At 63.1% G+C, this 57,067-nt stretch carries 52 protein-coding genes (2 of these 52 cut by a window edge); 13 read left to right on the plus strand and 39 right to left on the minus strand.

The features are described from left to right. From kdpB to ACK56M_RS19735, 10 genes are all read right to left on the minus strand, one after another. Positions 1-345: the 5' end (the start) of a potassium-transporting ATPase subunit KdpB gene (gene kdpB, locus ACK56M_RS19690; RefSeq protein ID WP_061304231.1), read on the minus strand. The gene continues 1,710 nt to the left of window position 1, outside the view; 345 of the gene's 2,055 nt are visible here — the first part of the coding sequence; it begins with the start codon at positions 343-345; the stop codon falls past the left edge of the window. Between the two features lie 9 nt (positions 346-354). Further along, the gene (gene kdpA / locus ACK56M_RS19695; RefSeq protein ID WP_015271079.1) at positions 355-2,049 is read right to left on the minus strand and encodes a potassium-transporting ATPase subunit KdpA; all 1,695 of its coding nucleotides are present in this window, start codon (positions 2,047-2,049) and stop codon (positions 355-357) included. Between the two features lie 9 nt (positions 2,050-2,058). Then, a complete protein-coding gene (kdpF, locus tag ACK56M_RS19700) occupies positions 2,059-2,148 on the minus strand; it encodes a K(+)-transporting ATPase subunit F (RefSeq protein WP_003251485.1) in 90 nt (29 codons plus the stop codon). A gap of 239 nt (positions 2,149-2,387) precedes the next feature. Further along, a complete protein-coding gene (locus ACK56M_RS19705) occupies positions 2,388-3,440 on the minus strand; it encodes an AI-2E family transporter (RefSeq protein WP_015271080.1) in 1,053 nt (350 codons plus the stop codon). Between the two features lie 12 nt (positions 3,441-3,452). After that, positions 3,453-4,247 carry a DUF4892 domain-containing protein gene (locus tag ACK56M_RS19710; protein ID WP_054572520.1) on the minus strand — a complete coding sequence of 265 codons (795 nt, stop codon included), beginning with the start codon at positions 4,245-4,247 and terminating at the stop codon, positions 3,453-3,455. A gap of 109 nt (positions 4,248-4,356) precedes the next feature. Further along, positions 4,357-5,211 (minus strand): alpha/beta hydrolase, encoded by an 855-nt coding sequence (locus ACK56M_RS19715; RefSeq protein WP_015271082.1) that lies wholly within the window; start codon positions 5,209-5,211, stop codon positions 4,357-4,359. After that, positions 5,208-5,996, minus strand: a complete 789-nt coding sequence (locus ACK56M_RS19720; RefSeq protein WP_015271083.1) for an alpha/beta fold hydrolase — start codon at positions 5,994-5,996, stop codon at positions 5,208-5,210. The genes ACK56M_RS19715 and ACK56M_RS19720 overlap by 4 nt, the downstream gene beginning before the upstream one ends. Positions 5,997-6,231: 235 nt before the next feature. Further along, positions 6,232-6,690: a phosphohistidine phosphatase SixA gene (gene sixA / locus ACK56M_RS19725; RefSeq protein WP_015271084.1), complete on the minus strand. Its 459-nt coding sequence runs from the start codon at positions 6,688-6,690 to the stop codon at positions 6,232-6,234. Beyond that, complete coding sequence (locus ACK56M_RS19730) at positions 6,687-7,034, minus strand: DUF4389 domain-containing protein (protein WP_013973424.1); 348 nt, start codon at positions 7,032-7,034, stop codon at positions 6,687-6,689. Before ACK56M_RS19730 ends, sixA begins: the two co-directional genes overlap by 4 nt. Positions 7,035-7,070: 36 nt before the next feature. Further along, positions 7,071-8,096 (minus strand): NAD(P)H-dependent glycerol-3-phosphate dehydrogenase, encoded by a 1,026-nt coding sequence (locus tag ACK56M_RS19735; RefSeq protein WP_013973425.1) that lies wholly within the window; start codon positions 8,094-8,096, stop codon positions 7,071-7,073. Positions 8,097-8,280: 184 nt separating this feature from the next. Here ACK56M_RS19735 and ACK56M_RS19740 point away from each other — a divergent pair, with 184 nt between their 5' ends. The 5 genes from ACK56M_RS19740 (at position 8,281) to fabB (ending at position 15,201) form a co-directional block, all read left to right on the plus strand. Then, entirely contained in the window at positions 8,281-10,428 is a 2,148-nt protein-coding gene (locus tag ACK56M_RS19740) for a TonB-dependent receptor plug domain-containing protein (protein WP_015271085.1), read from the plus strand. After that, positions 10,428-11,318 (plus strand): ABC transporter substrate-binding protein, encoded by an 891-nt coding sequence (locus ACK56M_RS19745; RefSeq protein ID WP_015271086.1) that lies wholly within the window; start codon positions 10,428-10,430, stop codon positions 11,316-11,318. Before ACK56M_RS19740 ends, ACK56M_RS19745 begins: the two co-directional genes overlap by 1 nt. Beyond that, on the plus strand, positions 11,315-13,246 hold the full coding sequence (locus ACK56M_RS19750) for an ATP-binding protein (protein WP_015271087.1): 1,932 nt from the start codon (positions 11,315-11,317) through the stop codon (positions 13,244-13,246). The genes ACK56M_RS19745 and ACK56M_RS19750 overlap by 4 nt, the downstream gene beginning before the upstream one ends. A gap of 207 nt (positions 13,247-13,453) precedes the next feature. Further along, positions 13,454-13,969 (plus strand): 3-hydroxyacyl-[acyl-carrier-protein] dehydratase FabA, encoded by a 516-nt coding sequence (gene fabA / locus ACK56M_RS19755; protein WP_003251509.1) that lies wholly within the window; start codon positions 13,454-13,456, stop codon positions 13,967-13,969. Positions 13,970-13,980: 11 nt separating this feature from the next. Next, positions 13,981-15,201, plus strand: coding sequence for a beta-ketoacyl-ACP synthase I (gene fabB, locus ACK56M_RS19760; RefSeq protein WP_013973429.1), 1,221 nt, complete (start codon positions 13,981-13,983; stop codon positions 15,199-15,201). A gap of 94 nt (positions 15,202-15,295) precedes the next feature. On the opposite strand, the gene ACK56M_RS19765 is transcribed toward fabB, so the two are convergent. Then, the gene (locus ACK56M_RS19765) at positions 15,296-16,300 is read right to left on the minus strand and encodes an amidohydrolase family protein (protein WP_015271088.1); all 1,005 of its coding nucleotides are present in this window, start codon (positions 16,298-16,300) and stop codon (positions 15,296-15,298) included. Between the two features lie 117 nt (positions 16,301-16,417). Between ACK56M_RS19765 and ACK56M_RS19770 the strand changes: the two genes are divergently transcribed. Beyond that, positions 16,418-17,281 (plus strand): pirin family protein, encoded by an 864-nt coding sequence (locus tag ACK56M_RS19770; protein ID WP_015271089.1) that lies wholly within the window; start codon positions 16,418-16,420, stop codon positions 17,279-17,281. 129 nt (positions 17,282-17,410) lie between these two features. Here ACK56M_RS19770 and ACK56M_RS19775 read toward each other — a convergent pair whose 3' ends face one another. The 4 genes from ACK56M_RS19775 to ACK56M_RS19790 all read right to left on the minus strand — a co-directional run bounded on the left by ACK56M_RS19775 (position 17,411) and on the right by ACK56M_RS19790 (position 21,147). Next, a complete protein-coding gene (locus ACK56M_RS19775) occupies positions 17,411-18,136 on the minus strand; it encodes a dienelactone hydrolase family protein (protein ID WP_015271090.1) in 726 nt (241 codons plus the stop codon). Positions 18,137-18,215: 79 nt separating this feature from the next. Then, positions 18,216-20,120: a molecular chaperone HtpG gene (htpG, locus tag ACK56M_RS19780; RefSeq protein ID WP_023661535.1), complete on the minus strand. Its 1,905-nt coding sequence runs from the start codon at positions 20,118-20,120 to the stop codon at positions 18,216-18,218. 71 nt (positions 20,121-20,191) lie between these two features. Continuing rightward, complete coding sequence (locus tag ACK56M_RS19785) at positions 20,192-20,674, minus strand: PaaI family thioesterase (RefSeq protein ID WP_411958945.1); 483 nt, start codon at positions 20,672-20,674, stop codon at positions 20,192-20,194. After that, positions 20,671-21,147 carry a PaaI family thioesterase gene (locus ACK56M_RS19790; RefSeq protein WP_004375991.1) on the minus strand — a complete coding sequence of 159 codons (477 nt, stop codon included), beginning with the start codon at positions 21,145-21,147 and terminating at the stop codon, positions 20,671-20,673. The genes ACK56M_RS19785 and ACK56M_RS19790 overlap by 4 nt, the downstream gene beginning before the upstream one ends. Positions 21,148-21,301: 154 nt before the next feature. Here ACK56M_RS19790 and ACK56M_RS19795 point away from each other — a divergent pair, with 154 nt between their 5' ends. Next, positions 21,302-21,595 carry a hypothetical protein gene (locus ACK56M_RS19795; protein ID WP_015271093.1) on the plus strand — a complete coding sequence of 98 codons (294 nt, stop codon included), beginning with the start codon at positions 21,302-21,304 and terminating at the stop codon, positions 21,593-21,595. A 67-nt stretch (positions 21,596-21,662) separates the two neighbouring features. On the opposite strand, the gene ACK56M_RS19800 is transcribed toward ACK56M_RS19795, so the two are convergent. The 11 genes from ACK56M_RS19800 to sdhC form a co-directional block, all read right to left on the minus strand. Continuing rightward, positions 21,663-22,412, minus strand: coding sequence for a DUF599 domain-containing protein (locus ACK56M_RS19800; RefSeq protein WP_015271094.1), 750 nt, complete (start codon positions 22,410-22,412; stop codon positions 21,663-21,665). Positions 22,413-22,707: 295 nt separating this feature from the next. Continuing rightward, complete coding sequence (gene brnQ, locus ACK56M_RS19805; RefSeq protein WP_015271095.1) at positions 22,708-24,021, minus strand: branched-chain amino acid transport system II carrier protein; 1,314 nt, start codon at positions 24,019-24,021, stop codon at positions 22,708-22,710. 480 nt (positions 24,022-24,501) lie between these two features. Further along, the gene (gene sucD / locus ACK56M_RS19810) at positions 24,502-25,386 is read right to left on the minus strand and encodes a succinate--CoA ligase subunit alpha (protein ID WP_411958946.1); all 885 of its coding nucleotides are present in this window, start codon (positions 25,384-25,386) and stop codon (positions 24,502-24,504) included. Next, a complete protein-coding gene (sucC, locus tag ACK56M_RS19815) occupies positions 25,386-26,552 on the minus strand; it encodes an ADP-forming succinate--CoA ligase subunit beta (RefSeq protein ID WP_003254205.1) in 1,167 nt (388 codons plus the stop codon). Before sucC ends, sucD begins: the two co-directional genes overlap by 1 nt. A 172-nt stretch (positions 26,553-26,724) precedes the next feature. Next, positions 26,725-28,161, minus strand: a complete 1,437-nt coding sequence (lpdA, locus tag ACK56M_RS19820; protein WP_013973439.1) for a dihydrolipoyl dehydrogenase — start codon at positions 28,159-28,161, stop codon at positions 26,725-26,727. A 93-nt stretch (positions 28,162-28,254) separates the two neighbouring features. After that, the gene (odhB, locus tag ACK56M_RS19825) at positions 28,255-29,475 is read right to left on the minus strand and encodes a 2-oxoglutarate dehydrogenase complex dihydrolipoyllysine-residue succinyltransferase (protein WP_013973440.1); all 1,221 of its coding nucleotides are present in this window, start codon (positions 29,473-29,475) and stop codon (positions 28,255-28,257) included. 42 nt (positions 29,476-29,517) lie between these two features. Beyond that, positions 29,518-32,349 (minus strand): 2-oxoglutarate dehydrogenase E1 component, encoded by a 2,832-nt coding sequence (locus tag ACK56M_RS19830; RefSeq protein ID WP_015271096.1) that lies wholly within the window; start codon positions 32,347-32,349, stop codon positions 29,518-29,520. 245 nt (positions 32,350-32,594) lie between these two features. Beyond that, entirely contained in the window at positions 32,595-33,299 is a 705-nt protein-coding gene (locus ACK56M_RS19835) for a succinate dehydrogenase iron-sulfur subunit (protein WP_011534752.1), read from the minus strand. An 11-nt stretch (positions 33,300-33,310) separates the two neighbouring features. Further along, positions 33,311-35,083 carry a succinate dehydrogenase flavoprotein subunit gene (gene sdhA / locus ACK56M_RS19840; protein WP_013973442.1) on the minus strand — a complete coding sequence of 591 codons (1,773 nt, stop codon included), beginning with the start codon at positions 35,081-35,083 and terminating at the stop codon, positions 33,311-33,313. A gap of 3 nt (positions 35,084-35,086) precedes the next feature. After that, positions 35,087-35,455, minus strand: coding sequence for a succinate dehydrogenase, hydrophobic membrane anchor protein (gene sdhD, locus ACK56M_RS19845; RefSeq protein ID WP_003254214.1), 369 nt, complete (start codon positions 35,453-35,455; stop codon positions 35,087-35,089). After that, complete coding sequence (gene sdhC, locus ACK56M_RS19850) at positions 35,449-35,835, minus strand: succinate dehydrogenase, cytochrome b556 subunit (protein ID WP_012315350.1); 387 nt, start codon at positions 35,833-35,835, stop codon at positions 35,449-35,451. Before sdhC ends, sdhD begins: the two co-directional genes overlap by 7 nt. Before the next feature lie 352 nt (positions 35,836-36,187). On the opposite strand from sdhC, the gene gltA reads away from it, so the two are divergent. After that, positions 36,188-37,477 (plus strand): citrate synthase, encoded by a 1,290-nt coding sequence (gene gltA, locus ACK56M_RS19855; protein ID WP_013973445.1) that lies wholly within the window; start codon positions 36,188-36,190, stop codon positions 37,475-37,477. Positions 37,478-37,591: 114 nt separating this feature from the next. Here the strand turns inward: gltA and ACK56M_RS19860 are convergent, their stop codons facing one another. From ACK56M_RS19860 to ACK56M_RS19900, 9 genes are all read right to left on the minus strand, one after another. Beyond that, positions 37,592-38,197 carry an START domain-containing protein gene (locus tag ACK56M_RS19860; RefSeq protein WP_054572523.1) on the minus strand — a complete coding sequence of 202 codons (606 nt, stop codon included), beginning with the start codon at positions 38,195-38,197 and terminating at the stop codon, positions 37,592-37,594. Between the two features lie 33 nt (positions 38,198-38,230). Then, on the minus strand, positions 38,231-38,485 hold the full coding sequence (locus ACK56M_RS19865; protein WP_023661894.1) for a YkgJ family cysteine cluster protein: 255 nt from the start codon (positions 38,483-38,485) through the stop codon (positions 38,231-38,233). 130 nt (positions 38,486-38,615) lie between these two features. After that, entirely contained in the window at positions 38,616-39,107 is a 492-nt protein-coding gene (locus ACK56M_RS19870; RefSeq protein WP_015271098.1) for a hypothetical protein, read from the minus strand. A gap of 63 nt (positions 39,108-39,170) precedes the next feature. After that, entirely contained in the window at positions 39,171-40,613 is a 1,443-nt protein-coding gene (locus ACK56M_RS19875; protein ID WP_013973449.1) for a PLP-dependent aminotransferase family protein, read from the minus strand. Positions 40,614-40,902: 289 nt separating this feature from the next. Beyond that, positions 40,903-41,715 (minus strand): OmpA family protein, encoded by an 813-nt coding sequence (locus tag ACK56M_RS19880; protein WP_015271099.1) that lies wholly within the window; start codon positions 41,713-41,715, stop codon positions 40,903-40,905. Further along, complete coding sequence (locus tag ACK56M_RS19885) at positions 41,712-42,065, minus strand: DUF4398 domain-containing protein (RefSeq protein WP_013973451.1); 354 nt, start codon at positions 42,063-42,065, stop codon at positions 41,712-41,714. Before ACK56M_RS19885 ends, ACK56M_RS19880 begins: the two co-directional genes overlap by 4 nt. Before the next feature lie 9 nt (positions 42,066-42,074). Next, a complete protein-coding gene (locus ACK56M_RS19890; protein WP_015271100.1) occupies positions 42,075-42,896 on the minus strand; it encodes a substrate-binding periplasmic protein in 822 nt (273 codons plus the stop codon). A gap of 77 nt (positions 42,897-42,973) precedes the next feature. Continuing rightward, complete coding sequence (locus ACK56M_RS19895; RefSeq protein WP_013973453.1) at positions 42,974-43,903, minus strand: electron transfer flavoprotein subunit alpha/FixB family protein; 930 nt, start codon at positions 43,901-43,903, stop codon at positions 42,974-42,976. After that, entirely contained in the window at positions 43,904-44,653 is a 750-nt protein-coding gene (locus tag ACK56M_RS19900) for an electron transfer flavoprotein subunit beta/FixA family protein (protein WP_411958947.1), read from the minus strand. It abuts the gene before it with no gap. Positions 44,654-45,209: 556 nt separating this feature from the next. Here ACK56M_RS19900 and ACK56M_RS19905 point away from each other — a divergent pair. Further along, entirely contained in the window at positions 45,210-46,874 is a 1,665-nt protein-coding gene (locus ACK56M_RS19905) for an electron transfer flavoprotein-ubiquinone oxidoreductase (RefSeq protein ID WP_411958948.1), read from the plus strand. 182 nt (positions 46,875-47,056) lie between these two features. On the opposite strand, the gene ACK56M_RS19910 is transcribed toward ACK56M_RS19905, so the two are convergent. From ACK56M_RS19910 to ACK56M_RS19920, 3 genes are all read right to left on the minus strand, one after another. Next, on the minus strand, positions 47,057-48,382 hold the full coding sequence (locus ACK56M_RS19910) for an MFS transporter (protein WP_054572524.1): 1,326 nt from the start codon (positions 48,380-48,382) through the stop codon (positions 47,057-47,059). 72 nt (positions 48,383-48,454) lie between these two features. Then, entirely contained in the window at positions 48,455-48,934 is a 480-nt protein-coding gene (locus tag ACK56M_RS19915) for a hypothetical protein (protein WP_015271104.1), read from the minus strand. A 168-nt stretch (positions 48,935-49,102) separates the two neighbouring features. Further along, complete coding sequence (locus ACK56M_RS19920) at positions 49,103-49,579, minus strand: sigma-70 family RNA polymerase sigma factor (protein WP_015271105.1); 477 nt, start codon at positions 49,577-49,579, stop codon at positions 49,103-49,105. 234 nt (positions 49,580-49,813) lie between these two features. Between ACK56M_RS19920 and ACK56M_RS19925 the strand changes: the two genes are divergently transcribed. Genes ACK56M_RS19925 through ACK56M_RS19935 form a run of 3 tightly spaced genes read left to right on the plus strand, consistent with a single transcriptional unit; the run spans position 49,814 to position 54,373 of the window. Continuing rightward, positions 49,814-50,986: an efflux RND transporter periplasmic adaptor subunit gene (locus tag ACK56M_RS19925; RefSeq protein WP_015271106.1), complete on the plus strand. Its 1,173-nt coding sequence runs from the start codon at positions 49,814-49,816 to the stop codon at positions 50,984-50,986. After that, on the plus strand, positions 50,987-52,951 hold the full coding sequence (locus ACK56M_RS19930) for a MacB family efflux pump subunit (protein ID WP_015271107.1): 1,965 nt from the start codon (positions 50,987-50,989) through the stop codon (positions 52,949-52,951). Between the two features lie 3 nt (positions 52,952-52,954). Beyond that, a complete protein-coding gene (locus ACK56M_RS19935) occupies positions 52,955-54,373 on the plus strand; it encodes an efflux transporter outer membrane subunit (RefSeq protein ID WP_411958949.1) in 1,419 nt (472 codons plus the stop codon). Positions 54,374-54,509: 136 nt separating this feature from the next. Here the strand turns inward: ACK56M_RS19935 and ACK56M_RS19940 are convergent, their stop codons facing one another. Beyond that, on the minus strand, positions 54,510-56,129 hold the full coding sequence (locus ACK56M_RS19940; protein ID WP_411958950.1) for a PvdJ/PvdD/PvdP-like protein: 1,620 nt from the start codon (positions 56,127-56,129) through the stop codon (positions 54,510-54,512). Positions 56,130-56,475: 346 nt separating this feature from the next. Between ACK56M_RS19940 and pvdM the strand changes: the two genes are divergently transcribed. Continuing rightward, positions 56,476-57,067: the start of a pyoverdine-tailoring dipeptidase-like protein PvdM gene (pvdM, locus tag ACK56M_RS19945; protein WP_411958951.1), read on the plus strand. 755 nt of this gene lie beyond the right edge of the window; only the first 592 of its 1,347 coding nucleotides appear in the window; its start codon is at positions 56,476-56,478; its stop codon lies beyond the right edge, outside the window.

Below are 57,067 nucleotides of genomic sequence, written 5' to 3' on the forward strand. Positions count from 1 at the left end.
ACGCTGCGCGGTAAGCCCTTGGCTGCCAGCCTTGAGGCTGTCGGCGCGGGCCTTGCCACGGCCTTCGGCCAGGGCCTCGGCAAAGTTGGCGAACAGCACGGTGAACCACAGCCACAGGGCGATCTGCACGGCCACACCGGTGCTCACACCGCTGCCGGGAGCGAAACACAGGACGGTGGTCAGTACCGCAGTCAGGGCGACCACCAGCATCACCGGCGAGCGCTTGAGTTGGCGCGGGTCGAGCTTGACGAATGCCTGCACCAGCGCCGGGCGCCACAATGCGGCGAAACGGGTCTGATCCTTGGCACTTTGCCGGGCTTTTACTTCAGCAATGGGCATGTTCATGGTCGGTCCTCAAAAACCCAGACTCAAATGTTCGGCGATCGGCCCAAGGGCCAGGGTCGGCAGGAAGGTCAGGCCACCGACCAGCAGGATGGTGACCAGCAGCAGGCTGGTGAACAGCGGGCCATGGGTGGGGAAGCTGTTAAGCCCCTGGGGCGCGCTTTTCTTCGCCGCCAGGCTGCCAGCCAGCGCCAGTACCGGCAGGATGTAGCCGAAGCGGCCGATGAGCATGGCCAGGCCGATCATCAGGTTGTGGTACACCGTGTTGGCACCAAAGCCGGCAAAGGCCGAGCCGTTGTTGGCCGTGCCCGAGGTGTAGGCATACAGCAGCTGGCTGAAGCCATGCGCACCCGGGTTGCTGACTGCACCTGCCGGGCCTGGCAGGCTGGCGGCAATGGCGCCGAGCACCAACACGCCGACCGGCATCACCAGCAGGGTCGCCACCAGCAACTGCACCTCGCGGGCCTGCAGTTTCTTGCCCAGGTATTCCGGGGTGCGGCCGATCATCAGCCCGGCCAGGAACACCGCGATCAGCACGAACAGCAGCATGCCGTAAAGCCCTGCACCGACGCCGCCGAAGATCACCTCACCGACCATCATGTTGACCATTGCCACCATGCCGGTCAGCGGGTTGAGGCTGTCGTGCATGGCATTGACCGAACCGTTGGAGGCAGAGGTGGTAGTCACTGTCCACAGCACCGAACCGGTGGTGCCGAAGCGGGTTTCCTTGCCCTCCATCGGGGCGCTTTGCTGTACCTGCGCGCTCTCGAGGGCCGGGTTGGGCTGGTACTCGGACCACAACGCCGTGCTGCCGCCGATCAGGAACAGCGCAAGCATGCAGGCGAGGATGGCGCGGCTCTGGCGCAGGTCCTTCACGTAGTGGCCAAAGGTGAACACCAGCGCCACCGGAATGAGGATGATCGAAGCCACCTCGAACAGGTTGCTCCAGGCCGTGGGGTTTTCGAACGGGTGCGCCGAGTTGACTCCGAAGAAGCCACCGCCGTTGGTACCCAATTGCTTGATGGCGATCTGGCTGGCGGCCGGGCCCAGCGGGATGGTCTGCTCGGTGCCCTGCAGGGTGAGCGCATGAGCGTAGTCGGCCAAGGTTTGCGGTACGCCCTGCCATACCAGCAGCAACGCCAGCAGCAGGCACAGCGGCAGCAGGCCGTAGAGGGTGGCGCGGGTCATGTCGACCCAGAAGTTGCCCAGCGTCGTGGCGCTGCGCCGTGCGATGCCGCGGCACAGGGCGACCAGCACGGCCAGGCCGGTGGCGGCGCTGACGAAGTTCTGCACGGTCAGGCCGAGCATCTGGCTCAGGTAGCTGACCGACGCTTCACCACTGTAGGCCTGCCAGTTGGTGTTGGTGACGAAGCTGACCGCGGTGTTGAACGCCAGCGACCATTCCTGGCCGGGCAGATGCTGCGGGTTGAATGGCAGGTAGCCCTGCAACAGCAGCACGGCGAACAGCAGCAGGAACCCGGCCAGGTTGAAGGCCAGCAGGGCCAGGGTGTACTGCTGCCAGTTCTGTTCCTGGCTGGCGCGCACGCCCGCCAGCCGGTAGCAGGCTTGCTCGACCGGGCCCAGCACGGGCGACAGCCAGGTCCGCTGGCCTTCCATGACCTTGAAGTAGAACCGCCCGAGCCAGGGTGCCGGTAGCAGCACGATGGCGAAAAATGCCAACAGCAAGGCGAAATCGTAACTGTGCATGGCCACTCCCTAGCTGCGATCGGCGCGCAGCAGCGCCACCAGCAGATAAAACGCCAATGCCACTGCCAGCAGCAGTGACAGCCCGTCGAGCATGTTCATGTGTGGTTCTCCCCGTGGTGCGGCTTGGGCCGCTTTGGGGAAATTGTCCGAGCGAGGGGCGTAAAGGGGCGAGACTGGGAGGTGGGGATGGCGATAAAGAAGGCGTAAAGATCGGGAGTTGAGGTTGCCTGAACCGGCCTCTTCGCGGGTAAACCCGCTACTACAGGGACCGCACCGCTCTCCCGGGCTGTGGAGATCCTTGTGGGAGCGGGTTCACCCGCGAAGAGGCCAGTACAGGTTTACTGCTGAGGCGGCTGCGGGACGGCGTTGCGGCTCCAGTCCAGCAGCAGGCTGTAGCCGACCGCCAGCAAGGTCGGCCCGATGAACAGGCCAATGAAGCCAAAGGCGATCAGGCCGCCGAACACGCCCAGAAGCACGATCACCAACGGCAGGTTGCCGCCACGGCTGATCAGGTACGGTTTGAGTACGTTGTCCACGCCACTGATGATGAAGGTGCCCCAGGCTCCCAGGAACACCGCCATGCCGTATTCGCCTTTCCATACCAGCCAGCCGGTGGCCGGAATCCATGCCAGTGGCGGGCCCATGGGGATCAGGCTGAGCATGAAGGTCACCAGGCCCAGCACAATGGCCCCGGGCACACCGGCAATCAGGAAGCCGATCAACGCCAGCACGCCCTGCGCTGCGGCCGTACCGATCACCCCGTTGACCACCCGCTGCACCGTACCGGCCACCAGCTCCAGGTAGTACTCGGCACGGTCGCCCATCAGGCGGTGCAGCAAGCGCAGGACGAACGCCGACAAGCGCGGGCCATCGCGGTAGAAGAAGAACACGAACACCAGGCTAAGGGTCAGTTCCAGCACGCCGCTGCCGATCTGCGCGCTGCGCGCCAGCAACCAGTTGCCCACCTGCCCCAGGTGCGGCTTGACCGAGGCCAGCAAGGCCGCGCCCTGCTGGTCCAGCGATTGCCACCAGCTGACCAGGCGCTCGCCAACCACCGGGATGCCACCCAGCCACGCCGGAGCGTCGGGCAGGCCGTCCACCTGCACGTCACGCACGAACGCCGTCGCGTCGCGAATATGATCGGCCAGGTTGAACCCCAGCCACACCAGCGGCAGCGCCACGATCAGGATCCAGGCAGTGGTCAGCAGGCTTGCCGCCAGGGTTTCGCGCCCGCCCAGCGCTCGCGTCAGCAAGCGCATCAAGGGCCAGCTGGCAAAGGCCAGGATGGCTCCCCACAACAGCGCTGAAATGAAAGGTGCCATTACCCACAGGCCGGCACCCAGCAGCGCCAGTAGCAGAATCTGGACCAGCAAGCGGTCATTGTTAGCCATGGTGGTGCCCGTTCAACGGATCAGTTCAAGGTGCAGGCCGTCGGTAGGTGCACTACCGACTTCGAGGCGGCCATTGCGCACGCCCGCCTTGACCAGCGCCTCGCGCCAGGCTTCAGCCTGGGCCCCACTGAGGCTGGCACGCAGGGTGCTGTCGAGGTTCAGGCTGCGGGCCAGCAGGTTCGCCCAGGCGTCTTGCGGCGCGGCCAGGTCAGGGTAGTCGAGCTTGCCGGTGTCGCGCATTTCGCGCAGCACCGTGGCGGCGGTCGGCAGCAGTTCGCCCAGCGGGCTGCCGGCGACGAACTCTTCCACGTGCAAGTAGGCGCGGCGGTTGCCGCGGGTGACACTGTACAGCGCGACCAGGGTGTCGGCCTGCTCCGCCGAGCGGCGCAGCAGGATGAACGCCTGCTGCTCGTCGCCGCCGTTGAGGCGGGCATTGCCGAACACATCATTGGCCCACAGGCTGGCCTCGCCGCAATCGCGGCCCTGGCACCAGAACAGCGGGTAGCCGCCGTCGCGCTGCAGTGCTTCGCGAGCGCTGGTGAAGACTTCGCGAGCAGTACGCTCGACCGGCAGTTCGTAGGTTACCGAGCTGACCTGGCCACGGCTTTCGACCTTGTCCTCGACCCTCAGGCGGCCGCTGATCTTGCGCAGTGGGCCCATGGGGTAGACGCGCTCCTGCTCCACGGCCGGGCGCTGGTCGACCACCTTGGCGTCCACCGGTACCGGCAGGCTGCCGGCCCACAAAACGGGGCTGGCGAACACCAGGCAGGCCGCGAAGGCATTACGGATGGCAACAGGCGCGCTCATTGGCGAACCAGACGGCGCTCAGCGCCGAGATGAAGCTCCAGGATGTCTGGCAGTTGCATGGTTGTCTCCCTGTTCAACCCGCCAAGCCTCGACACTTGTCCGATGCAAGTCAAGCAAAGCCAAAGAAGCGATTGAAACAGTCTGCGACAAGGGCCGCGCCCTGCTCATCGTTCAGGTGCAGGTGATGGCCACCGGGCAGCGTCACCTGCTCAAAGGGTAGCTGCTCCAGCAACCCGGTGTGGCGCGCCAGCATGCCGTCGGCGGCCACGACCAGGCGCGTCGGGCAACTCACCCGGTGCACATAGGCCATGGCCTGGGCCTCGCTCAGGCGCACTGGCGAAGGCAGGGTCAGGCGGCTGTCGCTGCGCCAGCTGTAACCGCCGGGCACCGGCATCAGGCCACGCTGGGCCAACAGCTCGGCCGCCTCACGGCTGACTGCGACCATGCCTTTCATGCGTGCCTGCACGCCCTGCTCCAGTGTGGTGTATACCGACTTGCGCTTGCCATCCAGGCGCAACTGGGCCTGCAGTGCCATGCCCAGCCGCTCACCGGCATCCTGCTCGGCGCCGGTCGGCGGGATGACGCCGTCAATCAGGGCCAGATGGCTGACCCGATCCGGCAGCGCGCCAGCCAGTTGCACGGAAATGATTGCCCCCAGCGAATGGCCCAGCAGAGCAAAACGTTGCCAACCCAGCTGCTCGGCCACCCGCAGCACGTCATGGGCGTAGTCGGCCAGAGCATAGCCGGCACCGAGCGGCCGGTGCTCGGAGTAACCATGCCCGGCCAGGTCCAGGGCGACGATGCGCAGGCCTTTCAGCTGCGGCGCCAGGCGGGCGAAGCTGTTGGCGTTATCCAGCCAGCCATGCAGGGCGATCACCGGCAGCCCCTGCTCCGGGCCGAACAGGTGCGCCGCCAGTTCGATATGGCCCAGACTCAGTCGGATTTCCTCGACCTGCGCGCTCATGCCTGGCTCCAGCGGTCGAACAGGCCCTTGATCAGGCTGGCGGTGTCGGTTGGCCGCTCCAGCGGGAACATGTGCCCACCCGGCACGCTGTGGTATTCGCCCCTGGGCATGCCACGCACGGCCAGCGTGTGGTGGCGGCGAATGACGTTGCTGCGCTCGCCGCGGACCATGGCCAGCGGCACCTGCAATTGCCGCGCGGGCGCAGGGCTGGTATGCGGGATGCTGCGGTAGATGCTGATTTCCGTGGCCGGGTCGAAGCGCAACTGCAGCCCCTGCTCCATCGCCTGCAGGCCGTGCTCTATGTAGGCATCGAGGCAGTCGGGGTCGAAATGGCGGAACAGTGACTTGCCGGCGAAATAGTCCCGGGCACTGTCGCGGTCATTGAAGGTTTCGCGGCGCCCCAGGGTGCGGCCAGCCGGGGTGATACGGTCAATGAAGCCGAAGCGCTTGGCGGTGCGCAGCAGCCACTGGTCGGCGCGGGTGAGCACCGGAGAGTCGAGCATCACCACGCCGCGATAATACTCGGGGCAGCGCAAGGCTGCGTGCAGGTGCAACACGCCGCCCAGCGAATGGCCGACGCCCCATACTGGCTGGTCTTGCCGAGCCAGGTGGTGCAGCAGTTCATCGACCAGGCTCTGCCAGTTGTCGTCCACCGGAAAACGCGGATCGTGGCCGTGCTGGGCCAGGTGCTGCACCTGGTAGTCCGGTGCCAGGGCGGCGAACAGCTTGCCGTAGGTGGCCGACGGGAAACCGTTGGCATGGGCGAAGAAGATCTGCTGCGACATGGCGCCGGGTCCGGATGCGAGATGATGGCCCATTGTCGGTATCGCGGGGCGGTTCGGCAACGTCCGGAAAGGTCATCGGCGAGGGCTATCAGGTCAGGCTTGTGGGCGCGGGCACTGCCTGCAGGAGCAGCCTTGTGCTGCGAAGAGGCCATAACTGCCGGAGAAGAGCTATTGCCCTACTGGCCTCTTCGCAGCACAAGGCTGCTCCTACAGGAAACCTAGATAGCCTGAGAACTCAGGCCGGCGAGTTGATCGCCCGAAGGGTCATCAACCCAGCCAGCGGCCAGTCCCCTTCCAGCTCCGCCAGGCTTGCAGTGCTCATGCCCGCTGGTTGCTGCTGGTGGCCATGCTGCAACGCCCCTACCAAGGTACCCACCAGCGGCTGGTGGCTGACCAGCAGCACATGCTCCAGGCCCAGGCGCTCGATTTCACCGATAACCTGCTGCACATCACTGTCAGGCGTCAGCCAGGGCACGGTGCGCACCGGTTCGGCGAAGCCCAGGGTGTCATGCACCAGGGCAGCCGTTTGCTGGGCGCGTACGTAAGGGCTGGCGATGATCGCCTGCAGCGGCTGGCCCAGCAGGCGGGCGGCGCTATGCAGCACCTGTTCGCGACCATGGGCGGTCAGCCGGCGCTCGGCATCGCTGTTGGCGCGCGGCTCCGCTTCGCCGTGGCGCAGAACCCACAGCTTCACAGTTTGGGCTCCTCGTCACGCACCGGGTGCGGGGCCGGGGCCACCGCATGCGGCGCCTCGCCTTCCGGGGCACGCGGTGCCGGCCAGTCGGCGAACGGCCAGGGCTTCTGGTCGCTGTGGAAGCTGCCGAAGCGGCCGATCTGCGCCAGGTACTGGCTCAGGCTGTCACCGAAGTTCATCAGGCTGGCGCTGGGGGCGCCGTACACCAGGCGGTAGATCAATTGTACCAGCACCAGGCCACCGAGCAGCAGCTCGGCCAGCTGCCAGACCACCAGGAACACCAGCATCCACAGGGCCCGCAGGATGATCGACTCGCGCTGGGCGCGTTCGGGCGTATCGTTCATGTGTTGCTCCTTGCTGTTGTCAGAGCCGCTGAAGGCTCAGTTGAAACCGCTGATGGAAATGAAATCGACATCGGTCTTCGGCTCGGCACGCATCAGGTGCTCGATCACCTGGTTCAGCGTGCGGCCTTCGAACAGGATGGCATGCAGGCCTGCCACCAGCGGCATGTATACCTGCACTTCCTGCGCCTTGGCCTTGAGCACCTTGAGGGTGTTGACGCCTTCGGCTACTTCGCCCAGGCGGCTGACCGCCTGCTCCAGGCTCAGGCCCTGGCCCAGCGCGTGGCCGACCTGGTAGTTGCGGCTCTTTGGCGAGGAGCAGGTGACGATCAGGTCACCGACACCGGCCAGGCCGAGGAAAGTCATGGGGTTGGCCCCCTGGCTGACGGCGAAGCGGGTCATCTCGGCCAGGGCGCGGGTAATCAGCATGCTCTTGGTGTTCTCGCCCATGCCCAGGGCCACCGCCATGCCAGCAATGATGGCGTAGACGTTCTTCAGCGCCCCGCCCAGCTCGACGCCAAAGCGGTCGGCACTGGCGTAGACGCGGAAGGTACGCCCATGCAGCACGGCCTGCACCTGCTGGCACAGTTTTTCGTCCTCGCTGGCGACCACCGTGGCGGTCAGCGCATGTTCGGCGATTTCACGGGCCAGGTTGGGGCCGGACAGCACGCCGATGCGCGCCTCGGGGGCGATTTCCTCGAGGATCTGGCTCATCAGCTTGAAGCTTTGCGCTTCGATGCCCTTGGTCAGGCTGACCAGGCCCTTGCCGCGCAGCAACTCGGCATGCGGAGCCAGCACGCTACGCAAGGCGCTCGATGGCAGGGCGACGAAAATCAGCTCGCTGGCCTGCAGTGTGGCCAGCAGGTCGCTGACCGGCTCGACGCCGTCGTGCAAGCGGATGCCCTTGAGGTAGCGGGGATTCTCGCGATTGACCCGCATGGCCTCGGCCTGTTCCGGATCGCGCATCCATTGGCGCACCGGCACACCGTTTTCTGCCAGCAGGTTCGCCACGGCGGTGCCGAAGCTGCCGCCTCCCAGAACTGCAACAGGTTGCTGTTCAGTCATATCCAATCCGTTAAAGCCAAAAGTTAAGTGGCGACCCAGCCATTATACGGCTCGCCTGCTACAGAACCAGTCTCAGTACCGGCCCTTTCGCAGCGCAAGGCTGCTCCTACAGGTACCGTGCATGTCCTTAGATCGGGCTTCACTGGCAAGCAGATCACTGGCAAAACCCCCACGGTCAGTTACCATGCCTGTTTCAATCCTGATACAAGGCCGCTTTGTGTTCCCTGGCACGCCCTCGTACCCGCGCCTGCTCATACTGACTGCCCTGCTCGGCGGCCCGGCCGTGGCCGATGACCTGTTCATCGACAACACGGACCTGCCGCAGGTTCTGACCGCCACGCGCCTGAAACAATCCCCCGCCGCAGTACCGGGCAGCATGACCGTGCTCGACAGCGAGCTGATCCGGGCCAGCGGTGCCCGTGACATCCCCGAGCTGCTGCGCCTGGTGCCGGGCATGATGGTGGGCTACAACGCCGGCAACCAACCCACGGTCAACTACCACGGCAGCAACGTCAACGATGCCCGACGCATGCAGGTGCTGATCGATGGCCGTTCGGTGTACCGCGCCGGCCTGGCCACGGTGGACTGGAGCGACATCCCCCTGGCCATGGAGGATATCGAGCGCATCGAGGTGTTCCGCGGCCCCAACACGGTCAGCTATGGCGCCAACGCGCTGATGGCGGTGGTCAACATCCTTACCCGCAACCCTGCCGACAGCCATGGCACGCGGCTGAAGATGACCCGCGGCCAGGACGGCATCAACGATTTCTACGCCAGCCACGGCTTCGGTTGGGAGAGTGGCGACATGCGCCTGTCGCTGTCAGGCCAGCAGGACGATGGCTTCGACGAGAACCAGTTCGGCCAGGACTACCGCGACAGCCGCCGGCTGACCCGCTTCAATATCAACGCCAGCCACAGCCTGGCACACGACCAGACCCTGGAATGGCAACTTGCTGCGAAGGAAGGCAGCAACCAGCGGCCTTATACCTACCAGCCGGTGTTCGCCAAATACGAAGCCGGTAACAACGCTGACGTCAGTGCCAAGGACTACGCCGGCTCATTGCGCTGGACCAAGGACTTCAGTTCTGAGCACAGCCTGTATATCCAAGGCTCTGCCCAACATTTCGACCGTCAGCAGGTGTGGCGTGCCTGTGACGCTTTGCAGTCGTTCAGCCCGGAATTGACCCAGCTCTGGCAAATGAACCCCGATTTCGCCGAAAAAGTGGCACGCGGCATTGCTACCGGCGCGCCACTTTCGACCAACGATCCCGTCATGAGAGGGCTTCTGGAGAAGGTCCAGCAGCAATGGGCGAACGGTGGCAACCAGCAGGTCTGCGGCGACGTCGACCAGAGCACCCGCGAAACCCGCTACGACCTGGAAATCCAGGACACCCTGAGCCTGACCGACAGCCTGCGCCTGCTCAGCGGCATGAACTACCGCTATGATCGTGCCGACTCGCAGACCTACTTCAATGGCAGCATCGACGACCAGACCTGGCGCCTGTTCGGCCAGCTGGAGTGGCGCGCCGACGAACACTGGATCCTGCAGGGTGGTGCCATGTTCGAGGACTCGCGCCTGTCCGGCAGCTCGCTGACCCCACGCGTGGCGGTCAACTACCTGATCACCCCGCGCCATGGCCTGCGTGCAGTGTATTCCGAGGCAGTGCGCTCGCCAGACATGTTCGAGAACAACGTCAACTGGAGCTACACGGTCAAGAACCTGACCCCCAACGCTTTTGGCCTGCAAAACGGCGAATACTTCGTCAAGACCCGCGGCCCGGGCGACCTCGACCAGGAACGCATGCGCTCGCGCGAACTCGGCTACAACGGCTACTTCAGCGACATCGACCTGAACATGGATGTGAAGCTGTTCTATGACGAGATCACCGGCATGATCAGCGAGCCCCTGAAGAACAACCAGTACATCGCCAGCAATGCCAACAAGGCCCGTTTCAGCGGCAGCGAGGCGCAACTGGACTGGCGCCCGACCCTGCGCGACCGCCTGCGGGTGACCTACGCCTACGTGGATGCCTGGGCCAGCAACCCCGCCGACCGCCGCCTCAGCGCGCGCAACAGCGGCTCGGCCGGATGGATGCGCGAGTGGGGTGCCGGTTGGTCGAGCGCGCTGTTCTATTACGGTGACGATGCACTCAACCAGTATCGCTACGAGCGCCTGGACCTGCGCCTGGCCAAACGTTTCCGGGTGCATGGCAGCAACCTGGAGCTGGCGGCGCTGTGGCAACAGCGCCTGGACGATGAGCCGACCACGGCAATTCAGAACCGCTACGACAGCCGCCACCGCCTGAGCATCAGCGCGGAGCTGGAGTTCTGATGGCCCTGCTGCTGCGCCTGTTGCTGTTGTGCCTGTGGCCGATGGGGCCACTGTTCGCCAGCGAAATCCTGTTGGTAGGCGCGGAAGACCAGCCTGGCATTCGCAGTTTCGTCGCCGCGCTGGAAAGCCGCCGGCCGCACGACCATGTACATTTCCAGACCACCGCCGACCTGCCACCCCCGGGCAAGCTCAAGGCTGACCAGCGCCTGATCCTGCTGGACAACGCCGCACTGGAATGGCGCCTCGGGGAAACTGCCGGCCCGCCGGCACTGGCCATGAGGGTCAGCCGGGTGCAGGCTGAACAGCGCCTGGGAAAGTCGCGGCCCGCGTTCCTCACGCTGCTGTGGAGCGATCCGCCGCTGGGCCGGCAGTTGCGCCTGGCGCGCTACCTGCTGCCGCAGGCCCAGCGCATTGGTGTGCTGTACGGTGAGCACAGCAGCTTTCTGCTCGAAGAGCTGCGCCACGCCGCCCGCCCGCTGGGCCTGGAGATCATTGCCCAGGACTGGCCCGACCCGCGCGACAGCCGCCCTTTGCAACACTTGTTGGCCAACAGTGACGTGCTGCTGGGCCTGGACGATGCCGACCTGTACAACTCCAAGACTGCGAAAAACCTGCTGTTGAGCAGCTATGGCCGGCAGATGGCGCTGATCGGCCCGAACGCCGGGTTCGTCCGCGCCGGCGCCCTGGCCAGCACCTTCAGCGACCAGGACGATTGGCTGGCTGTGCTCGACCAGTTGCTCGACCAGCCACCGGCGCGCTGGCCACGCAGCCTGTACCCGGTACGCTTCGGCGTCAGCGGCAACCAGCAGGTGGCGCGCGCCCTGGGCCTTGAACCGATCGATCCGAACGCCGCCGCCAAGGCCCTGGCCGAAGGAGAACCCACCCCATGAGCAAGCGCCTGAGCTGGGACATTCACACCCGCACCCAGATCATCAGCCTCGGCCCTGCCCTGCTGCTGACCTTGCTGCTGATCAGCTTCTTCACCTTCGTGCGTATCCAGGACCTGCGCCAGGAACTGAACCACACCGGGCAACTGATCGCCAACCAGTTGGCGCCAGCCTCGGAATACGGGGTGATCTCGGGCAACAACGAAGTGCTCGAGGGCCTGATGCGCGCCACGCTCAGCATCCCCCACGTGCGCTTCCTCGAGGTGCAGGACAGCCGCAACCACATACTGGTTTATGTGGAGCAGTCCGACGAAAGCGCCAACCGCGCGCAGCGCGTCGAAGTGTTCCAGGCGCCCATCCGCCTGCAGCAGATCCGCCTGGACAGCGACTTCCTGCAACAGGGCAAGGCCACCAGCCCGGCCATTGGCGACGATTACCTGGGCAGGGTCATCGTCGGCATGTCCGATGACGCCTTCAGCCAGCGCCAGCAGGAAATCGTGATCAAGGCCGGTATCCTCGCGCTGTTCGCCCTGCTGTTCACTTTCCTGCTGGCGCGCCGCCTGGCCCTTAGCCTCGCCAAGCCGATCAGCGACATGGGGCACGCGGTCAAGGCCATCCAGCAGGGCGAGTACCACACCCTGTTGCCGGTGGTCGATGACAGCGAACTGGGCCATCTGGCACGCCACATCAATAACCTGGCCCATGGCCTGGCGCAGGCCAGCAATGAACAGAAGCAGGCGATTGCCGAGCTTATCCAGGCCCGCGAGGAGGCCGAACAGGCCAACCGCACCAAATCGGATTTCCTGGCGATGATGAGCCACGAACTGCGCACGCCGATGAATGGCGTACTGGGCATGCTGCAGTTGCTGGAAACCACGCAGCTGAACAGCGAGCAGGCCGAGTACACCGCGGTGGCCAGCGAATCCACCGGGCACCTGCTCAAGGTCATCAATGACATCCTCGACTTCTCGCGCATCGAACGCGCCGCGCTGCAACTGGAACACATCGACTTCAACCTGGGCGAACTGATCACCAGCAGCGTCCAGTCGTTCCAGCACAGCGCCCAACAGCGCGGCCTTGCCCTGCACCTGCAAATGCCGGCGGGTATCGAGCAGCTGCAGGTGAACGGCGACCCCACGCGCATCCGCCAGATCCTGCTGAACCTGGTCGGCAACGCGCTGAAATTCACCGAACGCGGCCAGGTTCAGGTCGAGGCGCGCTGGCAGGTGCTGGACCGCCAACTGATCTGGCTGACCTGCAGTGTGCGCGACACCGGTATCGGCATCGACAACGAACGCCTGGAAATGATGTTCGTCGCCTTCCAGCAGGCCGACAGCTCGATTTCCCGCCGCTATGGCGGCACCGGGCTGGGACTGTCGATCGCCCGCACCCTGGCCGAACGCATGGGCGGCAAGCTGCGTGGCGAAAGCCGTGAGGGCCTGGGCTCGACCTTTACCCTGGAGATGCCTCTGGCCCTGGCCAGCCCTGCCCCGCTCTCGCTGACGCAACCAAGCGCTGCGCCACCGGCGGTGGCCGACAATGATCAGGTGCTGCTGGTAGAGGACAATCCGGTCAACCAAAGTGTCATCGAGGCCATGCTGCGTAGCCTGGGGCTGGCGGTATGCACGGCCGAGGACGGCCTGGAGGCGGTCGAACGGGTCAGCCAGCAGCGTTTTGCCGCCGTGCTGATGGACTGCCGCCTGCCGCACCTGGACGGCTATGAAGCCACCCGGCGTATCCGCCAGCTGCCCAACGGCGCCAGGCTACCGATCATCGCCCTGACCGCCAACGCCTTGCAGGGCGACCGCGAGCGTTGCATGGCGGCCGGCATGGACGACTACCTGAGCAAACCCTTGCGCCGCACTGAACTGCAGCGCGTGCTGCAGCGCTGGCTACCCGGTCAGACAACCGCGACTGGCGATAAATGCTAAAGTGCGGCAGTCTTAAACACTGGACAGGACCTTCATCGGACCTGAAAATAGACGTTTCAGTGCACACCTGTACTTCTTTCACCGGGTGCACTGTGACTTTCACCACAACGCAATAGTCTACCTGTAGGCTGCCGCCCCGAACGCGATGCGTATCGGGCCGGCCGGGAAGATTCATCCCCTGCCGCAGGGGGTTATTGAGGAGCTCGCATGACCAAACAACACGCCTTTACTCGGGAAGACCTGCTGCGCTGCAGTCGCGGTGAGCTGTTCGGCCCAGGTAATGCGCAACTGCCCGCGCCGAACATGCTGATGGTCGATCGCATCACCCATATCAGCGAAGAAGGCGGCAAGTACGGCAAAGGTGAATTGGTCGCCGAGCTGGATATCAATCCGGACCTGTGGTTCTTCGCCTGCCACTTCGAAGGCGACCCGGTAATGCCGGGCTGCCTGGGGCTTGATGCCATGTGGCAGCTGGTAGGTTTCTTCCTCGGCTGGCAGGGCCTGCCAGGCCGCGGGCGCGCCCTGGGTTCGGGCGAGGTGAAGTTCTTCGGCCAGGTACTGCCGGAAGCCAAGAAAGTCACTTACAACATTCACATCAAGCGCGTCCTGAAGGGCAAGCTGAACATGGCCATCGCCGATGGCTCGGTCAGCGTCGACGGCCGCGAGATCTACACTGCCGAAGGCCTGCGGGTCGGCGTGTTCACCTCCACTGACAATTTCTAAGGGTTATTCGCATGCGCCGCGTCGTTATCACTGGTCTGGGCATCGTATCGTGCCTGGGCAATGACAAAGCTACCGTCACCGAAAACCTGCGCAACAGCCGTCCGGGTATCCGTTACAACCCGGAATACAAGGAAATGGGGCTGCGTAGCCAGGTTTCCGGGTCCATCGACCTCAACCTCGAAGAACTGATCGACCGCAAGGTCTACCGCTTCGTCGGCCACGCTGCTGCCTACGCCTACCTGGCGATGCAGGATGCGATCAAGGACGCCGGCCTGACCGAAGAGCAGGTTTCCAACCCGCGTACCGGCCTGGTGGCGGGCTCCGGCGGCGCCTCGACCCTGAACCAGATGGAAGCGCTGGACACCCTGCGTGAGAAAGGCGTCAAGCGCGTCGGCCCGTACCGCGTTACCCGCACCATGGGCAGCACCGTTTCGGCGTGCCTGGCCACCCCGTTCAAGATCAAGGGCATCAACTACTCGATCTCCTCGGCCTGCGCCACTTCGGCACACTGCATCGGCACCGCCCTGGAGCAGATCCAGTGGGGCAAGCAGGACATCGTCTTCGCCGGTGGCGGTGAAGAAGAGCACTGGAGCCAGTCGTTCCTGTTCGATGCCATGGGCGCCCTGTCGACCAAGCGCAACGAAACCCCGGAACAGGCCTCGCGCGCCTACGACGCCGACCGTGATGGCTTCGTCATCGCTGGCGGTGGCGGCATGGTGGTGGTCGAGGAGCTGGAACACGCCCTGGCCCGTGGCGCCAAGATCTACGCGGAAATCGTCGGCTACGGCGCCACTTCCGACGGCTACGACATGGTTGCCCCGAGCGGCGAAGGTGCTATCCGCTGCATGCAGCAGGCGCTGTCGACCGTCGACACTCCGATCGATTACCTGAACACCCACGGCACCTCGACCCCGGTCGGTGACGTTGCCGAGATCAAGGGCGTTCGCGCCGTGTTCGGCGACAAGGCGCCGAAGATCAGCTCGACCAAGAGCCTGTCGGGCCACTCGCTGGGCGCTGCCGGCGTACACGAGGCGATCTACTGCCTGCTGATGATGGAAAACAACTTCATCGCCGGCTCCGCCAACATCGACGAGCTGGACCCGGAAGTCGCCGACCTGCCGATCCTGCGCAAGACCGAAGAAAACGCCAAGATCGACACGGTCATGAGCAACAGCTTCGGCTTCGGCGGCACCAACGCCACCCTGGTGCTCAAGCGCTGGGAAGGCAAGTAAGACGCTGCTGCGGTAAACGAAAACGCCCCGACTGATTCGGGGCGTTTTCATTTGTATTGCCTGTACCGGCCCTATCGCCGGCACAGGAAAACCCTTATTTCCGCCTGGGCAGTACAGCCAGAAAATTCTCCCTGGCCACCTTGTTGGCAACTTGTTCCGGCAATGCGTCCAGAAACGGCCTGAACCCATGCATCTGCTCCCCAAGGCTGCCAAACCGCCCCACCACATCCGAACCCAGCATGAACCGTTCCGGGAACCTCTCGACCAGTGCCAGCCACGCCTTGCGCGGCACACCCCGGTCATCCAGCAGATAGGGTTTCAGCACGCTCCACGACAAATCGACATACAGGTTCGGGTAATCCTCCAGCAACCGCGTCAGCACCGGCAGCAGAAAGTCCATCTGCGTCTGGTGCCGGTGAATCTCCATGCTGCTGCCTGCATGCGCCCAGATGAACCGCGTGTGCGGGTGATTGCGCAGCGGCTGTTCGATCTCCGCCAGGTACAGCGGGTTGCGCTCGCGCTTGGAGGTGATGTTGGAATGCAGCAGCACCGGCAGGTCGCGCTCGGCCGCCAGGTGGTAGATACGCGCCATGGCTTCGTTGTTGGCGCGCGGCGTGTCACCGCTGGTCAGAGCAGTCAGGTCATCGTGGCGGGTGAACACCTCGCCAATGCCCTGCCACAGCCCCGGATGCAGATCGAGCATGCGCTCGATATGGCTGGCGGCGTTCTTGTCCACCGGATTGAAGCCGGCCAGGAACGGATGAAAGCGCTTGCGCTGCTCGTCGGGCAGTTGCTGTAGCGCCGCCGCCACGTAGGTATCGGTGGCGCTGTACCAGTAGGCTTCGGCGTCATCCCCAGCGTAATAGCGTGGGCGCTTGGGCTCGTCTTCATGCCACTTCTTGGCCACCGGGACGCCGGAAATCATCGACTGCTCGATACCGGCGGCATCCATGGCCTTGATCAGCGCAGGCATGCCTTCGCTTTCCTGGAAGAAGTCGACGTAGTGCAGGTGGGCATCACTGTAGCGGTAGTCGCGTGCCTGCGCCGCTTGGCACAGCCAGGTGGATAACAGCACGCAGGCCAACGCTCTCACGATCATGATGAAGCTTCCTTTTCCGGGTATCAGATCTCTAGACCGGCCGGCCTACGAGACGGTTCAGCCGGGGCGGGCAAACCGCTATGCTTGGGGCATTTCCACCTTGCCTGGAGCCTTCCCATGAGCAGCCCCCTGGTCATCCGCCCACGTGCCGAATCGGTCGAGGGCCAGCCGATCCTGCGCCCGCTGCCATCGGCCCAGTGTCGCAGCGTCGGCCCGTTCGTGTTTTTCGACCACATGCTCGAAACCGACTATGCCCCGGGGCATGGTATGGACATCCGCCAGCACCCGCATATCGGCCTGTCGACCCTTACCTACCTGTTCGAAGGGGCAATCCTGCACAAGGACAGCCTCGGCTCGGTGCAGCGGGTGCTGCCGGGCGACGTCAGCTGGATGACCGCAGGCAGCGGTGTGGCCCATGTCGAGCGTACTCCTGAAGATGCCCTGGCCCATGGCTCACGCCTGCACGGGCTGCAGGTATGGCTGGCATCGCCACGCGAGCAGGAACAAGGCCCGGCAAGCTACAGCCATCACCCGGCGGCGAGCCTGCCGGTCAGCGACAGCCTGGGAGTACGCATCTGCATGATCGCCGGCAGCGGGTTCTGCCTGGAATCGCCGGTGCCGGTGCTCTCCCCTACCCTGTACGCGCATGTACAGATGCAACCGGCAACCACGCTATTGGTGCCGAACGAGCATGCGCAGCGGGCGCTGTACCTGCTCGATGGTGAGCTGGTGATGAACGATGAGGATGTGGAACCCTGCAGCCTGGTGGTCCTGCCCGAGGGTAAAGAGGTGACGCTGTATGCGGAGGGTGAGTGCCAGCTGGTGCTGATTGGTGGCGCACCACTGGATGGGCCGCGGCGGATGAACTGGAACTTTGTCGCCAGTGATGTGGAGCTGATCGAACAGGCCCGGGCCAAGTGGGCTGCTGGGGAATGGCCGGTGGTGCCGGGGGAAACCTCCAGAATCGAGTTGCCGCGGTAATTGGGGCCGCTTTGCGACCCTTCGCGGGCTTGCCCGCTCCCACTGGGACGGCGTTGCACTTACGGGCAGTTCCGTACCTGTGGGAGCGGGCAAGCCCGCGAAGGGCTGCGCAGCAGCCCCAATGCGCCATCAGCGCTGGAACACTTCGGTCAGCAGGTTATGCATCGAGCGGAACGCCCGCTCCGAGGTACGCCGATCATACTGCATCTTGCCCGGCACATTGGCACTCGGGTCGGTAAACGAGTGCACCGCGCCGCCATAGCTCAGCAATTGCCAGTCAACCTTGGCCGCGTTCATCTCCTCCTCGAACGCCGGCAACTGCTCCTTCGGCACCAGTGGATCGGAAGCGCCGTGCAGCACCAGCACCGAGCCCTTGATGCGCTTGGCATCTTCCGGGTTCGGGGTATCCAGGGTGCCATGGAACGACACCGCCGCACGCAAATCGGCGCCAGTACGGGCCAGCTCCAGTGCACAGCAGCCACCAAAGCAGAAACCAAACGTGCCGACCTTGCCCGGTTCCAGCAGCGCCTTCGACTGCCCCAACAGTTGCGCCAGGGCTTCCTGCATGCGCTTGCGCAGCTCGCCTCGGTCATTCTTCAACGGCATCATCGCCGCGCCGGCCTCGTCGGCATTGGACGGACGCACCGATTGCCCGTACAGGTCGGCAATCAGCACTACATAGCCCTTCTCGGCCACTTCCTTGGCGATGCGCTCGGCACCTTCGCCTATACCCATCCAGTTCGGCGCCATCACCAGACCTGGCCGCCCCAGCGCGCCCGGCTCGTATACCAGGCGGCTTTCATACGCCTTGCCGGACAGGTGATAGACCAGCGATTCGACGATTACTTTGCTCATCAAGCACTCCTTTGGCACTCGTCATCAATATGCTCGCCATGAAAAAAGCCCGCCGAAGCGGGCTTTCCTATGCATCAACTCAAGCAGACAGTTCGACCAGCAGCTTGTTCAGGCGACGAACGTAAGCCGCCGGGTCCTTCAAGCTGTCACCGGCCGCGAGGGCTGCCTGATCGAACAGGATGTGCGACAGCTCGGCGAAGCGGTCTTCGCTCTGCTCGTTGTCCAGCTTCTCGATCAGCGGGTGGGTCGGGTTGAACTCGAAGATCGGCTTGGACTCCGGCACCTTCTGCCCGCTGGCTTCGAGGATCTGGCGCATCTGCAGGCCCAGGTCCTGCTCACCGATGGCCAGGATCGCCGGCGAGTCGGTCAGGCGGTGCGATACGCGCACTTCGGCCACGCTGTCACCCAGCGCGCCCTTCAGGCGCTCGACCAGGCCTTCCTTGTCCTTGGCGACTTCTTCCTGGGCCTTCTTGTCTTCTTCCGAGTCCAGCTTGCCCAGGTCCAGGTCGCCACGGGCGACGTCGACAAAGGCCTTGCCGTCGAACTCGTTCAGGTAGCTCATCAGCCACTCGTCGATACGGTCGGTCAGCAGCAGCACTTCGATGCCTTTCTTGCGGAAGACTTCCAGGTGCGGGCTGTTCTTGACCTGCGCGTACGACTCGCCGGTGAGGTAGTAGATCTTGTCCTGGCCTTCCTTGACGCGAGCCAGGTAGTCGGCCAGGGCGACGCTCTGCTCGCCGCTGTCGTCCTGGGTGGAAGCGAAGCGCAGCAGGCCGGCGATCTTTTCCTTGTTGGCGAAGTCTTCGGCCGGGCCTTCCTTCAGCACCTGACCGAAGTTCTTCCAGAAGCCCTTGTACTGCTCGGGCTCGTTCTTCGCCAGCTTCTCCAGCATGTCCAGCACGCGCTTGGTCAGCGCGGTCTTCATCGAGTCGATGATCGGGTCTTTCTGCAGGATTTCACGCGACACGTTCAGCGACAGGTCGTTGGAGTCGACCACACCCTTGATGAAGCGCAGGTACAGCGGCAGGAACGATTCGGCCTGGTCCATGATGAACACGCGCTGCACGTACAGCTTCAGGCCGCGTGGCGCTTCGCGCTGGTACAGGTCGAACGGCGCGCGGGCGGGCACGTACAGCAGCGAGTTGTATTCGAGCTTGCCTTCTACCTTGTTGTGGCTCCAGGCCAGCGGGTTTTCGAAGTCATGGCCGATGTGCTTGTAGAACTCCTGATATTCCTCGTCCTTGATTTCGGTACGCGGACGGGTCCACAGGGCGCTGGCACGGTTGACGGTTTCCCACTCTTCGGCCGGCTGCTCTTCGCCTTCGGCGGTAGCTTGCTCTTTCAGCAGCTGGATCGGCATGGCGATGTGGTCGGAGTACTTCTTGACCACATTGCGCAGGCGCCAGCCATCGGCGAACTCCTGCTCGCCCTTCTTCAGGTGCAGGACGATGCGGGTGCCGCGCTGTGGCTTGTCGATGGTGGCGACTTCAAACTCACCTTCGCCCTTCGACGACCAGTGCACGCCTTCAGCGGCCGGCTGGCCGGCACGGCGGCTGTACACGTCGACCTTGTCGGCAACGATGAACGCGGAGTAGAAGCCCACACCGAACTGACCGATCAGGTGCGAGTCCTTCTTCTGGTCACCGGTGAGGTTCTTCATGAAGTCGGCAGTGCCGGACTTGGCGATGGTACCCAGGTGGGCGATGACGTCTTCGCGGCTCATGCCGATGCCGTTGTCCTCGAGGGTCACGGTACCGGCGTCCTTGTCGAAGCTCAGGCGAATCTTCAGGTCGGCGTCGCCTTCGAACAGCTCTGGCTTGGCCAGGGCCTCGAAACGCAGCTTGTCGGCGGCGTCGGAGGCGTTGGAGATCAATTCACGCAGGAAGATCTCCTTGTTCGAATACAGGGAATGGATCATGAGGTGCAGCAGCTGCTTTACCTCGGTCTGGAAGCCCAGCGTTTCTTTTTGAGTCTCCACACTCATGGTCTTCAAAACTCCGATCTGATGGCAGTTGACGCCTGGCGGCCAGGTTGGCCAGCGTTTAGCGGCGGATGTCATGCAGATGGGGGCTGCCCGGATGATTTCAAGGGCTTTTCCGGTTCGATCTTGAAATGGGCCCGAGCCGTGGCGATCGGCGACTGCCTGTCCCCCTGCCAGGCGGTGATGGCCACATTGGTCACCCGCCGGCCCTGGCGCCAAAGCTGGCATTGGGCGTAGGTATCGCGAAAGTGCCCGGCGCGCAGGTAATCGATGGAAAAGTCGATGATCTTCGGAATGCTTGCGCTCTCGCTGAAGATCAGCAGGTACAGCGCTGCCGACAGTTCCATGAAGCCCGCGATCACCCCGCCGTGGATGGCCGGCAGCAGCGGGTTGCCGATGTTGTCCTGGCTGGCCGGCAGGCGGAACAGCAGGTCATCGCCCTGACGCTCGCATTCAATGCCGATCAGGCCGCCATAGGGGATCAGCGCCAGCAAGGGCCGATAGTCTCCCACCGCATGAGCAGCGTTGAGCTGTTGGCGAACATTGTGCGGAATCATGCTCCGCCCTCCTTCAGGCTGTTGCCGAAGCGGATGCCACCCTTGATCTCCTGGCCCAGGCGCATGAACGTGCCCACCACCTGGCAGATAGGCTGAGCGGGGTCATCCTGGTAGGCCGTGCCACGGGTGAAGATCACATCGCGGGTGACCCGGTAGCATTGGGCATGGCCGTAGATGTCTTTGCCGGCCTTGGCCGGATGCATATAGTCGATGCGCAGGTCCAGTGTCGGGCACACTTCGAAGCGCGGCAGCACGCACAGCGTGGCCATGCCGCAGGTGGTGTCCATCAGCGTGGTCAGCGCGCCGCCATGCACGGCGCCGGTCTGCGGGTTGCCGACAATGGCCGCAGACCAGGGCAGCACCAGGGTCATGCCATCGGCATTGGTTTGCACCACACGCATTTGCAACAACTGACAATGTTTCAGGGCCGAGAGAAAACGCTCGGCCATGGCCATCAAGGTTGAATCACTCATTGGCTGTTTCCCTGCGCATTGCCGCAGCGGCATAAAATCGTTAAAAAGTCTATATAGAACGGGACGTTATATATGTGTAATCTTCGCGGAACTTATTCCGCGTAGTTGCACTCGAAGGAACAAGTCACTTATTCCACCAAGGAGAAACACCCCCATGCGTAAACCTTTTGCTTTTGCTCTGATGCTGGCCGCTGCCATGGGCCTGGCCGCTTGCGATAAAGCGAGCGAAGACAAAGCCCAGGACGCACAGCAACACGCCGAGCAAGCCCAGGAAAAAGCGGGCGAAGCTCAGGATAAAATGAACGAGGCTGCCAAGGAAAACGCCGAAGCCGCCAAAGATCAGGCCGAAGCCGAGCAGAAGGCCGCCGAAGAAGCCGCTCCGGCTACTCCGGCTCCGGAAGCCGCTCCAGCTACCCCAGCTGCTCCAGCCGAACCTGCCAAGCAGTAATCGGCTAAAACAAAAAAACCCGACATTGTCGGGTTTTTTTGTGCCTGAAACTTATGGATTAAACGTTTCAGGTACCAGGAGCGGTGTTTTCCTTGGCGGGTTCGATCGAAACACTTTCGGTAGGTGTGAACACCATCACATCCAATACATCCGAATGGAACTCGCGGCGGTACAGAATCAGCACCACCCCGACACTCATGACCATGAATAACCATGGGCTGATGAACCAGCTCAACATGGCCATGCCGAAGTAATAGGAACGCAGGCCCAGGTTGAACTGGTTGGCGGCAAGCGACAGCACCCGCGCCGCCCGCGAGGCGAATGCCTTGCGTTCAAGCTCATTGACCAGCCGTTCACCGATCATCGGCGCCGACCCCACCAGTACTGCCGCGAAGTTGTATTGGCGCATGCACCAGCTGAAGGTGAAAAAGGCATAGACGAAGACCATGGCCAGGCACAGCAGCTTGATCTCCGACATGCCCTGGGAGGTCTGCTGCACCAGCGGCAGATCGGCCAGCAGCGACAGCGCCCGGTCGGAAGCCCCGAGCACGGTGAGGATACCGGCGAGGATGATCAGGGTGCTGGAGGCGAAGAACGAGGCGTTGCGCTCGAGGTTGCCGATCACGCTCGCATCGGCAATGCGGTTGTCGCGCAGCAGCATGCGGCGCATCCAGTCTTCGCGGTACAGGTGCAGCACGCTGGCCAGGCACGCGGTGTCGCGGCCCTTCCAGATGGCATAACGGGTGTAACCGCCCCAGCACAGGGCGAACCAGATGATGGCCAAAAGATTGTTGAAGTTGCTTTGGATGAAGTTCATGCACGGTTCCCGGGAGGGCCAGATACCTGAAGGATAGGGACCGGATTTCGACGCTGGCAAGCGGTAAAAGGCACACATCCACCCAGAAATCCGCACTGCCTGTTCTGGCCTCTTCGCAGCACAAGGCTGCTCCTACAGGTACGGCACTGCACTTGTAGGAGCAGCCTTGTGCTGCGAAGAGGCCAGTGCAGGCAAAGAAAAAGCCCCGCATCCTTTCGGATACGGGGCTCTTGAGTTTCCACCCTTGGCGAGCACCCTTCGGCTTGTGGCCGGTGCCGCCCTCAGGCTTCGACTATCAGGCCAGCGCTTCGCGCGGCTTGCCGAGCATGCGGTCGCAGGCCACGGCGCCAACCAGGGTCACCACCGAAGGCACCAGCCAGGCCAGGCCCTGGTCGCTCAGCGGCAGGTGAGCCATGAAGTCCGGCAGCACGTGGGCAATGCTGCTGCCCTTGATCGCATCGACCATGCCGAACAGCAGCGATACCAGCATCACTGGTGCCAGGATGCGGGTCGGCGAGTTCCACAGGTCCTTCACGAAGCTCAGCCCGACCACCACGATGCACGGCGGGTAGATCGCCGTAAGCACCGGGATCGAGAACATGATCAGCTTGGTCAGGCCGAGATTGGAGATCAACAGCGAGAAGCCCGCCAGAATCACCACCAGAGCGCGGTACGACAGCGGAAGGATCTGGCTGAAGTACTCGGCGCAAGCACAGGTCAGGCCAACGGCGGTCACCAGGCAGGCCAGCGCGATCAGCACGGCGAGGAAACCGCTGCCCAGCGAACCGAAGGTATGCTGCACGTAGGCATGCAGTACCGCCGCACCGTTGGTAGCGTCAGCCGCGATCTCGTGGCTGGTTGCACCCAGTCGGAACAGGCTGATATACACCAGGGCCAGACCGACGCCTGCGATCAGGCCGGCAATGATGGCATAGCGGGTGATCAGTTTCGGCGACTCGACACCGCGCGAGCGGATGGCGTTGACGATGACGATACCGAACACCAGGGCACCCAGGGTGTCCATGGTCAGGTAACCATCGGAGAAGCCCTTGGAGAACGCTGCGGCGGCATAGGCCGGCTGCGCTTCACCAATGGTGCCGGCAGGCAGCGCGAAGGCGGCGATGCCCAGCACCGCCAGGGCGATGATCTTCAGCGGCGCCAGGAAGCGGCCCACGGTGTCGAGCAGCTTGCCCGGGTACATCGACACGGCCAGTACCACGAGGAAGTACACCAGGCTGTAGATGAACAGCGCCAGCGGGCTTTCGCCGGTCAGCGGCGCAACGCCCACTTCGAACGATACGGTCGCGGTGCGCGGGGTGGCGAACAGCGGGCCGACCGACAGGTAGCACACGGCCGCCAGCAGGCCACCGAAGAACTTGCCGATCGGGCTGCTCAGGGCATCCATGCCGCCGCCGACCTTGGCCAGGGCGACCACGGTGATGACCGGCAGGCCCACGGCGGTAACCAGGAAGCCAAGGGCCGCCATCCATACGTGCGGGCCAGACTGCAGACCGACGATAGGCGGGAAGATGATGTTGCCAGCGCCCACGAAAAGCGCAAACGTCATAAAGCCAAGCGCCAGGATATCCTGGCCTTTGAGAACTTTCATTTAAGGTAGTACCACACTGCTGAAATCGGGATTCGAGAGGGGATTTCCCTTTGGATGAGGGGAAATGCTGCCCGGCTTGATAGGCCAGACCCGTTTAGCGTGTCGTTCCCTTTTGGGGTACGGGCACAGAGTGAGCGCGTAATGTAACTGTTTTGTCAGTCAAACGCACTGGCACAGTGCTGCTTGTCCGATGTGCGTACATGTTTGTCGTCTGTGCAACCGAGGACAGCGAGAATTATCCTCGAATTGAAACATTCGTCTGCGTGAAAATTCCTATCAAACCCATCGAAAAATCCATGTTGCCTGTACCGGCCTCTTCGCGGGCTTGCCCGCTCCCACAGGGGATCACCACAGCCCCGGAAAGTGGAGATCTCATGTGGGAGCGGGCAAGCCCGCGAAGAGGCCGGCACAGGAATTCCCCCCAGAAACGACAAAGGCCACCCGAAGGTGGCCTCTGTGCGCGTGGGGGGTGTAGCAGTATTACTTCTTGACTTCCCAGCCAGTCAGCTCGACCAGGGCCTTGCCGATGTCAGCCAGGGAACGCACGGTCTTCACACCAGCGTCCTGCAGGGCCGCGAACTTCTCGTCCGCAGTACCCTTGCCGCCGGAGATGATGGCGCCAGCGTGGCCCATGCGCTTGCCCGCAGGTGCGGTAACACCAGCGATGTAGGAAACGACAGGCTTGGTGACGTTGGCCTTGATGTAGGCCGCAGCTTCTTCTTCAGCCGAACCGCCGATCTCACCGATCATGACGATCGCTTCGGTCTTCGGGTCTTCCTGGAACAGCTTCAGGATGTCGATGAAGTTGGAGCCCGGGATCGGGTCACCGCCGATGCCGACGCAGGTCGACTGGCCGAAGCCGGCGTCGGTGGTCTGCTTCACAGCTTCGTAGGTCAGGGTGCCGGAACGCGAAACGATACCGACCTTGCCTGGCAGGTGGATGTGGCCAGGCATGATGCCGATCTTGCACTCGCCCGGGGTGATGACACCTGGGCAGTTAGGGCCGATCAGGGTCACGCCCAGCTCGTCGCACTTGACCTTGGCATCCAGCATGTCCAGGGTAGGAATGCCTTCGGTGATGCACACGATCAGCTTGATGCCGCCGAAGGCAGCTTCCAGGATCGAGTCCTTGCAGAAAGGAGCCGGAACGTAGATCACCGAAGCGTCGGCGCCGGTAGCTTCCACAGCTTCTTTCACAGTGTTGAACACTGGCAGGCCCAGGTGGGTGGTGCCACCCTTGCCTGGGGTTACGCCGCCGACCATCTTGGTGCCGTAGGCGATGGCCTGTTCGGAGTGGAAAGTACCCTGCGAGCCAGTGAAGCCCTGGCAGATGACTTTGGTGTCTTTATTGATCAGGACGCTCATTACTTGCCCTCCGCAGCTTTGACAACTTGTTGAGCAGCGTCGGTCAGGCTGGTTGCCGCAATGATGTTCAAACCGCTTTCTGCCAGTACTTTAGCGCCCAGTTCGGCGTTGTTGCCTTCAAGGCGAACGACAACCGGAACTTTCACGCCGACTTCTTTCACTGCACCGATGATGCCTTCGGCAATCATGTCGCAGCGAACGATGCCGCCGAAGATGTTGACCAGAACGGCCGCGACATTGCTGTCGGACAGAATGATCTTGAACGCTTCGGTAACGCGCTCTTTGGTAGCACCACCGCCAACGTCGAGGAAGTTGGCCGGCTTGCCGCCGTGCAGGTTGACGATGTCCATGGTACCCATGGCCAGGCCGGCACCGTTGACCATGCAGCCGATGTTGCCTTCGAGGGCAACGTAGTTCAGTTCGAACTTGGCAGCGTGGGCTTCACGGGCGTCGTCCTGCGACGGGTCGTGGAAGGTTTTCAGCTTCGGCTGACGGTACATGGCGTTGGCGTCGATGTTGATCTTGGCATCGAGGCAGTGCAGGTCGCCGTCGGCCTTGATCACCAGCGGGTTCACTTCCAGCAGGGCCAGGTCGTGATCCTTGAACAGCTTGGCCAGACCAACGAAGATCTTGGCGAACTGTTGAACTTGCTTGCCTTCCAGGCCCAGCTGGAATGCCAGCTCGCGACCCTGGAACGGCTGAGCGCCGACCAGCGGGTCGATGGTGGCCTTGAGGATCTTCTCAGGCGTTTCGTGAGCGACTTTCTCGATGTCCACGCCACCTTCGGTGGAAGCCATGAACACGATACGGCGGCTCGAACGATCGACTACAGCGCCCAGGTACAGCTCTTTGGCGATGTCAGTGCAGGATTCGACCAGAATCTTGGAGACGGGTTGACCGTTGGCATCGGTCTGGTAGGTAACCAGATTCTTGCCCAACCACTGTGCAGCGAACGCCTTGGCGTCTTCTTTGCTGCGAACCAGCTTGACGCCGCCCGCCTTACCGCGACCACCCGCGTGAACCTGGGCTTTTACCACCCACTCGTTCCCGCCGATCTTGTCGCAGGCTTCTGCAGCTTGCTCAGGGGTATCGACAGCGAAACCCTTGGAAACTGGCAGGCCGTACTCAGCGAACAGCTGCTTACCCTGATACTCGTGAAGATTCATGCTTTTTACCGTCTTCGTTAGGTACTGCGCTTCGGCGCTGCGCCATCACTGGCGCCGCACCACCTGTGACCGTTGACCCCGGGTTTTCCCGTGTGATCCGGTCCGGCGGACTTTCCGCGGTGAGTCATGCACGCAAGACTCACGACGGGCAGCCCGCCGTGGTTTCTTATAATTAACGCTTCTTACGGTTGGCCACGTGAATGGCGCCGCCATTCACTGCCAGCGCTGCTTCATGCAACGCTTCGGACAGGGTCGGATGGCTGAAGACCATCATGCCCAGATCCTCGGCACTGGTGCCGAATTCCATTGCGATTGCGCCCTGCTGCACCAGTTCGGCAGCCGATGGGCCAATCACGTGCACACCCAGGACGCGGTCGGTCTTGGCATCGGCGATGACCTTGACGAAACCACCGGTGTCGTTGGCAGCCATCGCACGGCCGCTGGCCGCGAACGGGAAGGTGCCCACGTTAACCTCAACGCCCTCGGCCTTCAAGGCCTGTTCGGTCTTGCCGACCCACGCGATTTCCGGGTGGGTGTAGATGACCGACGGAATCAGGTCGTAGTTCATCTGGGCCTTGTGGCCCTTGATGCGCTCGACCACCATGATGCCCTCTTCCGAGGCCTTGTGGGCCAGCATCATGCCGCGCACCACGTCACCGATGGCGTACACGCCAGGCACGCTGGTAGCGCAGTAGTCGTCGACGAAGATGTAGCCACGCTCATCGATGGTCACACCGCTGTCGGCAGCCAGCAGGTCGGTGGTCACCGGGCGACGGCCAACCGCGACGATCAGCTTGTCGAAGGTGATCTTCTGCTCGCCGTTGGCGTCGGTGTAGGTCACTTCGACTTCGTTGCCGTTGACTTTCGAGCCGGTGACGCGCGCACCCAGCTTGATGTCCAGGCCTTGCTTGGTCAGGGTCTTCTGGGCTTCTTTCGACACGGCGGTGTCGGCAGCCATCAGGAAGGTGTCCAAGGCTTCCAGAACGGTGACTTCAGCACCCAGGCGAGCCCATACCGAGCCCAGTTCCAGGCCGATCACGCCAGCTCCGATAACGCCCAGGCGCTTCGGCACGGCCTGGAATTCCAGGGCGCCGGTGGAGTCGACGATGACGTTCTGGTCGACCGGAGCCGGTGGAATGTCGATCGGGCGCGAGCCGGAAGCCAGGATCACGTTCTCGGCTTCGATGACTTCGGTGGTGCCGTCAGCCTTGGTGACTTCGACTTTCTTGCCGGCCAGCAGCTTGCCGTGGCCCTGGATGGAAGTAACGCCATTGGCCTTGAACAGGGTGGCAACGCCACCGGTCAGGTTCTTGACGATGCCAGCCTTGCGGCCAACCATCGCGGCGACGTCCATCTTCACTTCGCCAGTGGAGATACCGTGGACGTTGAAGCTCTCTTTGGCTTCCTTGTACTTCCAGGAGCTGTCCAGCAGCGCCTTGGAAGGAATGCAACCTACGTTCAGGCAGGTGCCGCCCAGGGCCAGCTTGCCCTCGGCGTCGGTGTACTTCTCGATACAGGCAGTCTTCAGACCAAGTTGTGCGGCCTTGATGGCAGCAACATAGCCGCCAGGACCTGCACCAATCACCACTACGTCGAATTTCTGGGTCATAAAAGATTCCTTATCAGCTACAAGCTACAAGCCGCGGACCGCGCGGCATGGCTTCCTGCGAAGCCAGGGCCGGCACGGTACGCAGCCAGAGGGTTAGATGTCCAGCAGCAGGCGAGACGGATCTTCCAGCAGGTTCTTGATGGTGACCAGGAAGGTTACCGCTTCCTTGCCGTCGATCAGGCGGTGATCGTACGACAGCGCCAGGTACATCATCGGGCGAATCACAACCTGACCATTGATGGCCATCGGGCGCTGGATGATGTTGTGCATGCCGAGAATGGCGGCCTGCGGCGGGTTGACGATCGGGGTCGACATCATCGAACCGAAGGTACCACCGTTGGTGATGGTGAAGGTGCCGCCAGTCATCTCTTCGATGGCCAGCTTGCCATCACGAGCCTTCTTGCCGAAGGTGGCGATGCCGTTCTCGATTTCCGCCAGGCTCATCGACTCGGCGTTACGCAGTACCGGTACCACCAGGCCACGGTCGCTGGACACGGCAACGCCGACGTCGGCGTAGCCGTGGTAGACGATGTCGTTGCCATCGATCGAGGCGTTGACAGCCGGGAAGCGCTTCAGGGCTTCGGTGGCAGCCTTGACGAAGAACGACATGAAGCCCAGGCGCACGCCGTTGTGGGTCTTCTCGAACAGGTCCTTGTACTTCGAACGCAGGGCCATGACTTCGGTCATGTCGACTTCGTTGAAGGTGGTCAGCATGGCCATGCTCGACTGGGCTTCGACCAGACGCTCGGCGATCTTGGCGCGCAGGCGGGTCATTGGCACGCGCTTCTCGGTGCGGTCGCCAGCGGCAACGACAACCGGGGCAGCAGCGGCAGCGGCGGCAGGCTTGGCAGCTGCAGCAGGCGCCGACTTCTTGTTGGCGACGGCAGCGACGACGTCTTCCTTGGTGATGCGACCACCTTTGCCGGTGCCGGCAACGGCAGCCAGGTCGATGCCGTTCTCTTCAGCCAGCTTGCGCGCGGCCGGGGCGGCAACCGGGTCTTCTTCGCCAGCGTCGGCAGCAGCGGCAGCCGGGGCAGCAGCGGCCGGGGCGGCAGCTGGTGCAGCGGCGGCAGCACCGCCTTCAACGATCGAACCCAGTACTTCGTCGGACAGGACGGTGTCGCCCTCGCCCTTGACGATTGCGCCCAGCACGCCGTCGGCGGTGGCCAGTACTTCCAGGACGACCTTGTCGGTCTCGATGTCGACGATCAGCTCGTCACGCTTGACGGCATCGCCCGGCTGCTTGTGCCAGGTGGCAACGGTGCCATCGGCAACCGATTCCGGGAAGGTTGGGGCTTTGATCTCGATAGCCATTATCTGTGTTTCCTTAAATTCGGTTTCAGGTGCGCGAAGGCATTAAACAGTGAAGGCGTCTTGCAGCAGTTTTTCCTGCTGTTCGGCGTGCTTCGATGCGTAACCACAGGCTGGCGCGGCGGAAGCGTCGCGGCCGGCGTATTCCAGGACCAGTGCCTTGTTGTGGCGGCCCAGGATACGGCGCATGTGGTGCTGGCTGCTGTACCAGGCGCCCTGGTTCATCGGCTCTTCCTGACACCAGACCGCATGCTTGAGGTTGGTGTAAGGCGCCAGGATTTCGACCAGGTCGTCCTCAGGGAACGGATACAGCTGCTCGATACGCACGATGGCGATGTCTTCGCGGCCTTCGGCACGGCGTTTTTCCAGCAGGTCGTAGTAAACCTTGCCGCCGCACAGGACCAGGCGTTCGACCTTGGCCGGATCGAGGTTGTCGATTTCCGGGATAACGGTCTGGAACGAGCCTTCTGCCAGGTCTTCCAAGGTCGAGATGGCCAGCTTGTGGCGCAGCAGCGACTTCGGCGTCAGCACGATCAGCGGCTTGCGCAGCGGACGGATGACCTGGCGACGCAGCAGGTGGTAGATCTGGGCCGGGGTGGTCGGTACGCAGACCTGGATGTTGTGCTCGGCGCACAGCTGCAGGTAACGCTCCAGGCGCGCGGAGGAGTGCTCCGGGCCCTGCCCTTCATAACCGTGTGGCAGCAGCATGGTCAGGCCGCACAGACGGCCCCACTTGTGCTCGCCGCTGGTGATGAACTGGTCGATCACCACTTGCGCACCGTTGGCGAAGTCACCGAACTGGGCTTCCCAGATCACCAGCGCGTTCGGCGTGGTGGTCGAGTAGCCGTATTCGAAGGCCAGTACCGCTTCTTCCGACAGGAAGGAGTCGTACAGTTCGAACTGAGGCTGGCCCGGGAACAGGTTCTTCAGCGGTACGTAGGTGCTGGCGTCCTTCTGGTTGTGCAGCACCGCGTGACGGTGCGAGAAGGTGCCACGGCCGATGTCCTGGCCGGTCATGCGGATCGGGTGACCTTCGAACTGCAGGGTGGCGTAGGCCATGGTCTCTGCATAACCCCAGTTGATCGGCAAGCCACCGGCCTGCATCTTCTGGCGGTCTTCGTAGATCTTGGCGACCTGGCGCTGGACGACGAAACCTTCCGGGATCTCCAGCAGCTTGGCCGACAGTTCCTGCAGGGTCTTGAGGTCGAAGCGGGTGTCGTGACGCGCGGTCCAGGCATGGCCCAGGTACGGACGCCAGTCGACGAACAGCTCGCGGTTCGGCTCCTTGACCAGGCTCTTCACCACGTGCAGGCCGTTGTCCAGCGCGTTGCGGTACTCGTCGATCTTGGCCTGGGCGCGCTCGGCATCGATGCGGCCGGCCTGGATCAGTGCCTCAGCGTAAAGTTCACGCGTGGTGCGCTGCTTGCTGATCTGCTGGTACATCAAAGGCTGGGTGCCGTTCGGCTCGTCGGCCTCGTTGTGGCCGCGGCGGCGGTAGCAGACCAGGTCGATGACCACGTCACGCTTGAACTGCATGCGGTAGTCGATGGCCAGCTGGGTCACGAACAGCACGGCTTCCGGGTCGTCGCCGTTCACGTGCAGGATCGGTGCCTGGATCATCTTGGCAACGTCGGTGGCGTACTCGGTGGAGCGCGCGTCCAGCGGGTTGCTGATGGTGAAACCAACCTGGTTGTTGATCACGATGTGCACGGTGCCACCGGTCTTGAAACCGCGGGTCTGCGACATCTGGAAGGTTTCCATGACCACGCCCTGGCCGGCGAATGCTGCGTCGCCGTGGATCGAGATCGGCAGTACCTTGTCGCCAACGGTGTCGTTGCGGCGGTCCTGACGGGCGCGCACCGAACCCTCGACCACTGGCGAGACGATTTCCAGGTGGGACGGGTTGAACGCCATGGCCAGGTGCACTTCGCCACCCGGGGTCATCACGTTCGAGGAGAAGCCCTGGTGGTACTTGACGTCACCGGAGCCCAGCTCGTTCATCTTCTTGCCTTCGAACTCGTCGAACAGCTCGCGCGGGTTCTTGCCGAAGGTGTTGACCAGAACGTTCAGGCGGCCACGGTGGGCCATGCCGATCACGACTTCCTTGGTGCCGTAGGAACCGGAGCGCTGGATCATCTCGTCCAGCATCGGGATCAGGCTTTCGCCGCCCTCGAGGCCGAAACGCTTGGTGCCCGGGTACTTGGTGCCCAGATATTTCTCAAGGCCTTCACCGGCGGTCACGCGCTCGAGCAGGTGGGCCTGCACGTCAGCGGAAAACTCCGGACGGCCGCGCACGCTTTCCAGACGCTGCTGGAACCAGCTGCGCTGCTCGGAATCGACGATATGGGTGAACTCGGCGCCAATGGTGCGACAATATGTCTTCTGGAGCGCCTCGAAGATCTCGCGTAGGCTCGCCTCCTCTTTGCCGATGAACAGGTCGCCGGCACGGAAGGTCGTATCAAGATCGGCATTGGTCAAGCCGTAGTGATTGATCGACAGGTCTACGGGCGCAGGACGCTGCCACAACCCCAACGGGTCGAGCTTGGCAGCCTGATGGCCGCGCATACGATAGGCCTGGATCAGTCGCAGAACTTCAACCTGCTTCTTCTCGTGTTCACTGCTCACGCTCCCGGCGGATACCGGTTGGGCGCGGCGCTGGTTCTTTGCCAGCAGTACGAAATGGTCGCGGATTGTCGAGTGCGATACATCGGTAGCGGTGCTGCCGTCGGCGGGCAACTTCTGGAAGTAGGTGCGCCACTCTTCTGGCACAGCGTTAGGGTCGTGCAGGTAGAGCTCATAAAGCTCTTCCACATATGCAGCGTTACCACCTGAAAGGTGGGCGCTTTCCCACATGCGCTGCATCACGCTTTCTTGCATGCTTGGTCACCCTCGGTTAGGGGACTGATCGGCGAGAGCCACAGCAAACCTGGAAAAGTCCGAATACAGCGACTGAACCACGCCACTTGGATCCTGCTGATTTTCCGGGTACCAGCCCGGAAGCCCCTGCTGGTCTCATATCTTCATAGGTAATGAACGCAGGCTTTGTGGGCCCTTGTTCGGGTTTTACCTCAGTGCGGGCTCACCACCCGCACCTCGGCTTACTGCAGGTACAACTCTTTGTATCAGGTGCCGCTTTGCAGCAGCATGTTACGTACGTGGCCGATTGCCTTGGTCGGGTTCAGACCTTTCGGGCAAACGTTGACGCAGTTCATGATCCCGCGGCAGCGGAATACGCTGAACGGGTCATCCAGGGACGCCAGGCGCTCCTGGGTCTTGGTGTCACGGCTGTCGGCCAGGAAGCGATAGGCCTGCAGCAGTGCGGCGGGGCCCAGGAACTTGTCCGGGTTCCACCAGAACGACGGGCAGGAGGTCGAGCAGCAAGCGCACAGGATGCACTCGTACAGGCCGTCCAGCTTGTCGCGGTCTTCCGGCGACTGCAGGCGCTCGATGGCCGGTGCCGGGGTGTCGTTCTGCAGGAACGGCTTCACCTTCTCGTACTGCTTGTAGAAGATGCTCATGTCGACGACCAGGTCACGAATGACCGGCAGGCCCGGCAGCGGACGCAGAATCAGCTTGTTGCCCTTCACCACCGCCGACAACGGGGTGATGCAGGCCAGGCCGTTCTTGCCGTTGATGTTCATGCCATCGGAACCGCAAACGCCTTCACGGCACGAGCGACGATAGGAGAAACCTTCGTCCTGTTCCTTGATCAGTGCCAGCACGTCCAGAACCATCAGATCCTTGCCGCCGGTATCGACCTGGAAGGTCTGCATTTTCGGCGCCGAATCGGTGTCCGGGTTGTAACGATAAACTTCGACTTGCAACATAGCGGCTACCCTTAGTAAGTCCGGACTTTTGGTTCGAAGGCTGGAACAGTCTTCGGCGCAAAGTTGACGCCACGCTTGGCGACGCGCTTCTCACCCGGGTAGTACAGGGTGTGGCACAGCCAGTTTTCGTCGTCACGGTCTTCGTAATCTTCACGGGCGTGAGCGCCGCGGGACTCTTTACGGGCTTCTGCCGCGATGGCGGTAGCTTCGGCGACTTCCAGCAGGTTCTGCAGCTCCAGCGCTTCGATACGCGCGGTGTTGAAGGCCTGGGACTTGTCGTTGATCTTGACGTTGGCGATACGGTCACGCAGACCGGCCAGCTGCTCGATACCCTTCTGCATGTATTCGCCAGTACGGAATACACCGAAGTAGTTCTGCATGCAGCTCTGCAGCTCGCGCTTCAGGCTGGCAACGTCTTCACCGGTGGTGCGCTCGTTCAGCTTGTTCAGGCGGTTCAGGGCAACATCGACGTCGGTGTCGCTGGCGTCGCGGTATTCCACGCCTTCGGTCAGCGCCTTCTCCAGGTGCAGGCCGGCAGCACGGCCGAACACCACCAGGTCGAGCAGCGAGTTGCCGCCCAGGCGGTTGGCACCGTGAACAGATACGCACGCCACTTCACCTACGGCGAACAGGCCCGGGATGATGTGATCGTTGCCTTCGGCGTCCATGGTAATGGCCTGGCCATGAATGTTGGTGGCAACGCCGCCCATCATGTAGTGGCAGGTCGGGATGACCGGTACCGGCGCGACCACAGGGTCGACGTGGGCGAAGGTCTTGGACAGCTCGCAGATACCTGGCAGGCGGCTGTGCAGCACTTCCTCGCCCAGGTGGTCCAGCTTCAGCAGTACGTGGTCCTTGTTCGGGCCCACGCCGTTGCCGGCGATGATTTCCTTGACCATGGAACGGGCGACCACGTCGCGGCCGGCCAGGTCTTTCGCGTTCGGCGCGTAACGCTCCATGAAGCGCTCGCCGTGGGCGTTGATCAGGTAGCCACCCTCACCGCGGCAACCTTCGGTAACCAGTACACCGGCGCCGGCGATGCCGGTCGGGTGGAACTGCCACATTTCGATGTCCTGCACCGGCACGCCGGCACGCAGGGCCATGCCCACGCCGTCACCGGTGTTGATCAGTGCGTTGGTGGTGGAGGCGTAGATACGGCCGGCACCGCCAGTTGCCAGCACGGTGGCCTTGGACTTGATGTACAGGGTCTCGCCGGTTTCGATGCAGATCGCGATCACGCCAACGAATGCGCCGTCCTGGTTCTTCACCAGGTCAACTGCGTAGTACTCGTTGAGGAAGGTGGTGCCGGCTTTCAGGTTGCCCTGGTACAGGGTGTGCAGCAGCGCGTGACCGGTACGGTCGGAAGCGGCGCAGGTACGGGCAGCCTGGCCACCCTTGCCGAAGTCCTTGGACTGGCCACCGAACGGACGCTGGTAGATGCGACCGGTTTCGGTACGCGAGAACGGCAGGCCCATGTGGTCCAGCTCGAAGACCGCAGCCGGGCCTTCCTGACACATGTATTCGATAGCGTCCTGGTCACCGATGTAGTCGGAGCCCTTGACGGTATCGTACATGTGCCAGCGCCAGTCGTCGTTCGGGTCGGCCGAAGCGATGGCGCAGGTGATGCCGCCCTGGGCGGATACAGTGTGCGAACGGGTCGGGAAGACCTTGGTGACTACGGCAGTCTTGTGGCCGCCTTGAGCCAGCTGCAGCGCAGCGCGCATGCCGGCGCCGCCGCCACCGATGATGATGGCGTCGAAGGAAATGGTTGGAATGCTAGCCATGGATCAGATACCCCAGAGAATCTGCACACCCCAGACGAAGTAAGCGAACATCGCAACGCCGCATACCGCCTGGAACAGGAAACGAATCGCAGTAGCCGACTTGCCGAACGACATAGGCGTCAGGTAGTCGGTCGCAATGGTCCACATGCCGACCCAGGCGTGAGCGCCCAGGGCAACGAGGGCCAGCAGACTGAAGATCCGCATCGCGTTGTTGGAGAACAGACCATGCCACTGGGTGTAGTCGATGCCTGGGTGGGCGACCACGTAGCCGATCAGGAAGAGGAAGTAAGCCGCGAGAACGACCGCAGAAACGCGCTGCGCCATCCAGTCATAGAGGCCCGAACGCGACAGGTTCGTGACATTGGTTACCATACCCAAACTCCCACCAGAACGATCAGCACCACGGAGATGACGATCACGATTTTCGAGCCCAGCTTGCCGCCTTCCAGCGTCTCACCGATGCCCATGTCCATGATCAGGTGACGAACACCTGCCACGAGGTGATAAAGCAGGGCGGACAGCAGGCCCCAGGTCACGAATTTGGCCAGCGGGCTGGTCAGACACGCCTTCACCTCACCAAAGCCTTCCTCGGAACCCAGCGACTTGCCCAGTGCATAAAGCATGATGGCAAGGCCGAGGAACAGGATGACGCCGGAGATACGATGCAGGATGGACGTGTACGCAGTGACGGGGAGCTTGATGGTCCTTAGGTCTAGGTTTACAGGTCGTTGGCTTTTCACGGCTTTTTTCACACTGAAGAGCCCCTAGCGAATCAGGGCAAAGTTGTTGGTAAGTGTACTGGTCAGGTACCCACCACCCAGGGAACGGCGACCCCCAGCAGTTCGGGCTTGCAAGCCCCTGGCGGTCGGGTTGCGAGTATAGACAGTTAGGCTGCTTATGACAACGTGACGGGGTAGCCCAAATAGCGCATTGCCTTTAGCGCACAAAAGGCGTAAATGGGCGAGAATTTCGCGAAAAATCAGGCCTCAATGCCTGTTTCAACAAGCCTTTAGGCAAATTGACATCTGAATTTATCCCTCTATAGTGGTGCGGGCCCTGCGTGGGGGGTCTGTCTGATGATTTCAAGCATTAATAGGAGGCCACATGGCTGACAAAAAAGCGCAGTTGGTCATCGAGGGCGCTGCCCCCGTCGAGCTGCCCATTTTAACCGGCACCGTTGGTCCTGATGTAATCGACGTCCGCGGGTTGGGGGCCACTGGTCACTTCACCTTCGACCCTGGTTTCATGGCGACTGCCTCGTGCGAGTCGAAGATCACCTACATTGACGGCGACAAAGGTATCCTGCTGCACCGCGGCTACCCGATCGAGCAGCTCGCCGAAAAGTCCGACTACCTCGAAACCTGCTACCTGCTGCTCAACGGAGAACTGCCGAATGCCGAGCAGAAGGCTCAGTTCGTCAGCACCGTGAAGAACCACACCATGGTTCACGAGCAGCTGAAGTCCTTCTTCAACGGCTTCCGCCGCGACGCCCACCCGATGGCGGTGATGTGCGGCGTGGTCGGCGCCCTGTCGGCGTTCTATCACGACTCCCTGGACATCAATAACCCGCAACACCGCGAAATTTCCGCGGTGCGCCTGGTCGCCAAGATGCCGACCCTGGCCGCGATGGTTTACAAGTACTCCATGGGCCAGCCGATGATGTACCCGCGCAACGACCTGTCGTACGCGGAAAACTTCCTGCACATGATGTTCAACACCCCGTGCGAGATCAAACCGATCAGCCCGGTGCTGGCCAAGGCGATGGACCGGATCTTCATCCTCCACGCCGACCACGAGCAGAACGCCTCCACTTCCACCGTTCGTCTGGCCGGTTCGTCGGGTGCCAACCCGTTCGCCTGTATCGCCGCCGGTATCGCCGCACTTTGGGGCCCGGCCCATGGCGGTGCGAACGAAGCGGTACTGACCATGCTCGATGAAATCGGCGATGTCTCGAACATCGACAAGTTCATCGCCAAGGCCAAGGACAAGAACGACCCGTTCAAGCTCATGGGCTTCGGTCACCGCGTGTACAAAAACCGCGACCCGCGCGCCACCGTGATGAAGCAGACCTGCGACGAAGTCCTGCGCGAGCTGGGCATCAAGAACGACCCGCAGCTGGAACTGGCCATGCGCCTGGAAGAGATCGCCCTGACCGATCCGTACTTCATCGAGCGCTCGCTGTACCCGAACGTCGACTTCTACTCGGGGATCATCCTCAAGGCAATCGGCATTCCGACCAGCATGTTCACCGTGATCTTCGCCCTGGCACGTACCGTGGGCTGGATCTCGCACTGGAAAGAAATGCTCTCCAGCCCGTACAAGATCGGCCGCCCGCGCCAGCTGTACACCGGCGAGCAGAAGCGCGACATCGTTGCGCTGCAGGACCGCAAGTAAGCTTCCCTAGCCGAACGCAAAAAGGCTGCCCTCGGGCAGCCTTTTTTTATTCATCCTGTGCTGGCCTCTTCGCAGGCAAACCCGCGAAGAGTCCAGCACGAGCGACACAAAGCCTTAGTTCTTCTCCGCCCGCTCACGCAGCGCTTTCAGAGTATTGAACGGCGCGTCCACCACGAACTTGTTGGCCACCATCGCCGGCACGCTGCCACCCGGCTCGGTGTGCACCTGATAGGTCACTTCCGTGCTGTCGCCCTTTGGCACCAGCTTCCAGAAGCCTTCGACCTTCGCCACCCGCACAAAGCCCTTCTCTTCCGGGATATAGGTCGGCTCTTCCTTCAGGTTGCGCACCAGGCTGCCATCAGCCTTCTTCACAGTAGTCACATGCAACACCGAGTCCCGCGGCGTCACCGGCCATGGCGTATTGAACTGGGTGTAGGTCCAGCTTTGGTCACCTTCGTGCTTGAGCAGCTTCTGCGACTTGCACTCGTGAATCCATGCACAAGCCCCGACCACGTCCTCCTGCAACGCCTGCACTTTGGCCAGCGGCGCCTTGATCACCGTGACACCTTGATAGGCCTTGTACTTGGAACCGGCCACTTCGCTAAGGGAAACCTTGATCCCCTCCTCGTCCTTGGCCACCTGCCAGTTTTCGGCCCAGGCCGCAGGCGACAGCAGAACACCCATGCCACACAGCAGAGCAATACGCTTGAACGATCTCATCATGTTTATCCTTGTTTTCGAAGATCCAGCCTGTCACGCCGCCGTTATCTGTTCCCACCAGCCGAGAATCCTTATGGCCTCATCACGATCACTGCCACACACCTCGACATCCGCCTTGAAACCACCACACACCGCAGGCCGTTCGGGCTTGCCGAACAAGTCGCAGAGGTTGTCGACAGTCAGGTGCAGGCAGCGCTCGCCAGCCGGCTTGCCATTGGGCATGCGCGGCATCGCGGAGGTGATGGACGGGGCGATGCAGCAGGCACCACAGCCCTCACGACAGTTCATGGCTATTCACCAAAATAAGGACTCCCTGAAACAAAACGGGACGAACGTCCCTGGATAGTAACCGCTCAAACAGGCGTTTGAAATTGCTGGCACGATGAAATCTGCTGTGACCCGGCAGTCAGTTCGCCAGCTACTGGCGGTACTCGAAATCGATGGCCGCCCCTTCCACTTCCCGACGGCTGTCATTGCGTAGCTGCAGCTGCATTTCATTGCTGATCAACCGGCCATTGAGCTGGAACGGGCTGTCGCTGGTCTCCGGCTTTTCAGTGAACATGGGGGGCAGTAGAGGTTTGCGACGCTGTATCGGCGACAGGCTGCCCACATTTGGCTCAAGGTTATCGACCATCTCGGCCGGCAGGCTGAGGTCGAGCTTTGCCTTGGGTAGCGGCTTGGCAACCTCCTTGCTCACCTGCTTGCGCGCCGGCCTGGCCTTGCTGTTACCGGCTTTTTTTGCTGGTTGCTTGTGCGCTGGCCTGGCTCCGGCCTTCTGCACCGGCTTGGCTTTCTGCACTGGCTTGGCCGCCTGCGCCTGGCCTGCCGGCTGCGCAGCCTGGGCAACACCAGCCAGGCTGCAGAGCGGTACAAGGCACAAGATCAGGGCAAAACGGCGCAGAGCATTCATGGCAAATGGACAGACTGGCAGGAAAAGTGCGTATGCTCCCTGTTCCACAGGCGCGTGGCAAGCCTATAAAAATGCTGCCGCTGGCTCCCGGCACAATTGCTGGGCCAGCAAACCGAGGGTGATCACCGCGCGCTCGGCTTCCTTGTTCCACGGTATACCGCAATTAAGGCGGATGCAGTGGTTGAATTGCTCGGTGTTACTGAAGATCAGCCCCGGCGCAATACTGATGCCCTGCTCCAGCGCACGCACATGCAGCTCCTGGGTGTTGACCCGCCCCGGCAGGCTCACCCAAAGGATGAAACCGCCCGTCGGCCGGGTCATCTGGGTACCCTCGGGGAAGTGTTGCTGCACCGCCAGCTGGTAGGCACTGAGGTTCTTGCGGTACTCCTGGCGGATGTAACGCAGGTGCCGGTCGTAGCCGCCATTCTCCAGGTAGGCCGCCACACCCATCTGCGTCACGCTGCAGGCCGAGTGGGTGGTGAAGGTTTGCAGGCGCTGGATCTCGTCCTGATAGCGCCCGGCGATCATCCAGCCAACGCGCACGCCGGGGGACAGGGTCTTGGAAAAACTCGAGCAATAGATCACCCTGTCCAGCCGGTCGAATGCCTTGAGCGCCTTGGTCTTGCCCTGCTCGAACATCAGCTCGCCATAGATGTCATCCTCGACGATCTGGATATCGAAGTCCGACGCCAGGCGCAGCAACTGTTTCTGCCGCTCTTCCGGCACAGTGCCACCCAGCGGATTGCTGAGGCGCGCGGTCAGGACCAGGGCCTTGATCGACCACTGGTTGGCCGCCAGTTGCAGCGCCTCGAGGCTGATGCCGGTGGACGGGTCGCTGGGGATCTCGATCACCTTCAGGCCCAGCAGGTCGGCCAGTTGCAGCAGACCGTAATAGGTGGGCGATTCGGCCGCGATCAGGTCGCCTGGACGAGTCAGCACGCGCAGCGACATCTGCAGCGCATCGACACAGCCATGGGTCACGATCACTTCACGCGGGTCGACCAGGACGCCGGCATCACGCATGCGAATGGCGATCTGCCGGCGCAGCGGCTCGAAGCCGGGGCTGAACATGTAGCTGAAGGCACGCGGGCTGTGGAAGCGCGTCACCTTGGCAATCTGCTGGTGCAATGCACGGACCGGCAGGTAGTCGACATGCGGCACAGCGGCGCCGAACGGGAACACGCCATCACGGCGAGCCTCGGTCAGTACCTGCTGGATGATACTGGCGCGGGTGACCAGGCCGGGGCGCTCCACGCGGGCGATGTCCGGGGTCTGCGCGGTCAGGGCCGGGGTCTGGTGCACGTAGTAGCCGGACTGCGGCCGCGCACGAATCAGCCCCTGGTCCTCGAGATTGGCATAGGCCTGCAGCACCGTGGCATGGCTGACATTGAGCTGGGCGCTCATCTTGCGCACGGAGGGCACCCGCTCGCCTGGCTGGTAGACACCACGACGGATGTCATCGGCCAGTTGCTGGGCGATACGCTGGTACAACAGCAGGTTGGTCATGGCTGGCTCTCGACGCGCGGACGGGCTCGTTGTTCTTGTGTCTGACGGTAGAGGATACCGTAACAGTTGCAAAGTGTACTGGGACAGATCGCAGGATAGTCAACAATACAGTTGCGTGACAGCCATGGAAACGATCAAGCCCGGGTAGCCCGACGAAAAGCGGGGCCGCTTCGCAGCCCATCGCCGGCAAGCCAGCTCCCACCTTGATGCATTGACCTCAAGCCCTGTTCATCACCTGTGGGAGCTGGCTTGCCTGCGATGGGCCGCAAAGCGGCCCCTTTCACATGATTCAGCGTGCTGGCGCCAGCTTGCCTTTGTCATCGGAGAACACGATCTCCACCCGACGGTTCTGCGCCCTGCCGCGCTCCGAGGCATTGGCCTCGATCGGGTACTGGTCGCCATACCCCTCGACCTGCAGGCGCTTCTCGTCGATACCCAGGTCTACCAGCATGTCGGCCACGGCTTGCGCCCGGTCACGGGACAGCTTCAGGTTGTCCTCGGCCGGGCCGGTGCTGTCGGTATAGCCCTCGATCCGAACCACCCGGCGCGGGTTGAGCTGGAGGAACTGCACCAGCTTGAGCACGGTACGGCTGGCTGAGTTCTTCAGGTCGGCGCGGCCGGTGTCGAACAGCACGTCCCCCAGGGTCATCACCAGACCACGGTCGGCCTGCTCCGAGGCCAGCGCGGCGATCTGCGATTCGACCCACTTGCCCTGCTGCTGAACACTGGCCAGCTTGGCCTCGCGCAGGGCCAGCTGCAGGCGCTGGCGCTCCAGGTCGAGCTTGGCCTGGCGCTCCTGGTTCAACGCCAGCTTGGCATGCTCACTGGCAATTTCGCTGTAGCGCTGGCTCAGGTAGGCGTAATGGCGCACGTCGGCACCGGTGCCGATGTAGCTGGACAGGCGCTCGGCACGGGCCAGCGACTCGCCTGCGCGAATCACGTCGCGCGGCGCGCTGCGCAGCACATTGGAATCATCCTTGACCTTCTGGAAAGCTGCAGTGGCATCATCCAGCGCTGCGCTGCTGCGCTGGCTGGCGCAACCTTGCAAACCTGCCGCCAGCGCCAGCACTGCCAGCGCGGCCAATGGCATGCGACGGATCATGGCTGCACCTCCAACTGTTTGCGCAGGCGCTGGACCCGCGACTGCAGCAGTTGCAGTTGCTCTTCGCTCTTCTGGTTCAGTACCTGGGCCTCGGCCAGGCGCGCATCCAGCTCGGCCTGCTCGGCACGCATGCGCGCATCGCGGTAGTCTTCGGTGAGCATGTTGGTCTTGGCCCGGGCCAGCTTGTCTTCAGCCAGCTTGAGCGCATCGACCTGCTCGGTGGCACCGACGGCCCTGGCCTGCTCCAGTGCCTGTTCGGAGATGCGCATCTGCTCGTTAGGGGCCGGATCGTTGGCGCAGCCAGCCAGGCCGAGCACGGCCAGGGCAAGGATTAGTGGTTGGGTTCTCACGCAATCTTCCTAGTGTTTGGGGGCGTCCGACGGCACCTGCAGCTGCGCTTTCCAGCGCTCGACATTACGTTGCAGCACGGCCTCGGATGCTCCGGAGATCGGCAATTCTGTCAGTTTTTTCGCCAATTGCCCACGCAGCCAGCTGTCATTGCAGGCCGAATTGTGCGACAGCGCCAGGTACAGGCCCGGCCGATCCACCGGCAGGCCGCGGGTGATCAGGTCATTGCTCATGCCCAGGCTCTGGGCCATGGCGATGCCCGAATAGCGGCCAGCGAGCACATAATCCACCTGGCCGAGCACCAGCTTCTGGAATGCCTGGGTCAGGTTCTGTGCCGGCACCAGCTTCAGCTGGGCCTTGGCGAAAGCGGTAAAGGCCGGGGTCAGCCGCGCGCGCTCGGACAAACTGCCTTGGTACTGGGCCAGGTCAGCCGGGCCCTCGAAGGTCAGTGTGGCGTCGTGGCGCGTCCACACCAGGTATTCGTTGAGCTGCAGGGGTGGATGGATGTAGTCCAGCGCGGTCAGTTGCTCCACCTGCATGGGGGTGTCGAGCAGCAGGTCTATCCGCCCGCTACGTACTTCTTCCAGCGCCTGGTCACGACGGCCGGCGCTCAGCACCTCCACTTTCACACCCAGCTCGCCAGCCACCTGGCGCAGCAGGTCGACGTTGGCGCCGATCAGGTGTTTCGGGTCGTTGGGGTCCTGCCATGAATAGGGCGGTGAATCAGGGCTGCCGGTTGCCACCAGGCGTTCACACTTGCCCGCCGCCATGGCCAGCGGCGAAACCAGCACCGCCAGGCATGCCAGCACCCCGCCTGCTTTACGCAGCACCATTGCTCACTCCTTGTACAGACCAAAAAAAACCCGGCCCCTGTACAAGGGCCGGGTTCTTTATAAGTGAAGCAGGCGGATCAGACCAGCTTTTCCAGCTCCGGAACCGCTTCGAACAGGTCAGCGACCAGGCCGTAGTCGGCTACCTGGAAGATCGGCGCTTCTTCGTCCTTGTTGATCGCCACGATCACCTTGGAGTCCTTCATGCCGGCCAGGTGCTGGATCGCGCCGGAGATACCGACGGCGATGTACAGCTGCGGCGCGACGATCTTGCCGGTCTGACCGACCTGCATGTCGTTCGGCACGAAGCCGGCGTCGACCGCGGCGCGCGAAGCACCGACGGCAGCGCCGAGCTTGTCGGCCAGGCTGTACAGGTGCTTGAAGTTGTCACCGTTGCCCATGCCACGGCCGCCGGAAACGACGATCTTGGCAGCGGTCAGCTCTGGGCGGTCGGACTTGGCCAGCTCTTCGCCAACGAAGGCCGAGATGCCGGCGTTGTGCGCAGCGCCAACGGCTTCGATGGCAGCCGAACCACCTTCGGCGGCCACGGCGTCGAAGCCGGTGGTACGCACGGTGATGACCTTGATGGCAGCGCTCGATTGCACGGTGGCAATGGCGTTACCAGCATAGATCGGGCGCTTGAAGGTGTCGGCGGACTCGACCGAGATGATCTCGGAGATCTGGTCCACGTCCAGCAGCGCGGCAACGCGCGGCAGGATGTTCTTGCCGTTGGTGGTGGCCGGCGCCAGCACGTGGCTGTAACCCTTGGCCAGCTCGACGATCAGCGGCGCAACGTTTTCTGGCAGGACGTGGGCGTAGGCAGCGTTATCGGCAACCAGCACCTTGGCCACGCCAGCGATCTTGGCTGCGGACTCGGCAACGCCGCCCACGTTCTGGCCAGCGACCAGCACGTGCACATCACCACCGATCTTGGCGGCAGCAGCAACAGTGTTCAGGGTGGCCGGGGCTACGGCACCGTTCTCGTATTCAGCGACAACCAGGATAGTCATTTAGATTACCTTCGCTTCGTTCTTCAGCTTCTCGACCAGTTCGGCCACCGATTTGACCTTGATGCCAGCGCTGCGGGCAGCCGGGGCTTCAACCTTCAGGGTCTTGTTGGTGGAGGCGAGGGAAACGCCCAGCGCGTCTGGAGTAACAGTCTCCAGCGGCTTCTTCTTGGCCTTCATGATGTTCGGCAGCGACGCGTAGCGCGGTTCGTTCAGGCGCAGGTCGGTAGTGACGATGGCTGGCAGGTTCAGTGCAACGGTCTGCAGGCCGCCGTCGATTTCACGGGTGACGTTCAGCTTGTCGCCAGCCACTTCGACCTTGGAGGCGAAAGTGCCCTGGGCGAAGCCGGTCAGCGCAGCCAGCATCTGGCCGGTCTGGTTGTTGTCACTGTCGATGGCCTGCTTGCCGAGGATGACCAGCTGCGGCTGCTCTTTGTCGACAACGGCTTTCAGCGCCTTGGCCACGGCCAGGGAATTCAGTTCGTCAGCGGCTTCGACCAGGATGGCACTGTCGGCACCCAGGGCCAGGGCAGTACGCAGTTGCTCCTGGGCAGTGGTCGGGCCGACGGAAACGACGACGATCTCGGACGCGACGCCCTTTTCCTTCAGGCGTACGGCTTCTTCCACGGCGATTTCGCAGAAGGGGTTCATGGACATCTTGACGTTAGCAAGGTCGACGCCGGAGTTGTCCGCCTTGACGCGAACCTTGACGTTGTAGTCGACCACTCGTTTGACAGCTACAAGAACCTTCATGGATTCCTCGTTACTCTCCGGTGAATAGATAGTCGCCAGGGGCAGAGCCCTGCGATGCGCGTGGGTACAAGGGCACCTCTAAAAACGTACCGGGAGGCGGTAACTTCACAGTGACCGAACAGTCTTGTCCGGACTCTTGCGACAAATACTCACGGGTCATTTTCTGTCGTGGCGTGTAAACTCCACTACAAACCGGCCAAAGGCCGCAAAACCCTGCTCCACACCTGGTCTTTAGAGGTGTACCTGCGCCCGGCTGCAAGCCTACGGCGAACGTAAAACCGCTCGTATCTTGACCGTAACACCCAATCCGGTCAATACGGCAAATCGGTCACCCTCCAGCCGCGTTCCTGTGATTTTACTGGCCTGCGGCAAATTCAAACAAACGTTTGTATTGGACCCGCCAAGTGGTGTAGATATAATGCGCGGCCAAGACAAAACGGTGTAGTCCGTCATTTGCCCAGCTACAGTTCCGCCGTTGCGTAGAACCGCTGCGAATGCCCCGCGCACCCAATAAGACAAAGCAACAGCACGAGCCTTGATGAGTAGGAGAGAACCAGTGGAACGCGAATACATGGAATTCGACGTGGTCATCGTCGGCGCCGGCCCGGCGGGCCTGTCCGCCGCCTGCCGCCTGAAGCAGAAGGCCGCCGAAGCCGGTAGCGAAATCAGCGTCTGCGTGGTGGAAAAAGGCTCTGAAGTCGGCGCCCACATCCTCTCCGGCGCGGTGTTCGAACCCCGCGCCCTGAACGAGCTGTTCCCCGACTGGAAAGAGCTCGGCGCGCCGCTGAACACCGAAGTGAAGCGTGACGACATCTACGTACTCAAGGATGCAGGCAGTTCGACCAAGGTGCCTGACCTGTTCGTGCCCAAGACCATGCACAACCAGGGTAACTACATCATCTCCCTGGGCAACCTGTGCCGCTGGCTGGCCCAGCAGGCCGAGAACCTGGGCGTGGAAGTCTACCCGGGCTTCGCCGCCCAGGAAGCGCTGTTCGATGAAAACGGAGTGGTGCGCGGCATTGTCACCGGCGACATGGGTGTGGACCGTGAAGGCAACCCGAAAGACGGCATGTACACCCCTGGCATGGAGCTGCGTGGCAAGTACACCCTGTTCGCCGAAGGTTGCCGTGGCCACATCGGCAAGCAGCTGATCAAGCGCTTCAACCTGGATAGCGAAGCCGACGTCCAGCACTACGGCATCGGCCTGAAGGAAATCTGGGAAATCGCCCCGGCCAAGCACGAGCAGGGCCTGGTGGTGCACACCGCTGGCTGGCCGCTGGACGTCATGGCCAAGGACAACACTGGTGGTTCGTTCCTCTATCACCTGGAAAACAACCAGGTGGTGGTCGGCCTGATCGTCGACCTGTCCTACGCCAACCCGTACCTGTCGCCGTTCGACGAGTTCCAGCGTCTCAAGCACCACCCGGTGATGGCGCAATACCTCGAAGGCGGCAAGCGCATCAGCTACGGTGCCCGTGCCATCTGCAAGGGCGGTTTCAACTCGCTGCCGAAAATGGTCTTCAACGGCGGCGCGCTGATCGGCTGCGACCTGGGCACCCTGAACTTCGCCAAGATCAAGGGCAGCCACACCGCAATGAAGTCCGGCATGCTCGCCGCCGAAGCGGTGGCTGATGCACTGATCGCCGGCAGCGAAGGCGGTGACCAGCTCAACGGTTACGTCAGCGCCTTCAAGGCCAGCTGGCTGTACGAGGAGCTGTTCGCCAGCCGCAACTTCGGCCCGGCCATGCACAAGTTCGGCCCGCTGCTGGGCGCGGCATTCAACTATGTGGACCAGAACTGGTTCGGCGGCAAGCTGCCGTTCACCCTGCACGACACCAAGCCGGACTACGCCTGCCTGAAGCTGGCGGCGGAGTCGCAGAAGATCGATTACCCGAAACCGGACGGCAAGCTCAGCTTCGACAAGCTCAGCTCGGTATTCCTCTCCAGCACCAACCACGAAGAGGAACAGCCCTGCCACCTGAAGCTGACCGACCCGAACGTGCCGATCGCCAGCAACCTGCCGCTGTATGACGAGCCGGCCCAGCGCTACTGCCCGGCAGGCGTGTACGAGGTTGTCACCCAGGAAGACGGCAGCAAGCGCTTCCAGATCAACGCGCAGAACTGCGTGCATTGCAAGACCTGCGACATCAAGGACCCGGCCCAGAACATCACCTGGGTCACCCCTGAAGGCGCTGGCGGGCCGAACTACCCGAACATGTAAGGCCCCTGACCTGCACTAACAAAAAGCCCCCGGTTCTCACGAGCCGGGGGCTTTTTGTTTTACCTGTACCGGCCTCATCGCCGGCAAGCCAGCTCCCACCTCGACCGCATCGACCTCGAGCCATGCGCTATCCCTGTGGGAGCCGGCTTGCCGGCGATGAGGCCAGAACAAACAACAGAAAACTATTTTTCACCACACATTACCGGCATCGGCTCTGCCGCGAACGCCAATGGTTCCCGACGCCCAAAGTACAAGGCCGTCAGCAACCCCACCGTGCCCATGGCAAGACAAAAGCCGACACACACCCACGGGCTCCACGGCATCAGCGCAATCAGCGCCAGCGGCGTGGTGCTGGCCCAAAGCGCGTAGGCCACGTTATAGGTGAAGGAGATGCCCGACACGCGGATCTCGGCCGGGAACAACCCGACCATCACTGACGGCACCACGCCCACCACACCGCAGGACAGGCCCGCCAGCGCATAGGCCAGCCAGGTCACGCCCCACTGTCCCACAAGGCTGGCATACAACGCGCCGATGCCCACCGGCAGCAACAGGCTGTAGAGCATCAGTGCGCGCCAGGCGCCTGCACGGTCGACCAGCAGCCCGGCCAGCACGCAGCCGATGTTGAGGAAGACGATGCCCACGCTGCTAAGGGCAAAGGTGTGCCCGGCACTCATGCCGAAGCGCTGCTGCATCACTGTCGGGGTAATCACCACCAGCACCACCACGGCGGAAGTCAGCACGCAGGTCAGCAGCGCCGCCGGGATCAACGCCCGGCGGTGTTCGCCCAGCACCCGCCGCAGCGGGAAGCTCACCGGCTGCTCCTGGCGCGCGCGCAGGGCAAGGAACACCGGTGTTTCGCTGAGCCAACGACGCAGCCACACGCCGATCACGCCGAATACCCCGCCGAGCAGGAACGGGTAGCGCCAGGCGTAGTCGAGGATTTCTTGCGGGGTGAACACTTGCGCCAGCAAGGTCGCGGTCAGTGCCCCCAGCAGATAGCCAAAGGTCAAGCCGGCCTGCAGGAAGCCCAGGGCATAACCGCGCCGCCCGGCTGGCGCGTGCTCGGCGACGAAGGTCCAGGCACTCGGCACCTCGCCGCCCACCGCCGCGCCCTGCAAAATACGCAGTGCCAGCAGGATCAGCGGTGCAGCGTAGCCGATGTCGGCGTAGGTCGGCATCACCCCGATCAACAGGCACGGCAGGGCCATCATCAGGATGCTCAGGCTGAAGACCCGCTTGCGTCCCAGGTGGTCGGCGAAGTGCGCCATAAGGATGCCGCCCAGCGGCCGCGCCAGGTAGCCGGTGACAAAGATTCCGAAGCTTTGCAGCAGGCGCAGCCACTCGGGCATCTCGGGCGGGAAGAACAACTGGCTTAGGGTCAGCGCAAAGAATACGAAGATGATGAAATCGTAGATCTCCAGCGCGCCGCCCAACGCCGCCAGGCCCAGGGTCCGGTGGTCGCCGCGGCTGAACCGTGGCGGGCGAGCGGTATCGATGGCAGTCATGGCAGGGTCCGCAAATCGGCAAAGGGCAAGAGGATAGCAAATAGCTGCCCCCTTGCCCCGCCCGCTGCGGCTTTAGCGGTTGAACATGGTATTGACGAAATTGGCCTTCGGCCGTGGCCGCGCCGTGGCAGCCGGCATGGCGCCCGGCAGCGGTAGCCTGCCGACCTGCAGCGGCGAATCGATGATCGCCATGAATGCCTCCAGTGCCTCGTTGTCGGGCACCTGGGGCAAGCTCATGCTGACGGCCTGGCGCTCGGTCTGCGGCACCAACGGCACTTGCAACTGGTTGGAGTGATAAAGCAGGGCATGCTGGATCTGCGTGCTGACGCGACAGAAGCGCGCCAGATCGACCCCGACATGGCTGGCCAGCTCGATATTGCCCAATAACAGGTGGAAAGGCTGCAAGGCACTCAGCACCAGGCGCTGCAGCTCCTCGAAGCTTTCCACTGGCGCTATCCGGTAGTAGCCCAGGCCGTTGAGCAGCCGCTCCAGTTGCAGGCGCTGGCAGGGGTGTGCATCGGCGATGAGGATGCGCAGGGTCTTGTTGGCCATGGTGGGACCTGGGCAGTTGGGAAATGGTTAGGCTCCATGACCATACTGCGCCAGTAACGGCTGCTGCCTAGGCTACGCCTGGCAAGGGTCTTCTTTGATAGAAGTCGGGAAAACCGTGGAAATCAAGTGATCGACTGACGGAATTTTCATCCGCCTTCAACCCGGCGATCAGGATTCCCACTCGCGCATGCGCACACGACAGTGCTTCATGGCGTTGACGATGTGCTTTTCCACCAGGCTGCGGGAAATACCCAGGTGCTCGGCAATCTGGTGGTGTGACAAGCCTTCGAGCTTGCGCAGCAGGAAGCAGTCGCGGCAGACCTTGCTCAGCTCATCCAGGGCACGCTGCATAAGCGCCAGGCGCTGGTCGAGCTGCATGTCATGGGTCGGCGCCGGGGTGTGCCAGCGCTCGTCGTTGTCCAGCACCTCCAGTGGCTCGGCCTGGCGCACCTGGTGCCGGCGGTGGCGGTCGACAACCAGGTTGAGCGCGGTGCGGTAAAGGAAAGCACGCGGGTGCTCGATGCGCTCGGCGTCGGTGCGCTCCAGCACTCGCAGGTAGGCATCATGCGCTACGTCTTCGGCGGCCTGACGACTGCCCAGGCGCGAAGAAAGGAAACCCACCAGTTCGCGATAGTAATGTTCCACGACGTTACCTGAGATCGTCCTGCCAGCCTATGCCAGAAAGCCCTTTCAGGCAGCAACGCGGGACCGAGTGATGTCAACGTGCGATCTTACAAATTATAATTATTCTCAGCAACAAGGGTATGTCATGGGCGATCTAGCGCCCGTCGCCATACACCTGTCAGCCCCTACTCAATATTCGCTAAATCCCCTCCTGCTGCTTTCGTCTATCTGGCACCCACTCGCCTGGATGTCTGCATGAGACCTTTAACCAACACCCGTCGCCGGCTCCTGCTCAGCGGCCTGGGCCTGCTCGGCCTGGGCAGCCTGCTGGCCTGGAAGGCCCTGCCCTACGGTGCACAGCCAATCAGCACGGTTGCCGTGACCCGCGCCGACATCGAAAGCAGCGTTACCGCACTGGGCACCCTGCAACCAAGGCGCTACGTGGACGTCGGTGCCCAGGCATCGGGGCAGATCCACACCCTGCATGTGGAGGTCGGCGACACGGTGCGCAAAGGCCAGCTGCTGGTCGAGATCGACCCTTCTACCCAGCAGGCCCGGCTGGATGCCGGCCGCTACTCGATCGACAACCTCAAGGCCCAGCTGGCCGAACAACGCGCTCAGTTCCAACTGGCCCGGCAGCAGCTCAAACGCCAACGGGAGCTGGCCACCGCTGGTGCCACCCGTGACGAGGACGTGCAAACGGCCGCCGCACAGCTGAAGGTCACCCAGGCGCGCATCGACATGTTCCAGGCGCAGATCCGCCAGGCCCAGGCCAGCCTGCGCAGCGACGAGGCCGAGCTGGGCTACACGCGCATCTACGCGCCGATGGACGGCACGGTAGTGGCGGTGGACGCCCGTGAGGGGCAAACCCTCAATGCCCAACAACAAACCCCGTTGATCCTGCGCATCGCCAAGCTCTCGCCGATGACCGTGTGGGCCCAGGTGTCGGAGGCCGACATCGGCAAGGTCACCCCGGGCATGACCGCCTACTTCACCACCCTGGCCGGCGGCAAGCGCCGCTGGACCAGCACCGTGCGGCAAGTGCTGCCGATCCCGCCCAAGCCACTGGAGCAGGCCAGCCAGGGCGGCGGCAGCCCGGCCAGCGTCAGCAATGGCAGTGCCGGCAGCCAGGTGGTGCAGTACAGCGTGCTGCTGGATGTCGACAACCCGGACGGCGCCCTGATGGCCGAGATGACCACGCAGGTGTTCTTTGTCGCCGGCAAAGCCAGCCAGGTGCTGACCGTACCACTGGCCGCGCTGGACGACGGCGATGGCCTGCGCCTGGCGCATGTGCTGACCCGCGACGGCAAGGTGGAACAGCGCCAGGTACGCACCGGCCTAAGCGACCGCCTGCGCGTGCAGGTGCTGGACGGCCTCAACGAAGGCGAACGCCTGGTGATAGGCGCCCCTGGCGTCAGCGGAGGTTGAATGAGCACACCCCTGATCGAGCTGGTCGACATCCGTAAATCCTACGGCGGCATCGAAACGCCCAAGGTCGATATCCTTCATGGCATCAGCTTGCGCATCCATCCCGGCGAGTTCGTCGCCATCGTCGGCGCCTCTGGCTCCGGCAAATCGACCTTGATGAATATCCTCGGCTGCCTCGACCGCCCCACTTCCGGCAGCTACCGCTTCGCCGGCAAGGATGTGGCCGAACTGGGCAGCGATGAACTGGCCTGGCTGCGCCGCGAGGCGTTCGGCTTCGTGTTCCAGGGCTACCACCTGATCCCCTCGGGCTCGGCCCAGGAAAACGTCGAAATGCCGGCCACCTATGCCGGCATCGCCGCCAACGAACGCCACGCCCGTGCCAGCGCCCTGCTCGGCCGCCTGGGCCTGGCCAGCCGCACTGGCAACCGCCCGCACCAGTTGTCTGGCGGCCAGCAACAACGGGTGTCGATTGCCCGGGCGTTGATGAACGGTGGCCATATCATCCTCGCCGACGAACCCACCGGCGCCCTCGACAGCCACAGCGGCACCGAAGTGATGGCGTTGCTCGACGAGCTGGCCAGCCAGGGCCACGTGATCATCCTGATCACCCATGACCGCAATGTCGCGGCGCGGGCGCAGCGCGTGATCGAAATTCGCGACGGCCTGATCATCAGCGATTCGGCCGCCGACAAGCCCATGGTCGAAAACAGTCGCGGGCTACAGGCCGACCAGCTGCGCCAGCGCCTGGACCATGGCGCAACCTTGCACGGGGCATGGAAAGGTGAATTGTTCGAAGCCCTGCAGGCGGCCTGGCGGGTGATGTGGGTCAACCGCTTCCGCACCGCCCTGACCCTGCTGGGGATCGTCATCGGCGTGGCCTCGGTGGTGGTGATGCTGGCAGTGGGCGAAGGCAGCAAGCGCCAGGTCATGGCGCAGATGGCAGCCTTCGGCTCGAACATCCTCTACCTGAACGGCAAGCCGGCGAGCCTGGGCGAGCAGGCTGGCACCATCACCCTCGACGATGTCGCCGCCATCGGCCAACTGCCACAGGTCAAGCACGTGATGCCGGTGATCGGCGAAAAGATGATGGTGCGCCACGGCAACAACAGCCAGCGGTTCTATGTGGGTGGCAACAACACCGGGTTCCCCGAAATTTTCAACTGGCCGGCGGTGCAAGGCAGCTTCTACAGCGATGCCGATGAAGCCAACGCTGCCGCGGTGGCGGTGATCGGCCAGAAAGTGCGGGAAAAGATGCTCGACCCTGGGCGCGACCCGCTGGGGCAGTACCTGTTGATCGGCAATGTGCCGTTCCAGGTGGTCGGTATCCTGGCCGGCAAGGGCGCCAGCTCTGGCGACCAGGACAGCGACGGGCGCATCGTGGTGCCCTACTCCGCCGCAGCCATCCGCCTGTTCGGCCAGCGTGACCCGGACTACATCGCCGTTGCCGCCCTGGACTCCACGCGTGTCAACGAGGCCGAAGCGGCCATCGACAAGCTGCTGCGCCAGCGCCACAACGGCCGCCAGGACTTCGAGCTGGCCAATGACGCGGCGCTGATCCAGGCCGAAGCGCGCACGCAGAACAGCCTGTCGCTGATGCTGGGGGCGATCGCCGCGATCTCGCTGCTGGTGGGCGGCATCGGCGTGATGAACATCATGTTGATGACCGTGCGCGAGCGCACCCGTGAAATCGGTATCCGCATGGCCACCGGCGCGCGCCAGCGCGACATCCTGCGGCAATTCCTCAGCGAGGCGGTGATGCTGTCGATGGTCGGCGGCCTGGCCGGCATCGTCCTGGCCCTGGCCATAGGTGGCGGCCTGATGCTGGCCGAAGTGGCGGTGGCCTTTGCCCTGCCTGCCATGCTCGGCGCCTTCGCCTGTGCTGTCGTCACCGGCATCGTGTTCGGCTTCATGCCAGCGCGCAAGGCCGCTCGCCTCGACCCGGTCAAAGCCCTTACCAGCGAATAACCCATGACTCTGCCTAGCCGCATCAGCCTGTTGCCCCTGTGCGTATGCCTCGCCGCCTGCAGCACGCCGCAAACACCCGCCAGCGGTATTGCCGCGCCATCTGCCTGGCAAGGCGAGGCCGCATCACCCTCGGCCCAACTGCCAACGACGCAGTGGTGGCAAGCCTTCGCCAGCCGCGAACTCGACCGCCTGGTGCAGCACGCCCTGCACAATGCCCACGACCTGGCTGCTGCCACGGCACGGGTACGCCAGGCCCAGGCCCGCGCAGTCATCGCCGGCGCGCCGCTGCTACCGGAGCTGAAGCTGGGCCTGGATGGTAGCCGCCAACGCCTGCTGCACGGTGACGGCTACGACCAGCTGGATGTCAGCCGCGGCGAACCCACCAGCACCTCGTTCGACATGCAGCTCAGCGCCAGCTACGAAATCGACTTCTGGGGTGGCCTGCGAGCGACCCGTGACAGCGCCCTGCGCAGCCTGGGTGCCAGCCGCTTCGACCGCCAGACCGTGGAGCTGACCCTGGTCAGCGCGGTGGCCGACAGTTACCTGCAGGGCCTGGCTTTGCAGGAACAGTTGCGCATTGCCCGCCTCAACCTGCGCAATGCCAAGGACGTGCTGGGCCTGGTCGAAGCACGCCAGCGCAGCGGTTCCGCCACGCGCCTGGAACTGGCCCAGCAGCGCAGTCTGGTGGCCGCGCAGCAACGTCAGTTGCCGTTACTGGAACAGAAGTGGCAAGACAGCCGGGTCACCCTGGCAACCCTGCTCGGCGACCCGGTGCAGTCGCTGCCCACTAGCCAGGACGCGATCAACACCCTGCAATGGCCCGCCATTGGCAGCGGCGTGCCCAGCGAGCTGCTCACCCGCCGCCCGGACATTGCCGCAGCAGAAGCTCGGCTCGCCGCCGCCAGCGCCAATGTGCAGGTCGCCCGCGCCGCCATGCTGCCCAAGCTCACCCTCGGGGCCAACCTGGGAGCTGGCGCCAATACCTTTGCCCATTTGTTCGACAGCTCCTACTACACCCTCACCAGCGGCCTGGTCGCGCCGGTCTTCAACAACGGCCGCCTGCGCGCCGCGCGTGAACTGGCCGAGGCTGAACAGGCAGAGTTGCTGGAGACCTACCGCAGCAGCATCCTGGCCGGTTTTGCCGATGTCGAAAAGGCGCTCAATGCGATCCAGGGCGTGGACCGCCAGCGGCAGTGGCAGGATGAAGAAGTGGCGCAGGCGCGCCTGGCATTCGACCTGGCGCAGCAGCGTTATGGCGCAGGAGCGGAGACGCTGTTGAGCGTGCTGGAGACTCAGCGCACCTTGTATGCGGCGCAGGACCAGCAGGCCCAACTGCGCCTGGCCCGGTTGCAGGGTAGCGTGGCGTTGTACAAGGCATTGGGGGGTGGCTGGCAACTAGAACACCTGCGCGCCCCGTTGTAGGAGCGGCCTTGTGTCGCGATGGGCCGCAAGGCGGCCCCGGCATTATCCGCATCAACGCTGAAATCCGGGGGCTGCTGCGCAGCCCATCGCGACACAAGGCCGCTCCTACAAAAAGGCGGCGCAAGCCTCGGGGGCTTCAACGCGAGCGCTGCGCCACCTTCAGGTTGCGCGCATACCACGGCCGCTGCGGTACCTTGGGCCGCAGCTTGTCGAGCAGGTCGTCATCGCTGTAGATGATGCGCAACGCCAGCTTCATGGTCTCCGGGTCCATCTCTACACTGCGCCCGGGCCGCAAACCCGGCACCGTCGAGCAACCATGGGTATCCGGCCCCAGCCACGGGTCGGCCACCTCCACCCAGCGCCCTGGCGCAAACCATGGTACGCCATTGACTTCCAGGCGCCGTACCTCGCCTGGGTGCAGCCGCTCATGGGCGTGGAACCAGTCCTCGATGCGGTCGTCGATCCAGCCATGAAAGTGCCAGAACACCGGGTTCACATGGGATGAAAACGGGTCACCGAGAAAATCGTTCTGTTCTGCGAACCAGCGTTCGGCAAAATCATCCGGCGTACGCGCCGTCGGCACCGGCATACCGTTTGACGGGTCGCGCGGTACCGACGCCCAGCGCATGTGCAGCCAGTCGTGCAGGCCCAGTTCCACTTCCGAACCGAACTGGCCCAGGGTCAAGGTGCTGAGGTACTCCGGATCGGTGTAGCGCGACTCCCAGACCTGGAAGTTGCCATGGAAGGTATCCGGCGTCTTGATGTCGCGCACCCACTGGGTGTATTCCGCATCACCGCTGGCCAGCCAGGTGGGCGGCAGGGCATTGCCGTCATGGTTGTCGAAGTAGCGGGCGAATCCGGCCCGGTCGCGCTCCAGTTCCGGCTGCGGCAGCGGGAAGCGCGTCCATGACGGTAAGTCCTGCAAGGCACGGGCTCTGCCAAGCATGTGCCGGTGCATGAATAAAAAGTCTTCTCCCGAGCCGTTGCGGTCCTTGTGCCGGCCCCGCGCGTCACGCTCGCGATCACGTGGCCCGGGCTGCCAGCCCAGGCCACGAAGGGCGCCCTGCTTGTCCTTGCCCAGCTTGTGCCATTTGTCCCGCGACGAGTGCCACAGCTGGTGGAACAGGCGATGCTCCGGGGTGGTCAGCCAGGCCAACAACTGCGGGTTCAGCGGGGTACGCTCGCGCGCCTCGGGGAAGGTGCGCTTCAAGGCCAGGAACTGGTTGTCCTCCACGGGCAATGTCAGAGCGCGGTCCAGGCGTGCAATGCGCCCGTTTAGGGTCGCCGGCCCGGCGTTGCCGAACCGGCCCCAGACCTCGTCAAGCACGATATGGCATTCATAGCGGGCCTGGGCCGAAAACAGGCGCCAGCGCAGGGTGCCCGGTTTGTCCGCCAGCAGGTCGCCTATCACGCGGTAGCGCGGCTCATCCTGCCCACGCAGGCGCTCGGGAGTATCCAGGTAGCCGCGCAGGGCGCGTCCGCTGGTTGCCACATCCAGGAACAGCTCCAGTTCACTCGTGGGTAGGCCGTCCAGCACCGCATCCTTGCCCAGCAGCGTCCAGCGCCAGATGCCGCGCAGGGTATCGCCCAACTGCTGCAGGCGGGTATCGGCCAACTCGACGACGGCCTCGCCAGGGGTTTCCGGGAATTCCTCGGCGGCACGCTGGCGCTGCACATACAGCGCCCCCAGCGCACCGGGCACCACCACACCCGTCAGTGCCACACCGGCGATGAAACCGCGTCGAGAAATCGTCATTGCATACCTGTGCATTCATTGCGGCCATGGAGCACGGCCCGTCCAAGGCTAGAACGTTGCACGGCAGGCGAAATTTAGCGGCTTGCCACCCCCGCCCCTGAGGGCAACTCGGTCAATGTAGGAGCGGCCTTGTGTCGCGAAAGGGCCGCAAGGCGGCCCCGGCAATTTTGCAGAGGTGCGAAGATCCTGGGGGCGCTGCGCACCCCTATCGCGACACAAGGCCGCTCCTACAGGGCCCTGCGCCAGCGACCTGATAGCGGCTAAATTTCCCGGGTGCAAGCTCGTTCACTGCAGGTAGCGGCGGCCTCTGTGCCCATCCCTCGACGGTGAACCTACTGAGACCAAGATGACGACTCCACGCTGGAAGAAAGCCCTGTTTATCAGCCTGGCCGCGGCGGTTGCCGCTGGTGCCGGGTTTGCCGCCTGGCACTACTTCGCCACACCCGCTGGCTATTCCAGGGAGGTGACCCGCCAGGCCAACGACCTGCAGGAACGCATCATCTCGTTCGACAGCCACGTCACCCTGCCGCTGACCTTCGGCACCGAAGGCAGTGAGGCCGACAAGGATGGCGATGGCCGCTTCGACCTGGCCAAGGCCGCACGCGGGCGTTTGTCCGGCGCGGCCCTGACCATCTTCGCCTGGCCAGAGTCCTGGACCGGAGACGGCGGCCCGCACCGCCCGACCCCAGGTTTCGTCGAAGCCGCCCGCCACACCCAGGAGGTGCGCTACAACGCCATCACCGCCATGGTCCGCGACTTCCCGCAGCAGGTGGGTATTGCCTATACCCCGCAAGACATGCGGCGCCTGCACGGCGAAGGCAAGTTCGCGGTGTTCCTCAGCATGCTCAACGCCTATGCGCTGGGCGATGACATCGACCAGCTCGACCGCTGGGCCGCGCGCGGCGTGCGCATGTTCGGGTTCAGCTATGTGGGCAACA

Origin of the sequence: Pseudomonas sp. s4, assembly GCF_046764235.1 — a bacterium.
GTDB lineage: Bacteria > Pseudomonadota > Gammaproteobacteria > Pseudomonadales > Pseudomonadaceae > Aquipseudomonas > Aquipseudomonas asiatica.

Excerpts from the sequence above, each read along its gene's own strand:
- brnQ (WP_015271095.1), bottom strand. The coding sequence starts at position 24,021 with ATGAAAGTTCTCAAAGGCCAGGATATCCTGGCGCTTGGCTTTATGACG.
- ACK56M_RS19785 (WP_411958945.1), bottom strand. The coding sequence starts at position 20,674 with ATGATTCCGCACAATGTTCGCCAACAGCTCAACGCTGCTCATGCGGTG.
- ACK56M_RS19865 (WP_023661894.1), bottom strand. The coding sequence starts at position 38,485 with ATGAACTGTCGTGAGGGCTGTGGTGCCTGCTGCATCGCCCCGTCCATC.
- ACK56M_RS19770 (WP_015271089.1), top strand. The coding sequence starts at position 16,418 with ATGAGCAGCCCCCTGGTCATCCGCCCACGTGCCGAATCGGTCGAGGGC.
- sucD (WP_411958946.1), bottom strand. The coding sequence starts at position 25,386 with ATGAGCGTCCTGATCAATAAAGACACCAAAGTCATCTGCCAGGGCTTC.
- ACK56M_RS19900 (WP_411958947.1), bottom strand. The coding sequence starts at position 44,653 with ATGAAGGTTCTTGTAGCTGTCAAACGAGTGGTCGACTACAACGTCAAG.
- sucC (WP_003254205.1), bottom strand. The coding sequence starts at position 26,552 with ATGAATCTTCACGAGTATCAGGGTAAGCAGCTGTTCGCTGAGTACGGC.
- ACK56M_RS19720 (WP_015271083.1), bottom strand. The coding sequence starts at position 5,996 with ATGTCGCAGCAGATCTTCTTCGCCCATGCCAACGGTTTCCCGTCGGCC.
- ACK56M_RS19880 (WP_015271099.1), bottom strand. The coding sequence starts at position 41,715 with ATGATCCGTCGCATGCCATTGGCCGCGCTGGCAGTGCTGGCGCTGGCG.
- ACK56M_RS19800 (WP_015271094.1), bottom strand. The coding sequence starts at position 22,412 with ATGAACTTCATCCAAAGCAACTTCAACAATCTTTTGGCCATCATCTGG.
- ACK56M_RS19915 (WP_015271104.1), bottom strand. The coding sequence starts at position 48,934 with ATGGCCAACAAGACCCTGCGCATCCTCATCGCCGATGCACACCCCTGC.
- ACK56M_RS19875 (WP_013973449.1), bottom strand. The coding sequence starts at position 40,613 with ATGACCAACCTGCTGTTGTACCAGCGTATCGCCCAGCAACTGGCCGAT.
- htpG (WP_023661535.1), bottom strand. The coding sequence starts at position 20,120 with ATGAGTGTGGAGACTCAAAAAGAAACGCTGGGCTTCCAGACCGAGGTA.
- ACK56M_RS19860 (WP_054572523.1), bottom strand. The coding sequence starts at position 38,197 with ATGAGATCGTTCAAGCGTATTGCTCTGCTGTGTGGCATGGGTGTTCTG.
- lpdA (WP_013973439.1), bottom strand. The coding sequence starts at position 28,161 with ATGACCCAGAAATTCGACGTAGTGGTGATTGGTGCAGGTCCTGGCGGC.
- ACK56M_RS19740 (WP_015271085.1), top strand. The coding sequence starts at position 8,281 with ATGCCTGTTTCAATCCTGATACAAGGCCGCTTTGTGTTCCCTGGCACG.
- ACK56M_RS19830 (WP_015271096.1), bottom strand. The coding sequence starts at position 32,349 with ATGCAAGAAAGCGTGATGCAGCGCATGTGGGAAAGCGCCCACCTTTCA.
- ACK56M_RS19705 (WP_015271080.1), bottom strand. The coding sequence starts at position 3,440 with ATGGCTAACAATGACCGCTTGCTGGTCCAGATTCTGCTACTGGCGCTG.
- fabB (WP_013973429.1), top strand. The coding sequence starts at position 13,981 with ATGCGCCGCGTCGTTATCACTGGTCTGGGCATCGTATCGTGCCTGGGC.
- ACK56M_RS19795 (WP_015271093.1), top strand. The coding sequence starts at position 21,302 with ATGCGTAAACCTTTTGCTTTTGCTCTGATGCTGGCCGCTGCCATGGGC.
- fabA (WP_003251509.1), top strand. The coding sequence starts at position 13,454 with ATGACCAAACAACACGCCTTTACTCGGGAAGACCTGCTGCGCTGCAGT.
- gltA (WP_013973445.1), top strand. The coding sequence starts at position 36,188 with ATGGCTGACAAAAAAGCGCAGTTGGTCATCGAGGGCGCTGCCCCCGTC.
- ACK56M_RS19870 (WP_015271098.1), bottom strand. The coding sequence starts at position 39,107 with ATGAATGCTCTGCGCCGTTTTGCCCTGATCTTGTGCCTTGTACCGCTC.
- ACK56M_RS19710 (WP_054572520.1), bottom strand. The coding sequence starts at position 4,247 with ATGAGCGCGCCTGTTGCCATCCGTAATGCCTTCGCGGCCTGCCTGGTG.
- ACK56M_RS19930 (WP_015271107.1), top strand. The coding sequence starts at position 50,987 with ATGAGCACACCCCTGATCGAGCTGGTCGACATCCGTAAATCCTACGGC.
- ACK56M_RS19745 (WP_015271086.1), top strand. The coding sequence starts at position 10,428 with ATGGCCCTGCTGCTGCGCCTGTTGCTGTTGTGCCTGTGGCCGATGGGG.
- ACK56M_RS19735 (WP_013973425.1), bottom strand. The coding sequence starts at position 8,096 with ATGACTGAACAGCAACCTGTTGCAGTTCTGGGAGGCGGCAGCTTCGGC.
- ACK56M_RS19775 (WP_015271090.1), bottom strand. The coding sequence starts at position 18,136 with ATGAGCAAAGTAATCGTCGAATCGCTGGTCTATCACCTGTCCGGCAAG.
- sdhD (WP_003254214.1), bottom strand. The coding sequence starts at position 35,455 with ATGGTAACCAATGTCACGAACCTGTCGCGTTCGGGCCTCTATGACTGG.
- ACK56M_RS19910 (WP_054572524.1), bottom strand. The coding sequence starts at position 48,382 with ATGACTGCCATCGATACCGCTCGCCCGCCACGGTTCAGCCGCGGCGAC.
- ACK56M_RS19790 (WP_004375991.1), bottom strand. The coding sequence starts at position 21,147 with ATGAGTGATTCAACCTTGATGGCCATGGCCGAGCGTTTTCTCTCGGCC.
- kdpF (WP_003251485.1), bottom strand. The coding sequence starts at position 2,148 with ATGAACATGCTCGACGGGCTGTCACTGCTGCTGGCAGTGGCATTGGCG.
- kdpA (WP_015271079.1), bottom strand. The coding sequence starts at position 2,049 with ATGCACAGTTACGATTTCGCCTTGCTGTTGGCATTTTTCGCCATCGTG.
- ACK56M_RS19715 (WP_015271082.1), bottom strand. The coding sequence starts at position 5,211 with ATGAGCGCGCAGGTCGAGGAAATCCGACTGAGTCTGGGCCATATCGAA.
- odhB (WP_013973440.1), bottom strand. The coding sequence starts at position 29,475 with ATGGCTATCGAGATCAAAGCCCCAACCTTCCCGGAATCGGTTGCCGAT.
- ACK56M_RS19730 (WP_013973424.1), bottom strand. The coding sequence starts at position 7,034 with ATGAACGATACGCCCGAACGCGCCCAGCGCGAGTCGATCATCCTGCGG.
- sdhA (WP_013973442.1), bottom strand. The coding sequence starts at position 35,083 with ATGGCTAGCATTCCAACCATTTCCTTCGACGCCATCATCATCGGTGGC.
- ACK56M_RS19765 (WP_015271088.1), bottom strand. The coding sequence starts at position 16,300 with ATGATCGTGAGAGCGTTGGCCTGCGTGCTGTTATCCACCTGGCTGTGC.
- ACK56M_RS19925 (WP_015271106.1), top strand. The coding sequence starts at position 49,814 with ATGAGACCTTTAACCAACACCCGTCGCCGGCTCCTGCTCAGCGGCCTG.
- ACK56M_RS19835 (WP_011534752.1), bottom strand. The coding sequence starts at position 33,299 with ATGTTGCAAGTCGAAGTTTATCGTTACAACCCGGACACCGATTCGGCG.
- ACK56M_RS19890 (WP_015271100.1), bottom strand. The coding sequence starts at position 42,896 with ATGGTGCTGCGTAAAGCAGGCGGGGTGCTGGCATGCCTGGCGGTGCTG.
- ACK56M_RS19750 (WP_015271087.1), top strand. The coding sequence starts at position 11,315 with ATGAGCAAGCGCCTGAGCTGGGACATTCACACCCGCACCCAGATCATC.
- ACK56M_RS19895 (WP_013973453.1), bottom strand. The coding sequence starts at position 43,903 with ATGACTATCCTGGTTGTCGCTGAATACGAGAACGGTGCCGTAGCCCCG.
- ACK56M_RS19940 (WP_411958950.1), bottom strand. The coding sequence starts at position 56,129 with ATGACGATTTCTCGACGCGGTTTCATCGCCGGTGTGGCACTGACGGGT.
- ACK56M_RS19935 (WP_411958949.1), top strand. The coding sequence starts at position 52,955 with ATGACTCTGCCTAGCCGCATCAGCCTGTTGCCCCTGTGCGTATGCCTC.